The organism is Gordonia sp. NPDC003422 (assembly GCF_053588675.1).
In genome coordinates this window covers 1-56,285 of sequence record NZ_JBSFQL010000011.1, presented here as the reverse complement: position 1 = coordinate 56,285, position 56,285 = coordinate 1, and the positions used below count along the sequence as shown (strand labels likewise).

The 56,285-nt window shown below is 67.2% G+C and carries 57 protein-coding genes (1 of these 57 running past the window's edge); 36 read left to right on the top strand and 21 right to left on the bottom strand.

Annotated features, from left to right (window positions below; genetic code table 11):
- From lysX to ACWDTF_RS11410, 12 genes are all read left to right on the top strand, one after another.
- Positions 1–922, top strand: the 3' portion of a protein-coding gene (lysX, locus tag ACWDTF_RS11465) for a bifunctional lysylphosphatidylglycerol synthetase/lysine--tRNA ligase LysX (protein WP_449754394.1). Its footprint begins 2,495 nt before the window's first position; the window shows 922 of its 3,417 coding nt (coding positions 2,496–3,417); its start codon lies off the left edge, out of view; its stop codon occupies positions 920–922.
- A gap of 9 nt (positions 923–931) precedes the next feature.
- Entirely contained in the window at positions 932–1,804 is an 873-nt protein-coding gene (locus tag ACWDTF_RS11460; protein ID WP_240857401.1) for an alpha/beta fold hydrolase, read from the top strand.
- 76 nt (positions 1,805–1,880) lie between these two features.
- Positions 1,881–4,463: a LuxR C-terminal-related transcriptional regulator gene (locus ACWDTF_RS11455; RefSeq protein WP_449754393.1), complete on the top strand. Its 2,583-nt coding sequence runs from the start codon at positions 1,881–1,883 to the stop codon at positions 4,461–4,463.
- A complete protein-coding gene (locus ACWDTF_RS11450) occupies positions 4,460–7,003 on the top strand; it encodes a LuxR C-terminal-related transcriptional regulator (RefSeq protein ID WP_449754392.1) in 2,544 nt (847 codons plus the stop codon). Before ACWDTF_RS11455 ends, ACWDTF_RS11450 begins: the two co-directional genes overlap by 4 nt.
- A gap of 107 nt (positions 7,004–7,110) precedes the next feature.
- Entirely contained in the window at positions 7,111–7,623 is a 513-nt protein-coding gene (locus ACWDTF_RS11445; protein WP_449754391.1) for a hypothetical protein, read from the top strand.
- Between the two features lie 47 nt (positions 7,624–7,670).
- On the top strand, positions 7,671–8,165 hold the full coding sequence (locus ACWDTF_RS11440) for a hypothetical protein (protein ID WP_240857397.1): 495 nt from the start codon (positions 7,671–7,673) through the stop codon (positions 8,163–8,165).
- Between the two features lie 181 nt (positions 8,166–8,346).
- Positions 8,347–8,835, top strand: coding sequence for a ribonuclease E activity regulator RraA (gene rraA, locus ACWDTF_RS11435; RefSeq protein ID WP_240857396.1), 489 nt, complete (start codon positions 8,347–8,349; stop codon positions 8,833–8,835).
- Between the two features lie 11 nt (positions 8,836–8,846).
- Positions 8,847–10,400 (top strand): succinic semialdehyde dehydrogenase, encoded by a 1,554-nt coding sequence (locus ACWDTF_RS11430; protein ID WP_240857395.1) that lies wholly within the window; start codon positions 8,847–8,849, stop codon positions 10,398–10,400.
- Positions 10,401–10,438: 38 nt separating this feature from the next.
- Positions 10,439–11,635 (top strand): CapA family protein, encoded by a 1,197-nt coding sequence (locus tag ACWDTF_RS11425; RefSeq protein ID WP_449754441.1) that lies wholly within the window; start codon positions 10,439–10,441, stop codon positions 11,633–11,635.
- A gap of 52 nt (positions 11,636–11,687) precedes the next feature.
- On the top strand, positions 11,688–12,887 hold the full coding sequence (locus tag ACWDTF_RS11420; protein ID WP_449754390.1) for a PQQ-dependent sugar dehydrogenase: 1,200 nt from the start codon (positions 11,688–11,690) through the stop codon (positions 12,885–12,887).
- A gap of 5 nt (positions 12,888–12,892) precedes the next feature.
- Positions 12,893–13,696, top strand: coding sequence for a cyclase family protein (locus tag ACWDTF_RS11415; protein WP_240857393.1), 804 nt, complete (start codon positions 12,893–12,895; stop codon positions 13,694–13,696).
- 325 nt (positions 13,697–14,021) lie between these two features.
- Positions 14,022–14,315, top strand: a complete 294-nt coding sequence (locus tag ACWDTF_RS11410; protein ID WP_449754445.1) for a hypothetical protein — start codon at positions 14,022–14,024, stop codon at positions 14,313–14,315.
- On the opposite strand, the gene ACWDTF_RS11405 is transcribed toward ACWDTF_RS11410, so the two are convergent.
- Genes ACWDTF_RS11405 through ACWDTF_RS11395 form a run of 3 tightly spaced genes read right to left on the bottom strand, consistent with a single transcriptional unit; the run spans position 14,252 to position 15,729 of the window.
- A complete protein-coding gene (locus tag ACWDTF_RS11405) occupies positions 14,252–14,686 on the bottom strand; it encodes a hypothetical protein (protein WP_449754389.1) in 435 nt (144 codons plus the stop codon). The two genes, ACWDTF_RS11410 and ACWDTF_RS11405, sit on opposite strands and share 64 nt — an antisense overlap.
- A gap of 54 nt (positions 14,687–14,740) precedes the next feature.
- Positions 14,741–15,172 (bottom strand): GGDEF domain-containing protein, encoded by a 432-nt coding sequence (locus ACWDTF_RS11400; protein ID WP_449754440.1) that lies wholly within the window; start codon positions 15,170–15,172, stop codon positions 14,741–14,743.
- 14 nt (positions 15,173–15,186) lie between these two features.
- Positions 15,187–15,729, bottom strand: a complete 543-nt coding sequence (locus ACWDTF_RS11395) for a hypothetical protein (protein WP_240857390.1) — start codon at positions 15,727–15,729, stop codon at positions 15,187–15,189.
- A gap of 263 nt (positions 15,730–15,992) precedes the next feature.
- On the opposite strand from ACWDTF_RS11395, the gene ACWDTF_RS11390 reads away from it, so the two are divergent.
- Positions 15,993–18,005, top strand: a complete 2,013-nt coding sequence (locus ACWDTF_RS11390) for an ArnT family glycosyltransferase (RefSeq protein ID WP_240857389.1) — start codon at positions 15,993–15,995, stop codon at positions 18,003–18,005.
- Positions 18,006–18,355: 350 nt separating this feature from the next.
- On the opposite strand, the gene ACWDTF_RS11385 is transcribed toward ACWDTF_RS11390, so the two are convergent.
- Positions 18,356–18,793, bottom strand: coding sequence for a DUF3224 domain-containing protein (locus tag ACWDTF_RS11385; protein WP_449754388.1), 438 nt, complete (start codon positions 18,791–18,793; stop codon positions 18,356–18,358).
- 77 nt (positions 18,794–18,870) lie between these two features.
- On the opposite strand from ACWDTF_RS11385, the gene ACWDTF_RS11380 reads away from it, so the two are divergent.
- Together ACWDTF_RS11380 and ACWDTF_RS11375 are read left to right on the top strand one after the other, a co-directional pair.
- Positions 18,871–19,707 carry an AraC family transcriptional regulator gene (locus ACWDTF_RS11380; protein WP_449754387.1) on the top strand — a complete coding sequence of 279 codons (837 nt, stop codon included), beginning with the start codon at positions 18,871–18,873 and terminating at the stop codon, positions 19,705–19,707.
- Positions 19,708–19,802: 95 nt separating this feature from the next.
- A complete protein-coding gene (locus ACWDTF_RS11375) occupies positions 19,803–20,723 on the top strand; it encodes an alpha/beta fold hydrolase (protein ID WP_449754386.1) in 921 nt (306 codons plus the stop codon).
- Here ACWDTF_RS11375 and ACWDTF_RS11370 read toward each other — a convergent pair.
- Both ACWDTF_RS11370 and ACWDTF_RS11365 read right to left on the bottom strand, forming a co-directional pair.
- Positions 20,655–21,218, bottom strand: a complete 564-nt coding sequence (locus ACWDTF_RS11370) for a histone H1-like repetitive region-containing protein (protein WP_240857385.1) — start codon at positions 21,216–21,218, stop codon at positions 20,655–20,657. The two genes, ACWDTF_RS11375 and ACWDTF_RS11370, sit on opposite strands and share 69 nt — an antisense overlap.
- Positions 21,219–21,275: 57 nt before the next feature.
- Positions 21,276–21,968, bottom strand: coding sequence for a DUF6474 family protein (locus ACWDTF_RS11365; RefSeq protein WP_240857384.1), 693 nt, complete (start codon positions 21,966–21,968; stop codon positions 21,276–21,278).
- 88 nt (positions 21,969–22,056) lie between these two features.
- On the opposite strand from ACWDTF_RS11365, the gene ACWDTF_RS11360 reads away from it, so the two are divergent.
- Positions 22,057–23,784, top strand: a complete 1,728-nt coding sequence (locus ACWDTF_RS11360; RefSeq protein WP_449754385.1) for a TM0106 family RecB-like putative nuclease — start codon at positions 22,057–22,059, stop codon at positions 23,782–23,784.
- Here the strand turns inward: ACWDTF_RS11360 and ACWDTF_RS11355 are convergent.
- Positions 23,716–24,693, bottom strand: a complete 978-nt coding sequence (locus ACWDTF_RS11355) for a hypothetical protein (protein WP_240857382.1) — start codon at positions 24,691–24,693, stop codon at positions 23,716–23,718. The two genes, ACWDTF_RS11360 and ACWDTF_RS11355, sit on opposite strands and share 69 nt — an antisense overlap.
- 268 nt (positions 24,694–24,961) lie before the next feature.
- On the opposite strand from ACWDTF_RS11355, the gene ACWDTF_RS11350 reads away from it, so the two are divergent.
- The 3 genes from ACWDTF_RS11350 to ACWDTF_RS11340 are packed head-to-tail and all read left to right on the top strand — an operon-like array spanning position 24,962 to position 27,189.
- Positions 24,962–25,540 carry an XRE family transcriptional regulator gene (locus ACWDTF_RS11350; RefSeq protein WP_433257346.1) on the top strand — a complete coding sequence of 193 codons (579 nt, stop codon included), beginning with the start codon at positions 24,962–24,964 and terminating at the stop codon, positions 25,538–25,540.
- A gap of 27 nt (positions 25,541–25,567) precedes the next feature.
- Positions 25,568–26,080 carry a hypothetical protein gene (locus ACWDTF_RS11345; RefSeq protein WP_355274971.1) on the top strand — a complete coding sequence of 171 codons (513 nt, stop codon included), beginning with the start codon at positions 25,568–25,570 and terminating at the stop codon, positions 26,078–26,080.
- Positions 26,071–27,189 carry an MAB_1171c family putative transporter gene (locus ACWDTF_RS11340; RefSeq protein WP_240857380.1) on the top strand — a complete coding sequence of 373 codons (1,119 nt, stop codon included), beginning with the start codon at positions 26,071–26,073 and terminating at the stop codon, positions 27,187–27,189. The genes ACWDTF_RS11345 and ACWDTF_RS11340 overlap by 10 nt, the downstream gene beginning before the upstream one ends.
- Before the next feature lie 120 nt (positions 27,190–27,309).
- On the opposite strand, the gene ACWDTF_RS11335 is transcribed toward ACWDTF_RS11340, so the two are convergent.
- The 3 genes from ACWDTF_RS11335 to ACWDTF_RS11325 all read right to left on the bottom strand — a co-directional run bounded on the left by ACWDTF_RS11335 (position 27,310) and on the right by ACWDTF_RS11325 (position 29,516).
- Positions 27,310–28,071 (bottom strand): SDR family NAD(P)-dependent oxidoreductase, encoded by a 762-nt coding sequence (locus ACWDTF_RS11335; RefSeq protein WP_240857379.1) that lies wholly within the window; start codon positions 28,069–28,071, stop codon positions 27,310–27,312.
- Positions 28,072–28,171: 100 nt separating this feature from the next.
- The gene (locus ACWDTF_RS11330; RefSeq protein WP_449754384.1) at positions 28,172–28,876 is read right to left on the bottom strand and encodes a TMEM165/GDT1 family protein; all 705 of its coding nucleotides are present in this window, start codon (positions 28,874–28,876) and stop codon (positions 28,172–28,174) included.
- Between the two features lie 118 nt (positions 28,877–28,994).
- Positions 28,995–29,516, bottom strand: a complete 522-nt coding sequence (locus tag ACWDTF_RS11325; protein ID WP_240857377.1) for a peptidase — start codon at positions 29,514–29,516, stop codon at positions 28,995–28,997.
- Positions 29,517–29,756: 240 nt separating this feature from the next.
- On the opposite strand from ACWDTF_RS11325, the gene ACWDTF_RS11320 reads away from it, so the two are divergent.
- From ACWDTF_RS11320 to ACWDTF_RS11310, 3 genes are all read left to right on the top strand, one after another.
- On the top strand, positions 29,757–31,775 hold the full coding sequence (locus tag ACWDTF_RS11320) for an ABC transporter ATP-binding protein (protein WP_449754439.1): 2,019 nt from the start codon (positions 29,757–29,759) through the stop codon (positions 31,773–31,775).
- Between the two features lie 42 nt (positions 31,776–31,817).
- On the top strand, positions 31,818–32,570 hold the full coding sequence (locus tag ACWDTF_RS11315) for an energy-coupling factor transporter transmembrane component T family protein (protein WP_240857376.1): 753 nt from the start codon (positions 31,818–31,820) through the stop codon (positions 32,568–32,570).
- Between the two features lie 123 nt (positions 32,571–32,693).
- Positions 32,694–33,905, top strand: coding sequence for a low temperature requirement protein A (locus ACWDTF_RS11310; RefSeq protein ID WP_240857375.1), 1,212 nt, complete (start codon positions 32,694–32,696; stop codon positions 33,903–33,905).
- A 36-nt stretch (positions 33,906–33,941) separates the two neighbouring features.
- Here the strand turns inward: ACWDTF_RS11310 and ACWDTF_RS11305 are convergent, their stop codons facing one another.
- Both ACWDTF_RS11305 and ACWDTF_RS11300 read right to left on the bottom strand, forming a co-directional pair.
- Positions 33,942–34,571: a superoxide dismutase gene (locus ACWDTF_RS11305; protein ID WP_355274980.1), complete on the bottom strand. Its 630-nt coding sequence runs from the start codon at positions 34,569–34,571 to the stop codon at positions 33,942–33,944.
- Between the two features lie 224 nt (positions 34,572–34,795).
- Entirely contained in the window at positions 34,796–34,951 is a 156-nt protein-coding gene (locus ACWDTF_RS11300) for a hypothetical protein (protein WP_240857373.1), read from the bottom strand.
- A 131-nt stretch (positions 34,952–35,082) separates the two neighbouring features.
- On the opposite strand from ACWDTF_RS11300, the gene msrA reads away from it, so the two are divergent.
- Together msrA and ACWDTF_RS11290 are read left to right on the top strand one after the other, a co-directional pair.
- Positions 35,083–35,781 carry a peptide-methionine (S)-S-oxide reductase MsrA gene (gene msrA / locus ACWDTF_RS11295; protein ID WP_355274983.1) on the top strand — a complete coding sequence of 233 codons (699 nt, stop codon included), beginning with the start codon at positions 35,083–35,085 and terminating at the stop codon, positions 35,779–35,781.
- Positions 35,782–35,787: 6 nt separating this feature from the next.
- A complete protein-coding gene (locus ACWDTF_RS11290) occupies positions 35,788–36,852 on the top strand; it encodes a winged helix DNA-binding domain-containing protein (protein WP_449754383.1) in 1,065 nt (354 codons plus the stop codon).
- Here ACWDTF_RS11290 and ACWDTF_RS11285 read toward each other — a convergent pair.
- On the bottom strand, positions 36,849–37,610 hold the full coding sequence (locus ACWDTF_RS11285; RefSeq protein WP_240857370.1) for a VOC family protein: 762 nt from the start codon (positions 37,608–37,610) through the stop codon (positions 36,849–36,851). The genes ACWDTF_RS11290 and ACWDTF_RS11285 overlap by 4 nt on opposite strands.
- Before the next feature lie 60 nt (positions 37,611–37,670).
- Here ACWDTF_RS11285 and ACWDTF_RS11280 point away from each other — a divergent pair, with 60 nt between their 5' ends.
- The 5 genes from ACWDTF_RS11280 to ACWDTF_RS11260 all read left to right on the top strand — a co-directional run bounded on the left by ACWDTF_RS11280 (position 37,671) and on the right by ACWDTF_RS11260 (position 42,161).
- Positions 37,671–38,564 carry a S49 family peptidase gene (locus ACWDTF_RS11280; RefSeq protein WP_449754382.1) on the top strand — a complete coding sequence of 298 codons (894 nt, stop codon included), beginning with the start codon at positions 37,671–37,673 and terminating at the stop codon, positions 38,562–38,564.
- A 319-nt stretch (positions 38,565–38,883) separates the two neighbouring features.
- Positions 38,884–39,231 carry a rhodanese-like domain-containing protein gene (locus ACWDTF_RS11275; protein ID WP_240857467.1) on the top strand — a complete coding sequence of 116 codons (348 nt, stop codon included), beginning with the start codon at positions 38,884–38,886 and terminating at the stop codon, positions 39,229–39,231.
- A 344-nt stretch (positions 39,232–39,575) separates the two neighbouring features.
- Positions 39,576–40,358: a DUF4328 domain-containing protein gene (locus ACWDTF_RS11270; protein WP_449754381.1), complete on the top strand. Its 783-nt coding sequence runs from the start codon at positions 39,576–39,578 to the stop codon at positions 40,356–40,358.
- Complete coding sequence (locus tag ACWDTF_RS11265) at positions 40,355–41,164, top strand: glycerophosphodiester phosphodiesterase family protein (protein WP_449754380.1); 810 nt, start codon at positions 40,355–40,357, stop codon at positions 41,162–41,164. The genes ACWDTF_RS11270 and ACWDTF_RS11265 overlap by 4 nt, the downstream gene beginning before the upstream one ends.
- A gap of 16 nt (positions 41,165–41,180) precedes the next feature.
- The gene (locus tag ACWDTF_RS11260) at positions 41,181–42,161 is read left to right on the top strand and encodes a DUF5926 family protein (RefSeq protein WP_449754379.1); all 981 of its coding nucleotides are present in this window, start codon (positions 41,181–41,183) and stop codon (positions 42,159–42,161) included.
- A gap of 9 nt (positions 42,162–42,170) precedes the next feature.
- Here ACWDTF_RS11260 and ACWDTF_RS11255 read toward each other — a convergent pair whose 3' ends face one another.
- The 4 genes from ACWDTF_RS11255 to ACWDTF_RS11240 all read right to left on the bottom strand — a co-directional run bounded on the left by ACWDTF_RS11255 (position 42,171) and on the right by ACWDTF_RS11240 (position 45,904).
- Positions 42,171–42,710: a ferritin gene (locus ACWDTF_RS11255; protein WP_449754378.1), complete on the bottom strand. Its 540-nt coding sequence runs from the start codon at positions 42,708–42,710 to the stop codon at positions 42,171–42,173.
- A gap of 91 nt (positions 42,711–42,801) precedes the next feature.
- Entirely contained in the window at positions 42,802–44,157 is a 1,356-nt protein-coding gene (locus tag ACWDTF_RS11250; protein WP_433257366.1) for an LCP family glycopolymer transferase, read from the bottom strand.
- A 113-nt stretch (positions 44,158–44,270) separates the two neighbouring features.
- Positions 44,271–45,077 (bottom strand): CPBP family intramembrane glutamic endopeptidase, encoded by an 807-nt coding sequence (locus ACWDTF_RS11245; RefSeq protein WP_355279471.1) that lies wholly within the window; start codon positions 45,075–45,077, stop codon positions 44,271–44,273.
- A 41-nt stretch (positions 45,078–45,118) separates the two neighbouring features.
- A complete protein-coding gene (locus tag ACWDTF_RS11240; protein WP_240857363.1) occupies positions 45,119–45,904 on the bottom strand; it encodes a DUF2470 domain-containing protein in 786 nt (261 codons plus the stop codon).
- Positions 45,905–46,069: 165 nt separating this feature from the next.
- Between ACWDTF_RS11240 and pheA the strand changes: the two genes are divergently transcribed.
- Together pheA and ACWDTF_RS11230 are read left to right on the top strand one after the other, a co-directional pair.
- Positions 46,070–47,047 (top strand): prephenate dehydratase, encoded by a 978-nt coding sequence (pheA, locus tag ACWDTF_RS11235; protein WP_449754377.1) that lies wholly within the window; start codon positions 46,070–46,072, stop codon positions 47,045–47,047.
- Positions 47,047–47,706 carry a histidine phosphatase family protein gene (locus ACWDTF_RS11230; protein WP_240857361.1) on the top strand — a complete coding sequence of 220 codons (660 nt, stop codon included), beginning with the start codon at positions 47,047–47,049 and terminating at the stop codon, positions 47,704–47,706. Before pheA ends, ACWDTF_RS11230 begins: the two co-directional genes overlap by 1 nt.
- Positions 47,707–48,185: 479 nt before the next feature.
- Here ACWDTF_RS11230 and ACWDTF_RS11225 read toward each other — a convergent pair whose 3' ends face one another.
- Complete coding sequence (locus ACWDTF_RS11225) at positions 48,186–48,536, bottom strand: metallopeptidase family protein (protein WP_240857360.1); 351 nt, start codon at positions 48,534–48,536, stop codon at positions 48,186–48,188.
- Positions 48,537–48,540: 4 nt separating this feature from the next.
- Complete coding sequence (locus ACWDTF_RS11220; RefSeq protein ID WP_449754376.1) at positions 48,541–49,902, bottom strand: septum formation family protein; 1,362 nt, start codon at positions 49,900–49,902, stop codon at positions 48,541–48,543.
- A gap of 49 nt (positions 49,903–49,951) precedes the next feature.
- Between ACWDTF_RS11220 and ACWDTF_RS11215 the strand changes: the two genes are divergently transcribed.
- The 3 genes from ACWDTF_RS11215 to ACWDTF_RS11205 all read left to right on the top strand — a co-directional run bounded on the left by ACWDTF_RS11215 (position 49,952) and on the right by ACWDTF_RS11205 (position 52,805).
- Positions 49,952–50,377: an ankyrin repeat domain-containing protein gene (locus tag ACWDTF_RS11215; protein WP_449754375.1), complete on the top strand. Its 426-nt coding sequence runs from the start codon at positions 49,952–49,954 to the stop codon at positions 50,375–50,377.
- Positions 50,378–50,387: 10 nt separating this feature from the next.
- Entirely contained in the window at positions 50,388–51,656 is a 1,269-nt protein-coding gene (gene serS / locus ACWDTF_RS11210; protein ID WP_240857357.1) for a serine--tRNA ligase, read from the top strand.
- Between the two features lie 189 nt (positions 51,657–51,845).
- A complete protein-coding gene (locus ACWDTF_RS11205; RefSeq protein WP_449754374.1) occupies positions 51,846–52,805 on the top strand; it encodes an EamA/RhaT family transporter in 960 nt (319 codons plus the stop codon).
- Here the strand turns inward: ACWDTF_RS11205 and ACWDTF_RS11200 are convergent.
- The gene (locus ACWDTF_RS11200; RefSeq protein ID WP_240857355.1) at positions 52,789–53,274 is read right to left on the bottom strand and encodes a DUF1801 domain-containing protein; all 486 of its coding nucleotides are present in this window, start codon (positions 53,272–53,274) and stop codon (positions 52,789–52,791) included. The two genes, ACWDTF_RS11205 and ACWDTF_RS11200, sit on opposite strands and share 17 nt — an antisense overlap.
- A 12-nt stretch (positions 53,275–53,286) precedes the next feature.
- Here ACWDTF_RS11200 and ACWDTF_RS11195 point away from each other — a divergent pair, with 12 nt between their 5' ends.
- Positions 53,287–54,171: a hypothetical protein gene (locus tag ACWDTF_RS11195; protein WP_433257379.1), complete on the top strand. Its 885-nt coding sequence runs from the start codon at positions 53,287–53,289 to the stop codon at positions 54,169–54,171.
- A 136-nt stretch (positions 54,172–54,307) separates the two neighbouring features.
- Positions 54,308–55,543, top strand: a complete 1,236-nt coding sequence (locus ACWDTF_RS11190; protein ID WP_374246807.1) for a lipase family protein — start codon at positions 54,308–54,310, stop codon at positions 55,541–55,543.
- Between the two features lie 72 nt (positions 55,544–55,615).
- Here the strand turns inward: ACWDTF_RS11190 and ACWDTF_RS11185 are convergent.
- Positions 55,616–56,285: transposase (locus tag ACWDTF_RS11185; protein WP_449754373.1), on the bottom strand; the 670-nt coding region annotated here is incomplete at its 5' end.

Below are 56,285 nucleotides of genomic sequence, written 5' to 3'. Positions count from 1 at the left end.
CCTCGAGGTCGAGACACCGATCCTGCAGCAGATCCACGGCGGCGCCAACGCGACACCGTTCCAGACCCACATCAATGCCTACAACCTCGACCTATATCTCCGCATCGCGCCCGAGCTCTACCTCAAGCGGCTCTGTGTCGGCGGCGTCGAGCGGGTCTTCGAGATCGGTCGCAACTTCCGCAACGAGGGCGTGGACTTCAGCCACAACCCTGAGTTCACGAGCTTGGAAGCCTATGCGGCGCATAGTGATTACCTGAAGATGCTCGACCTCACCCGCGAGATGATCCAGCACGCTGCGACTGCGGCCTACGGAGAACCGGTGATCGTGCGGACCGACGAGGACGGCAACGAGACCCGCGTGGACATCTCCGGGCCGTGGCCGGTACGCACGGTCCACGAAGTGGTGTCGGAGGGCGCCGGTGTGGAGATCACGCCGGAGACCCCGGTGGAGGAGTTGCGGGCGATCTGTGACCGCCTCGACATCGCGCACCGCACGGATTGGGATGCGGGGCAAGTGGTTCTGGAGCTCTATGAGCACCTGGGCGAGGATCGCACCACGTTCCCGACCTTCTACACCGACTTCCCGACCTCGACGTCGCCGCTGACCCGGGCGCACCGCAGCAAGCCGGGCGTGGCCGAGCGCTGGGACCTCGTCGCGTGGGGCGTCGAACTGGGGACCGCCTATACCGAGCTAACCGACCCTGTCGAACAGCGCAAACGGCTTACCGCGCAGTCGATTCTGGCCGCCGACGGCGATCCGGAGGCGATGGAACTCGACGAGGACTTCCTGGCCGCCCTGGAGTATGCGATGCCACCCACCGGCGGACTCGGCGTCGGCGTGGACCGCGTCGTCATGCTCATCACCGGGCAGTCCATCCGCGAGTCGCTGGCCTTCCCGATGGTCAAACCTGCCGATTCGTGAGTCACGCCGATGCCTGAACCCCCGGGCCGTTTTGTCACCGTGGACGGCGATCGGCTGCACGTGGTCGACGAGGGGTCGGGTGCGCCACTCCTGTTGATGGCCGCGCTCGGCAGCAACTGGTTCGACCTCGACCCGCTCGCCACCCGCCTGGTGATCCGCGGGTGGCGGGTGATCCGCTACGACCGGCCCGGCTACGGTCTGTCGGATTCGGTGCGACGTGGTCGGGTGCCGACGCTGGATGCCGAGATCTCCCGCATGAGTGAGGTGCTCGCATCGCTCGGTGTGACGGCGCCGGTCACCCTGGTCGGCCACTCGATGGCGTCGCTCTACGTGGAGGGTTTCGCGCGCGCGCACCCGTCGAACACGGCCGGAGTGGTGATCCTCGACGGATCGTATGTGCTGGTTCCGTGGCGTCTGGTGCCTGCGCGATTCCGGGTGGGCAATGCGCACCGGGCGATGTCTGCGGTGCGGGCGGTCGGGGACCGGACCCGGATACGGATTCGCGGTCGGGGACGGCTGCGCACCAAGGTGCTGCCCGCGCCGCCGGAGGGTTTCGACGCGAACCAGCACTTCTGGGGCGACCACTTCTTCGGCAGCGCCGGGTTTGTGCTGGCCACGCTCGTCGAGAACGCCGCGTTCCCGACCATCAACGCGTCGCTGCGTCGGCTGCGACGAACCCGGCCGATGCCCGCGGTGCCGGTGATCGTGGTCGCGGCGCTGTCGGGAATGCCCGCCTGGCAACGGTTCTGGCGGGCCAAGCAGCGTCGGTACGCCGACGTCGTCGGTGGTCGGCTTAGGACCGTCGAGGCGCGGCATTTCCTGGTCCTGGAGAAGCCCGACGAGGTAGCCGGGATCGTCGACGAGGTATGGCCGGGGGCGTGAGGGCGGAACGTGTGTCGTCCGAACAGTTGAGTATCAAATCGGACATCCACGATATGCAAACAGACATGCTCGCGCGGTGGCAGAATTCGGCGATATGTCGGTTGCGGTGGACTCAGGGTCCGACCGCACCCCAGCACGGCCCGAGGGCCGCGATGGCAACGAACTGACCGGCCGCCAGGCACTCCGACGAGCCGGTGTGAACATGGCCGATTGCACCGAGGGATGTGTCATCGTCGGTGATGCCGGCAGCGGCCGTACGACTGCCTTGCGTGCGCTGCACGACGCATACGCCGGTGACGCGATGTGGCTGACCGGGGTGGCCCGGACGACCACCGGTGTCTTCGGTTCGATGATCGACGACGCGCCTGCAACCGAGGCCGCCGTGCGGACCGCGCTGGCCGGCCGTTCGGCGGCCGCCGTGTTCATCGACGACGTGGACTTGCTCGATGCGGAATGTGCGCTGGTGGTCCTCTCGCTGGTGGTGCATCACGTGGTGCCGGTCTACCTGTCGTGCCGGCGTGTGGCGCCCGCGGAACACCCGGCGGCGATCACTGCCCTGTGGAAGGACGGCTATCTGCGGCGATACGACCTTCGGCACATCGATGCGGACGACGTCGCAGAGTACATCCGGAGCGCGCTGGGACTCGCGCCGGTCGGCAGCACGGTGCGGCAGGTGCTGCGCTATTGCGGAGGATCGCCCACGGGGCTCGTCGCCGTCGTGGCCACGGCGACCGAGCACGGGACCTGGAACACGTCGTCGGGTCTGGCCCGAATCGATGGGATGCCACCCGTCACCACCGAATTGGCGGATCGTCTGACCATCGACCTCGCCGACCTGGGCCCGGGCTTGCAACAGCTCGTCGCTCTGCTCGGAGCGTGTTCGGACGTCGTGGAGAAGTTCGCGGACGGTTGGCTGCCGCTGGCTGCCCTCACCGCGCGCTCCGACATTGCCGATCTGATCGGCGCCGAGCGTCGCGGCATCATCGAAGCGCGCAATCGCCATGTGCGGCTGCGTGTTCCGGCCTTGGCGCGGTCGCCGGCCGGCTGGCTCGGATGCGTGGAGCGACACCATCTGGTCGGCTCGCTCAGCGATGAAATTCTGGCCGTTGCGCTCCCGGATCCGGAATGCGGCCGCGCCGCGCTGGTGGCCTGTGCTCTCCGGCTGGACGGTCCCGTGCCGCCGACACCGGCGTTGCGGTCGAAGGCGGCGAGCCATGCATTGCGGTGGGGAGACCCGCACATGGCCCTGCTGATGCTGGGCTCCGCACAGTCCGGCCGCGTCGAACTTGCCGCGTCGCCGACACCGATCGAAGGCTGGGCACGGCTGCACCTGGGTGACACCGACGGGGTTCACGCGATGCTGGGTGACCTCGCGGCGAGGGATGATCCTCAGTGGCGATCGTTGGCGGCAGTGGTCGCACTGCTCGGCGAATCGGCGACCGGACGCGCGCCGCATGCCGATGCGGCGATCGAGGCAGGCGGCAACGTCGGTGCGTGGGTGGGGCTGTTCGCTGCGGTGCGCGAAGGTCTTGCCGGACATTCGGACGACGCTGCGCAGCAGCTCCGATTCGCCAGATCGGCACTGGCCGACGACGGTGCGACGGCAGACGGCACGCTGGTCGCCTACCTGGATGCCGCCGAGATCGCCATCTCCGCGCTGAGCGGCAACGCGACGCACGCATGCACGCTCGGCGAGCGGGCATTGCGCAGTCAGGATGGCCGCGGACGGCTGGCAAACGGCGTCGTCGTGCTGGCGTCAGCATTTGCACAGTGGGTGGGCGGCAACCTCCGGGTCTCGGCCGACCAGCTTCGTGAGGTGGTTGTCGAGGACGTGCCGGAAGGGTGGACGCAGACTGCCGACGGCCTTCTCCGGCAGATTGAGTCCAGACTGTCCGGACAACGCCCGGAACCATCGGCCGGCGACTTCACAGACAACGATCCGGGCGGGCCCGTCGCCCTTCGGGGTGTGCGCTCGGCCCTGCGGAGCATCAACCGGGCCTGGTGGTCGGCGACGGCGGGAGACGTCGACACAGCGTCAGCAGTACTGCTCGATTCGGCGGCGGCGGCGCGCGACCGCGGCGAACTCGTCTCGGTGATCGTGCTCTGCGAGCTCGCCCTGCGATTCGGTGCGGCCCCCGATGCGGCCCACCTTGCACAGCTCGTCGGAGATCTTGATGCGGACCCTCGCATCGGTGACGTCGTGACCGACCGTGCGCGACTCCTCGTCGAGCATGCCGTGGCGTGGAGGGCGTACAGCGGCGCCGATCTCGAGCGGGTAGCGCTCCGTCACACCGCTGCCGGGCGAGGGATGGCGGCCGCCGATGTGATGGCGCAAGCGGCATACGCCCATCGTCGGGACGGCGATCGATTCCACGCCATCGCCTGCACCACTCGCACACGGACGATCGTCGATGGGCAAGGGTCGGTGTCGTCGCCGGCGATGGGGCTGGTGGCATCCGAGAACGTGCGATTCACCAAGCGGGAGCACGAGATCGTGCGACTTGTTGTGGCCGCCCGCAGCAATCGGGAGATCGCGGAGGTGCTCGGGGTATCGGTGCGCACTGTCGAGGGGCACGTGCTGCGGGCGTGTGGAAAGACCGGGGCACGCAATCGGCGTGAACTCGTCGAGCTGTTCACCGTCGGCGGCGAGCGTCGATGACGTGGCCGTATCGTCCCGACCGGCAGGCGCTCGAGGCGATCCGGCAGGGCGTGACGGGCGGTCGTGCGGTCGTCCTCGACGGCCCGGCAGGTATCGGTAAGACGACGCTGGCGCGGTTGGCGTGTGATCGGCTGCGACAGGACACGCTGTGGGTGATGGGCGCGCAATCGGCGAAAACTATTCCGCTGTCGGCGCTTTCGATGGCGCTCGACCACCGCCTGACGGATCCCGCGATGGCAGTGCAGGTGCTGCGCGCCGAACTCGACCAGAGCCGACGATTGCTCGTGGTCGACGACATCCAGTTCCTCGACGGGGCGTCTGCCGCGGTGATCGCGGCGATCCTGGACAGCCCGGAACGCCTCACACGGTCGGTGGTGATGACGCGACGCGCGGGAGAGCCGGTGGCACCGCCGCTGTCCGACGCCCTCGAGGACCCGCGAGTCCAGACCGTGACTCTCGATTCATTGGGCTTCGACGAGACGACCGCCCTCATCGAGGAGTATCTCGGTGGCCCCGTGGACGTCTTGACGGTGCAGCGGGTGCACGTCACGTCCGAGGGCAATCCCTTCTACCTTCGCCAGTTGATTCGCGGTGCGCTGGCATCAGGGCATCTGGCGGAGATCGCCGACGGACGGTGGGTGCTCTCGTCGGACTTCGTGATGACCGACGAGATCCGCGAGGCGACCGCGGGCGCATTGCGCGCAGCACCCCCCAAAGTGCTTGAACTCCTGCGGTTTCTGAGCCTGATGAGTCCGCTGTCGGTGGAGGTTCTGGGCCTGTTGGGATGTGCCGGGGTCTCCTACGAGCCGCACGCAGGAGAGTTCCTGGCCGTGGTGGCCGATGGTCGGATGCGGCCCGCCCATCCCGTGTTGATCGAGGTGGTCCGGGATCGGATGGGCGCCATCGAGCGCGGTCATCTGGCGGCCACCCTGGTCGATGCCCTGGGCCGCGTGCGTCTCACGAGATCCGAGCGACTGCATCGGGCCCAGATCTGCGTCGACGTCGGCCACCCGCTGCCGGCGGAGGAACTGGTGAAGTGTGCCCGCCATGCGCACACTCTTGGTGATCGGGCGTTGTGCGAGAGGCTTTCTCGTGCGGCGATGACGGCCGGCGCCGACGTGCAGGCGAGGTTGCTGCTCGCGCGGACGGTCAGTTCGATGGGGCGGGCGCAGGAGGCCGACGACCTTCTCGCCGAGGTCGATCCAGACTCGCTGGCCGAGATGGACCTGACGGTGTACGCGGTCGCGACCGCCAACAATCAGCTGACCTACCTCGATGATGCGCCGGCGGCCCTCGAGCTGGTGGAGAAGTTCGAGCCCCGCATCGCGACCCCGCAGCTTCGTCTCGCCGTAACGGCCATGCGTGGATCGATCTTGATGACAACCGGAAAGCTGGTCGAGTCACTGGATTTCGCGCGAGCCGTGCTCGCCGATCCGGCAGCCACCGTGTGGTCGGACGCGACGGCGGGCTTCCAGGCCGGTGAGGCCCTGTATCAGCTCGGCCGACTCGACGAGGCGCTGGCGACAGCCGACAAGGCGCTCGTGGACGCGACCGCCGCCGATCCCCTCATCAGCATCGCTGTGCGAACGACGATCGCGCAGGGGCTCTACGCCGCCGGCCGGCTCGAGCAGGCCCAGCGGTGGTCCGAGAAGTTCTTCGACGCCACGGTGGGACTTCCGGTGGAGCAGGCAGTGGCGTGTAACGCACTGGCGACGATTGCGTTGGCGGCGGGCCGGATCGCGGAGGCACAACGGTTCGCACGCAGTGCCATCGCCGGTTTCGCCGAGACCGACCGCTCGGGTCTGCGGTGCGGCTCCGCCTATCTGTTGACGATGGGCTGCGCGTTACGCGGCGAGGCCGACGATGCACGTCGCGCCGCCGACGAATGCCGGCGGCTCGCGGGTGCCGGCCGCAACGGCAGCGCGGTGTTCGGAATCCTGGCCGATGGATTCGCGCACATGGCCGGAGGTGAGATCACCATCCCCATTGCCCGCGCCCGCGAGGCCGTGGGTGTTGCCGCGGCCGAGGGTCGCGTGGTCTTCGCGGCCCAGGCCGCGCACTGGGCGCTGCGATTCGGTGACCGGGAAGCAGCCTCGGTCGTCGAAGAGTATGCGCGGCAATGTGATGGGGAGTTGATGCCGGTCTACGCGGGATATGGCCGATCGATCGGTGATCGCGATGCGCGGGCCGTCGAGGATGTATCGGCTGCCTTCGAGGCGCTCGGGTACCCGACGCACGCCGCCGACGCGCTGGCGCAGTCGATCACCATCCTGATCGAGGACGGCCGCCCGCGTGAGGCACGCAGACTACGGCCCCGGTTGGCGGAACTGTGCGCTCGGTGTGACGGGCTGATCACCCCGGCGATCCGGGCCGCCGCGTTCGACGCGGTGCTCACCATCCGCGAGCAGGAAGTCCTCGCCATGGTCGATGCGGGACTCACCCGACGGGAGATCGCAGACCGGCTCGGAATCAGCATCCCGACCGTTGACGGTCACGCATTGCGTGCCCGAGACAAGGTGGGCGGTCGGGGACATGCGTAGTCGCAGACGCAGAAGTGCGTAGTCGGGCATCTAGTGTGTCGACTTCTCCGTTGTGACCATCGGTGAAGCGGGGGACGGGCCTCGCTTCACGACAGGAGCACACAACCTTGAAGAAATTCATCGTAGGCCTCGCCACCGCAGCTGCGATGGCAGTGGGCACGCTGGTCGGGACAGGGCAAGCGTCGGCGGTTGAACCGCTGCAGTGGTGGAGAGTCGATGAACCCTCAGGCCAGGCGATCGGGTGGCTCGCAGCCACTGACAACGACGGAGGCGTGTGGGCACTGTTCCGCACAGGTGGCGTCTACGTCGTGGTACTGGAGCACAAGCATGTCCGCGTCGGCGCTCCCGATGGCTTGTGGCGCAACCTCGGCACGCTCGAATCCACAGGCAAGATCGACGCCCGCAACACCTGGCGGTTACCCAGGTACGGCGTCTCGAAGTTCCGAGTGTGTCGCCTTGGTGTGCCGACGGCCACGTTGTACGGCGTACGAAACAAGAAGATTTGCGGCGGGGAACTGATCTTCCATCGTGGCAGCGGCGGCCGCATGAACTCTGGCGTTGACGGAGGCGGTCGCACGAACTCTGGCGTCGACGGCGGACAAAACAATTCCAACTACTGAACAGCTCACTACGAATGGAAAGGTACGACATGAGGACATGGACACGAATGGCATTGGTCGTGATCTCGGCGACGTTCGCATTGACGGGTGCATTCAGCGCTGTGGCCGTCGCCGCGCCACCGGAGAATCGCGGAGCCGATGGGGTGCTTTTCGCTGCGGAGGCGACACCGGCGGCCGTACCTGGGTGGCCACCCTTCCCCGCGGTCTACGGGCCGCGGTACTGGCCGGACGCGGGTGTTGTCATGGAGCAGAACACTGTGCTGACCACCGCTCAGACACGAACGCTGTACGAGACCGGACTTGTCCCGGCCTATGGGAGTTCGGGACTTCCCTACGCCGGTATCGCGCGCTGGCTGCATACTTCGGGCGAGTTGAAGAGGGCGGCGCAGATGGGTGGCTGTGTGATCTTGGGGATCCGTGACAACGCGGTGTGGTCGCCGAAGCTGAAGAAGAATGTGCGTTGGGTGGGGCGGACCTATTACTCACTGCCCACCACCTCGCCGGTGAACCGGGCCATCATCAACCGGATCTGCAGCTCGTAGGCGGCGCTCGACACTTGGCCACCGGACACCCCGGTGGCCAAGTGCTCGCGTTTCTCCCATCTGCTCGGGATGTATCGCGCGCAAGCGGTAGACACGCGAGCACATGCCGGCGGCGGGGGTGCGGCGCCAGAACCTACCCACCAGTAACCCGCTACTTGCGGTTACACCTATGCTGGTCGACATGAGCGAGTTGACCTTCACCCCGACCGCCGACCTGGTCGACGAGATCGGCGATTCCGTCCGTAGTTGCGATCTGCAGTTCACCCAGTACGGGGGCAATCGGGAGTTCGTCGGACGCGTCACCACGGTGAAGTGTTTCCAGGACAACGCGCTGCTCAAGTCGATCCTGGGGGAGTCGAACCCCGGCGGTGTGCTGGTGATCGACGGTGAGGCGTCGGTGCACACGGCACTCGTCGGGGACATCATCGCCGAGTTGGGCCGCTCCAACGGCTGGGTCGGGATCATCGTCAACGGCGCGATCCGGGACGCCAAGACCATCGGCGGCATGGAGATCGGCGTCAAGGCGCTGGGCACCAACCCGCGCAAGTCCACCAAGACCGGCGTCGGCGAGCGCGACATCCCGCTGACCATCGGCGGCGAGACCTTCACTCCCGGCGACATCGTGTACTCCGACGACGACGGCATCGTGCTCGTCGGACCCGAGCAGTAGGAGGCCGCACCATGCCGAAGCCAACCGCAGAGTATTTCGCCCGACTGGGTGCGCTGGTCGCGATCGACAACGCCGCCGACCGTCCGACCCGGTCGGTGCTCGAGGCGTTCAGCGGCGTCGAGATGGCCACCATCCCGGTCGCCACCGCCGACGACCTCGAGAAGGCCGTCGCCCGGGCGCGAAGCGCGCAGGAAGGGTGGGCCAAGCGCACCCCGGCGGAACGCGCCGAGGTGCTCGCCGCCTTCTCCGAGCTGGTCTACGCCAACGCGCAGGAGCTGATGGACATCGCGCAGGCCGAGACCGGCAAGGCGCGGACCTACGCCCAGGAAGAGGTGCTCGACGTCGCGCTGACCGCGCGGCACTACGCGACCGCAGGGCCCAAGCTGCTGGCCGACCGCAAGGTCAAGGGCATGCTTCCCGGCGCCACCAGCGTCCGGGTGCGCTACCAGCCCAAGGGCGTGGTCGGGGTGATCTCCCCGTGGAATTACCCGCTGACGCTGGCCGCCTCCGACGCGGTGGCCGCGCTCCTCGCAGGCAACGCCGTGGTGATCAAGCCCGACAGCCAGACCCCGTACTGCGCGCTCGCGGTGGCCGAACTGCTCTATCGAGCCGGCCTGCCACAGGAACTCTTCGCCGTTGTTCCGGGTCCGGGAAGTGTTGTGGGACAAGCGATTGTCGCGCAGACCGACTATGTGATGTTCACCGGATCGTCGGCGACCGGGGCAACGCTGGCGCAGCAGGCGGGCGCTCGGCTCATCGGCTTCTCCGCGGAACTCGGCGGCAAGAATCCGATGATCATCACCGCCGGCGCCAAGATCGCCGACGCCGTGCAGGGCGCGGCGCGCGCGTGCTACTCGAACTCGGGTCAGTTGTGCATCTCCATCGAGCGGATCTACGTCGACAAGGCGATCGCCGACGAATTCACCGACCGGTTCGCGGCGTACGTGTCGGCCATGAAGCTGTCGGCCAGCTACGACTTCACCGCCGACATGGGATCGCTGGCGTCGGCCGCGCAGGTCGAGACCGCGGAGGCGCATGTCGCCGACGCCGTCGCCAAGGGCGCCAAGCTGCTCGCCGGCGGCAAGCGCCGCGCCGACCTCGGTCCGTTCTTCTACGAGCCGACCGTGCTCGCCGACGTCACCGACGAGATGACCTGCTACGGCGAGGAGACCTTCGGGCCGGTGGTGTCGATCTATCCGGTCGACTCCACCGACGAGGCGATCAAACTCGCCAACGCGACCCGCTACGGCCTCAACGCCAGCGTCTTCGCCGGTAGCAGCGCCGAGGCCAACGCCATCGCCGACCAACTGCGGGCCGGGACGGTCAACATCAACGAGGGCTACGCCGCGGCGTGGGCGTCGACCGCCGCGCCGATGGGCGGCATGGGTATCTCCGGCATGGGCCGACGCCACGGCGAGGAAGGTCTGCTCAAGTACACCGAGCCGCAGACCATCGCCGAGCAACGGTTCCTCGGTATCGACCGGATGCCGGTGGTGCCGCAGAGCATCTATCGGGCCATCACCCCGGCCTTCGTACGTGGATTGAAGTACCTGCCCGGTCGCTGAGATCGGCCGCCCGATCAGCGCGTTCCGGGTGCATCGTGTTGGATGCAAGGGTGTCGCGTCGGTCGTGGGGTCTCGTGGGTGGTTGCGCCCTGACGGTGGTTGCCGTCGTCGGGCTCGCTGCGTCGTCGTCAATCGCTCCGCTCGAGGTGTCGCCCGCTGCGGTGGTGGCCGCTGAGAAGGCGCCGCCGCCTGCTCCCGGGGTTGCCGACCTGGTGCTGAGCTTCACCGGCGACAACATCCTCGGCACCGACGACAAGTTCTCCACCGCGTCGAGCCTGCCGACCCTCTGGCAGGAGAGCGGCCGCAAGCCGGACTACTTCTTCCGCAACGTCCGCCCGTACTTCGAGGCCGACGATCTCACCGTCGCCAACTTCGAAGTGGCGCTGACGAAGTGGCCGGAGAAGCGGTACAAGGGCGAGGGCGAGGTGTACCACTTCCACGGTGAGGCCGCGCTCGCGAAGACGTTGCCCGCCGGTGGGATCGACGTCGTCACCGTCGCCAACAACCACACCTTCGACTACGGGCAGCGCGGATTCGACGACACGCTCGCCGCGCTGCGCGCCGCCGGGATCGGGTACTTCGGTGCCGGCGAGGAGAGCGAGGGGTCGGATTACGACATGTCGCTGCTGCGGACGGTCAAGGGCGTCACGATCGGCCTCGTCGGATATCAGACGTGGACCGATTCCGACGCGATCGTCGCGAAGATCCGACGCGACTTCGCGCGGCTGCGGGCCGCGGGGGCCGACGTGGTGATCCCGTTCTTCCACTGGGGCATCGAATCCCAGCACACGCCGTATGAGGTGCAGACCCGACTGGCGCACATCGCGATCGACGCCGGCGCTGCCCTGGTGGTGGGCACGCACCCGCACGTGATCCAGTCGATGGAGATCTACCGCGGCAAGCTCATCGCCTACTCGTTCGGCAACTTCGCCTTCGGTGGCAATTCCAACCCGACCGACAAGCGCACCTTCATCCTGCAAGCGCGCCTGCACACCGTCGACGGCGAGGTGCGATCCGTCGACTATCGGGTGATCCCGACGCGGGTGTCGCGGACCGAGAGCTACAACGACTACGTTCCCACCCCCTACCGTGGCGACGAGAAACAGCAGGTCCTCGCCTTCATCAACGGCTTGTCGCCGACCTTGGCCGGACGTGCCGAGGATGCGTTCGTGCCCGTCGTCCCACCCCGGCCGCGCCTGCCGAAGGCGACGGTGCAAGCCCGGCCCGCGGGCTGAGGGTCGAGCGAAACCCTTCCGGTGCGCTATCCCCACCGTTAACGTTGCCCCCATGACCCCCACCAGAATGCGACGCGCACGGATCACCATCGCCTGTGTGGCCACGGCCGTGGCCACCGCCATGACGGCCTGGACTGCACCGCACGCCGACGCGGCGCCACGCCTGCAGGTGACCACATTGGCGTCGAACCTGAACATCCCGTGGGATGTGGAGGCCGCCCCGGACGGGACCGCGCTGCTGACCCAACGTGCGGGCGGATTCGTGGCCATCCGGCCCGACGGTCGGGAGATCTCGGTCGCCGCCGATCTGTCGCGGGTGTTCGCGGTCAAGGAGGCGGGTGTCATGGGCCTCGCCCTCGATCCGGGCTTCGCGCAGAACCGGCGGTTCTACACCTGCCAGGCCGAGGTGACCCGGCCTGGTGCGCCGTCGATCCCGGGTGAAGTCGCGAATCTGCCTCTGCCGTGGCCCAATACGGGTCAGGTCATCAACGTGGTGGCCTGGCGGATCAGCGGTGATTGGATTCGCGCCCATCGCGAGCGCACGGTGCTGTCGGGAATCCCGGTCAACGCGTCGGGGCGGCACGCGGGTTGTGGACTGACCGCGTCGGGCAGGTCACTGTGGATCGGCACCGGCGACAACGCCATCCCGGGTAACCCACAGAGCTGGAACTCACTGGGCGGCAAGGTGTTACACGTCAATCTGAATGGCACTGCCGCAGCGGGGAATCCGAATCCGCGCAGCCCGATCTACAGCTTGGGGCACCGCAACGTGCAGGGCGTCGCGGTGCAGCCCGGCACCGGACGCGTGTACGCGATCGAGCAGGGCACCGACCGCGACGACGAACTGAATCTGCTGCGCTCCGGCGGCAACTACGGCTACCGGCCCGACCGCGCACCCGTCATCTACGACGAGTCCGTGCCGATGACCGATCCCGTCCGCGTTCCGGGCGCGATCGGGGCGGTGTGGCGTTCAGGGTCGTCGACGATCGCCACACCCGATGCGACGTTCCTGCCGTCGACCGGGTGGGGCCCGTTCAGCGGTGGCCTGGTGATCTCGGCGTTGAAGGGTAAGCGTCTCGTGTTCGTGCGGTTGTCCGCGGATGGTCGTCGGACGGTGTCGGTGGTCGAGGCCCTGCAGGAACGATACGGTCGGCTGCGCGCGGTGGCCGTGGCCCGCGATGGGTCGCTGCTGGTGACCACCAGCAACGGCGGCAGCGCCGACAAACTGTTGCGCGTGCGTTGGGTGGGCTGACGCGGATGTGCGACGACTCGGTGGTCCGTCACGCACATGACGAAGCCCGACGACTGTCTCGCCGACAAGCACTCCGTGTGGCGGCCGGGGTCGCGACCGGCGTGTCGGCAGCAGCGGTTGCGGGGAGCGCGGTCGGGTCACCGGCGATGGGTGTGCCGGCCGGGCGTGTGGTGGACCTGACGCATGTGCTGTCACCGTCATTCCCGAGGTGGCCCGGCAATGCTCCGTTCGCGTCGGTGCCGACATCGCGTGTCGGCGCGAGCAATTCGGGGTACGCGACCAACTGGGTGTCGTTCGCCGAGCACTCCGGCACGCATGTGGATGCGCCGGCGCACAAGATCGGAACCGGGATCACCGTCGATCGGATCGACCCGGCCGACCTGGTGGCGCCGCTGGTGGTGGTGAGCATCGCCGGTCGGGCACGACGAGATCCACGGACCGTGCTCACCGAGGCCGATCTGGTGGCATTCGAGAAACGGCATGGTCGAATCCCGCGGGGCTCACTCGTCGCGCTGCACACCGGCTGGCAGCCGCGGACCGGCGGGGCCGACGCCGCGGGCTTCTCCGGTGCGGCCGTGCGAATGCTTGTGGCCGAGCGAGCCGTGGTCGCGATCGGCACCGACACCCTCAGCGTCGACATCCGTGACGCCACCGCCGCGCACACCGCCATCCTCGGTTCCGGTCGGTACGCGGTGGAGGCGCTCGCCAACCTGACCGCGGTGCCGGCGGTCGGGGCGACGGTCGTGGTCGGGGCACCACGGTTCGCCGGCGGGACCGGCGGACCGGCGCGGGTCCTTGCACTGCGCTGATTGATCTCGATACGGTGTCGCCCTCCGCTGGTCGATCGCCATCGGGCGGAGCCACCCACGCTGGTCGAGTCGCACCCCACGCTGGTCGAGCAACCCTCGCTGGTCGAGCCGACTCCGAGCCCCTGGGCGAGGCGTCGTGTCGAGACCACTTGGTGAGCCAACAACGTCGGCAACCCCCTTTGACCAGGCACAACACCAGCACAACGATTCTTGTCAGACCCTCGCGATAGTCTGTTCTCAGTTCACGAAATGACTGCGCAACTTCTTTGATGACAGTGCTGATGACGACGGTTTGTTGACCCTTGTCGCTCGAAAGGCGCTGCGCGTGTTCACCTTCACCGATCCCGTGGCCGATGACGCGGCGATCCGCGCTGCCTCCACGTTGGGGTTGGAACAGCACGCTCTGCGCGAACTGCGCCACACCCGCCGCGCCGAAGCCCGCACGGTGCTGCTGGCCCACAAGATCGGTCACAGCGTCTACAACGACATGCTGGGTGACCCCGACCCCCACCGCGCTGACCCGGTAGCAGCGGAGAAGGCCGCGTCGGGGAAGCGTCACTGCGGGTGGGGGTGTCGCGCTCGACCGCGCACCGCTGGATCGAGCTGGGCATCGCCCTGACCGGAATGGATCGGGTTCGGTTGGCCTACCTGGATGGGGATCTCGCGACGTCGCGGGCGTTGGTGATCACCCGCGTCCTGGAAGTACTCGCGGAGTCGGTGCGTGTGGAGGTGGAGCCGCTGGCGTTGGAGTTGGCGGCGCGCCCCACTCTGGATACGACGTTGCGGTCGCAGTTGGCGGAGTTGATCATCACCCTCGACCCCGATGCTGCCGCGGATGCGCGCGAGGATTTCGGCGACCGCCACCAGAACGTGATCGTGCGTGACGATGCGCATGGCCACGCCAGTATTGATGCGACGGTGCCGGCCGAGCATGGCGAGTTCCTGCGCCAACGTCTCGCCCAGCTGATCGAGGTGCGGGTGTGCCGCCACGACCCGCGCACCCTGGGACGTCGGCGGGTCGCCGCGTTGGCCGAACTGCACGGCCTACCCGGTGCGCGATTGACGTGTGAATGCGGGCGGGCCGATTGCGACGCCGACCCTCGCCGTCACTCCGCATGGTTCACTCCGACTCGACTCGGTAAGAGCATCCCCGAACCGCTGTGCGTCGGTTGGCCCGCCGAGTTCGACGACCACGAACTCCTCGCCCCCGATCCGAGCCACGAGCGCGGAATTGCCGCTGGCGCCGGTCAATGTGGCGGCGACGGCGATCAGGACTCGGTCTCCTGCTTCGTGACCGTGGGTGTCGTTGATCAACTTGAACCTGTCGAGATCGATGACCGCCATCATCACATCGACGCGGCGGTGGGTGTGATCGCCGGCGAGCTCCTTGGCACGAACTTCGAGGCCGCGACGATTGAGCAGGCCGGTGAGTGCGTCGACGTCGGAGTTCACGGCGTCGGGCGCCAACGTCTTCATCAGCAGGTGACAGATCATCGGGACGATCGTGATCCCCCCAGGACGGCGAGAAGTTTCGATACTGCCAAGACCGGATCGGCTTCCTCGGCTATGCGCACAGCCAATACCGCCGCCACCGGGACAGCGACCGCAATGACGAACACGATCACGCGGACCGAATGGAAGATCACGGCGTAGCCGGCGAGGATCCCGAACAGTCCGCACGCGGCGATGGACGACATCGGGTCGGATTCGATCAGACACGACACCGCCATCAACAGTGCGGACACCATGACAAACACCGTCGACTGCGTCCGCGATGGCCATTTCAAGCGAAACCAGAAGGTGGCCGTGACACCGCAGCCGACGATCACTGCGATCGCTGCGATTCGTTGCGGAGGACCCGCAGACGGGCCGGCCGGGGTGAGCATCATCAGGGCCTCGATCCCGCCCAGGAACGCGACGGCTCCACCGACGAGCATGGCGGCAGGACGCGACAGTCCCCTGGTGGCCAGATACGACTCCAGCCACGCGTAATGGTCGGGTCTCGACCACCACGTCTCGAGTCGGCTCGGCACCTTTCTCGCCTCCCGTTGCACGAGTGGTGCACGACCTTCCTGCACACCACGGCTACGCCCCCTGGCGTCTGTCCGTTCTCGGGGCACTCCTTGTCGGGCGTCCCCGAATGCCGCGTGACGTGGCCAACATCGTAAAACCCGGTCTGGCGGATAACGAAGGCACTCAGAGAATCCTCGCTCACAGAATCCTCCCAGCCTCCTTCCAGCGCCGGGGGAGACCGCGGCTCCACTCTGGACGCAACGATCCCAGAGAAGGAGCAACGATGACCGCAGTATTGGAGCGGACGCAGACGCCACCCGAGGTGGCGCCGCCGTCCGCCGACGACAGGCCGGACGGCCGCTCGCGCCTGATGCGCTGGAGCCCATTCGCCTTGACCGGCCTGCTGATCAGCACCGCCGTGCTCTATCTGTGGAACCTGTCGGCGAGCGGCTATGCCAACACCTTCTACGCCGCCGCCGCGTGGGCGGGTTCGGAGAGTTGGAAGGCGTGGCTGTTCGGTGCGCTGGACCCCGCGAACTTCATCACGGTCGACAAACCGCCGGCGTCGCTGTGGGTGACCGGCTTGTCGGTCCGCCTGTTCGGCATGAACAGCTGGGCCGTGCTGGTGCCGCAAGCTCTGATGGGTGTCGCAGCGGTTGCACTCGTGTACTGCGCGATGCGACGCACCTTCGCCGATCCGAAGCTGGGTACCGCTGCGGGCCTCATCGCCGGTGTGATTCTGGCGTTCACGCCTGCTGCCGCGCTGATGTTCCGCTTCAACAACCCCGACGCTCTGCTCGTCCTGCTGATGGTCGCCGCGGGCTACGCGCTCACCCGGGCCATCGCGACGAACTCTGGTCGTTGGCTGGCGCTGGTGGGCGTTGCCCTGGGCTTCGCTTTCCTGACCAAGATGCTGCAGGGCCTGCTGGTGCTGCCCGCCTTCGCGCTGGCCTACCTGCTGTTCGCCAACAACGGCTGGCTCAAGCGCATCGGCCATCTGGTCATGGCCGGTGTCGCACTGGTGGTGTCGGCGGGCTGGTTCGTGGTGGTGACCATGCTGGTCCCCGCGTCGTCGCGGCCCTACATCGGCGGCTCGACCGACAACACCTTCATGGATCTGGTGTGGGGCTACAACGGAGTCGGACGCATCAGCGGCGGCAACGGACCCGGCGGCGGTGGTCAGGCCGGCGGATCGTTCGGCGGCGAGACCGGCCTGTCCCGGCTCTTCAGTTCCGAGATGGGCAACGAGATCTCGTGGTTGCTCCCGGTCGCACTGCTGGCCCTCGCCTTTGCGGTCTACGCGATGATGCGCAGCTTCCCCGGCTTCCGATTCACCGGTCGGGTATCGCGGGTCGAGTCGGGAGCGGTGGTCGCGTGGGGCGGCTGGCTGCTGGTCACCGGACTCATCTTCAGCTTCATGAGCGGCACCATTCACCCGTACTACACGGTGGCGCTTGCTCCGGCGATCGGCGCACTGATCGGTATCGGCGCTGTCATGGCGTGGCGTCGGCGTGACCATTGGGACGGTCGCATCACGCTCGCCGGGATGATCGGGCTCGCCGCATGGTGGTCGATCGTGCTCCTCAACCGCAACGACTTCGGACCGCAATGGTGCCGGTGGCTGATCGGTACCGCGGCTGCGGCGGCGGTGATCGGAATCCTCGTCGGTGCCACCCTCGGCATGCGCAAACTGCTCGCGACCAGCCTGATCGTCGGATCGCTTGCCGGTGCGGGCGGAACGGTCGGCTTCGCCATCGCGACAGCCGCGACCCCGCACAGCGGCTCGATCCCGAACGCGGTGAACACCTCGATCGAGGGCGGCATGGGTGGTCCCGGTGGCGCTCGTGACGGGGGCGCTCGTGACGGGGGCCAGGGCGCAATGCCTCCCGGTCAGACGGGTCAGACCCAGACCGGTCAGACCCAGCCGAGCGCCGACGGTGCAGGTCAGCGCCGTGGGGGTATGGGCGGTCCGGGTGGTGACATGTCGTCGAACACCGAGTTGGTGAACCTACTCAAGGCCACCGACACGACGTGGGCGGCAGCGACCAACGGTTCGCAGTCCGCGGCCGGTATCGAGATCGCCACCGGCACTTCGGTGATGGCGATCGGCGGGTGGAGCGGAGACCCCGCGCCGACACTCGACGAGTTCATCGCCTACGTGAAGGCCGGGAAGATCGGCTACTACATCGGTGGCGGCCAGGGAGGTCCCGGCGGCAATTCCGAGATCGCAACCTGGGTTGCCGAGAACTTCACGGCGACCACGGTCGGCGGGACGACGGTGTACAAACTCACCTGATCACGCTCACGCAGCGAGCCCAGACCACGGCATGGTCTGGGCTCGCTTGCTGTTCGGAACCGACGGTTCAGCAACCCACCCGCCGACGTCGTCGGCGATCGTGGAGGCGGGAAGAGTGTGGTTTCTGGGTTCGCGACACGCCGACGAGCACTCGGACGAGGGTGGTCGTCCGGTCGGGGGGTCGCATTGAAAATGGGGGAAGAAGCTTCGTCCCCTACCCCCAGAGTCCTCCCCTTGAAATTTCTCGGGGACGACTGTGAACCTCGCGGAAGAAACTCTTCCCCTAGATTTTGCTAGCACGACACCGATGCATTTCCCCAGTTCAGAGGCTAAACGCAGTACTCTTCACATCAGTTCAGGTCGTAGTGGAAGGTGATCGGGTACCCGTCGTCGCTGTGCCCGGAGATCTCGATCTCGGCGTAGCCGGTCGCATTGGCGAGGCCTCCGTTGCCCAGCCCGGGAATGATGTCGAGCCGTCCGCTGACCTCCATCCCCGCGTGCTCACCCACACTGCGCAGCACGAGGCTGCCCTCGTGTCCGTCGATCGACCCGTCGAACGCCAGGAACGCCATCGTCGGTGCGCTCGACTCCCGGTTGTAGGCGATGAGCGACGCCTCGACGCCGTGCCCGGACACGTCTCCGTGGTAGTCGTATTCGACGTCGGCGCGGGTGAATCCACGTGCCGGATAGGCGACACCACCCATGTCGATGGTCTCGTCGTCGGCCTGGTGCACAGTTGTCTCGTTCCACGAGCTCACGGTGAATTTGCCGGTGCTGGTGTGCGTCATGATGTTCTCCTCTCGGTACTCGACCAGTGTGAAACGGCGAGTTGTGCCGGGTATTGAACAAACGCGACACTGGGATAATGGCGAACGGCCTCGGGCGGGGTGAGCGGGCGATCCTGCATCCGTCGCGGGCCGCGGCGATCGATGTTCGACGGTTCACGCCGCCTCCCGACCTCGCCCACTGGGTCGACTACTTCTGGATCGTGCGGTGGCAGGCCGAGGAACCCCACACGCAAGCGGTGATCCCGCAGCCGGTCATTCATCTGGCTGCAGAGACCAGCCGCGTAATGGTGCACGGTGTCGGCGACAATCGTTTCTCGCGCACCCTCACCGGTACCGGTCATGTCCTGGGTGTGGCGTTGCGGCCGGGCGGATTTCGGCCGATCTTGGGGCGTCCGGTGAACTCGGTGACCCGTTCGGTGACCCCGATCGGCGACCTCCTGGGGTTCGACGACCGACCGCTGGCCCGACGTCTGCTGCGCCGTGATGCGACCGACGAGGACATCGTCGCCGTCGCGGAGGAGTGGTTGCGCGGGCTGCGACCGGAGCGGGATCCGATGGTCGACGCGGTGGCCGGCCTGGTGGCCGCCGCCGAGCACGACCACACCATCACTCGAGCCGACCAGCTCGCCGAGCAGGCCGGGATGAGCCTGCGGACCCTGCAGCGAGTGTTCGGCGACTATGTCGGGATCGGGCCCAAATGGGTCGTCCGGCGGTTCCGTCTGCTCGATGCCGCGGCGGCCGCCAACAGCGGTGCCGACGTGGACTGGGCGACGGTGGCAGCCGACCTCGGCTTCAGCGACCAGGCGCATCTCACGCGGTTGTTCACGGAGGTAGTCGGAACACCTCCGGCGTCCTATCATCGGGGCGAGCGAAGCGACGGGGAATGTGACCGGGGCGAGCGAAGCGACGGGTGATGTGACCGGGGCGAGCGAAGCGACGGGTGATGTGACCGGGGCGAGCGAAGCGACGGGGAATGTGACCGGGTCCAGCGAAACACAGGAGATCAGACGTGACCGGACGCATCACCGAGTATCGCAGGGGCTCATGGACATTCGACGTCGTCGACGAGGGTCCGCTCGTCGGCATCCCCATTGTGCTGTTGCATGGGTTTCCGCAGCGGGCGGCGTCCTGGGGCCGTGTGGCACCGCTGCTGCATGCGAAGGGTTTTCGGACCTACGCCCCCGATCAGCGTGGATACTCGCCGCGGGCGCGGCCGCGGCGACGTCGTGACTATCGACAGTCCGAATTGGTCGATGACGTTCTCGCGCTGATCGACGAGATCGGAACGCCCGATGTGCACGTGGTGGGTCATGACTGGGGAGCGATGGTCGCGTGGGCGCTGGCCATCCGGGAACCCGATCGGGTGCGCACGCTGACGACATTGTCGGTGCCGCATCCGGGTGCGTTCCTCGCCGCGATGCCGCGCGGTCAGATCCTCAAGTCCTGGTACATGCTGTTGTTTCAGATCCCGTGGCTGCCCGAGAAGTTGCTCGCCCTCGGTCTCCGGCAACCGGGTGCCGCACGGAAGGCTGGACTGCCCGAATCCGACGACGACCACCTGGCAACCGACATCGTCGCCTACGGGGCGTTGCCGGGGGCGCTGAACTGGTATCGCGCGATGCTGATCCCCGACAAGCGCCTGCGTATGCGACGAGTGCACGTTCCCACGACGTATGTGTGGAGCGACGGCGACGTCGCACTCGGACGTACGGGTGCCCGGCTGTGCGGCTCCTGGGTGGATGCGCCCTACGAGTTCGTCACGCTGCGTCGTGCCTCGCACTGGCTGCCCGAGACCCGGCCGGCCGAGGTGGCGAAGGCAATCATCGACCGCGCGGCCACGGCAGACGAACGTGCGATGCAGTCAGCCGTCGATCTGCCGGCGATGACGCCGACGAAGGACGACGAGGAGCGCGCCGAGCAGGCCGATTAGGGCGGCGACGACGATCGGCGCCGTGCGGTTGGGCGTCGGCAACTCGGTGGGTGCGCCCGATCGCAGTTGAGCGAAGGTTGCGCGCTGGGCATCCGACTCGGCAACCACGTCGACCGGACGCGACGAGACGTTCGTGCTGCTCACCTCGGTCGGCGGATTGCTCGCTGCGAGTTGGTCGACTTCTGGTTGGGCGACTTCTGGTTGGACGCTGTCGGACCGGACTTCCGGCGGCGCGGTCTTCGGGGGAGCCGTCGACGCCGGCCCTGACGGTCCGCCCGCAGCCTTCTTCGCGGGTGCTTTCTTGCCCGGCACCGTTTTGGCAGTGGCCTTCTTGGCCGGCACCTTTTTGGCAGTGGCGTTCTTTGCCGGAGCCTTCTTGGCCGGCACCTTCTTGGCCGCAGCTTTCTTCGCGGGTGCCTTCTTCGCAGGTGCCTTCTTCGCCGGGGTCGCCTCCCCTCGGGGTTCCGGGTTGGCTGGTGGGTCCGGCTCGGTCATCTCGATGCGCTCCTCGCGTCGTTGCTGCGCGGTTGGTGCCGATCCTAGTGGTATGCCTCAGGCCCGGACACCGAGTCGTGCCAGGATATCCGCGTCGATGGCGGCCAGCTCGTCGTCGATGGATTGATGCGCGGTCCGCCGCTGATTCGGCGGCATGGATTCGGCGGCGTCGACCGCGACGGCCAGGTTGTCCAGCCGCGCCGTCATCGCCTTGACGAAGTCGTCGGAGTCGGCGCTGCGGTCGGTCGTGGTGACCTTGTCCAATGCGGTGCGGGTGGTGGCGATCCGGGCCGACAACGTTGCGCCGTGTCCGGAGAACTGCCGCAGCACCTCCGGGGACACGCCGGCCCGACCGGCCTGCAACGCGGTGATCCGACCACGGCCGGCCACCGCGGCGCGATACACGATCGGGACGGCGATCGGGGCCACGATCCGCGCGACGGTCAGGTACCGGCGCACACTCGCCGGGCTCAGCGCCTTCGCGTCGGCAGCGGCCTTGGCCTCGACCTCGATCTTCTTCGCCTCGGCCTTGGCCACCTTGGCCTGGTTCTTGCTGATGTGGTCGGAGTTCTTGCGCTGGGCCTTGAGCTCCTTCTTGAAGTACTTGTGCTCGGCCTTGCGTCGATCCTTCTCCGAGCGACGCCGATCCTTGGCCTCGAGCTTCGCTTCGAGCTTCGCCTTGGCCTTGAGTGCTTTTGCCTCCGCCTTGCGTTGCGCGCGGCTCTTACCGTCGGACGAGAACACACCCATTCCAATGACCTTTCACTGCCGGCTCACGTTGCTGGTACAAGCATTACATAGGGTGGAAACGCGCCCGGACAAACGGAAAGAAGGTGCCGTGCCTGCAGTGGTGTTGGCGCCCCGTGATCTCGCCGGATGCGAGCACCGGCTGGCGCTCGACTTCGAGCATCCGGTGCTGGTCGGTGACCGACGCGATGCGCCCGGGGTCCTGCGTCGCAAGGAGGCGGCCGCGTCCCTCCGATCCGCGGTAGGCGAGCTGCTGCGCGGCATCCACAGCGACCACCCCGAGACCTTTGTCGCGATCAGCCCCGACGCCGACGCGGCGGCGCGTGCGCGGGCAACGCTCGACGCCTGCGCCGCCGGGGCGCGATGGATCTGGAACGCCACGCTGCCCGTCGACCTCGAGGCCGGCCGACGCGGACACGCGGAACTGTTGATTGCTCACGGCGACGGCTACGTGCCGGTGATCGTGGTGAATCACCGAGTCACGCAAGCGGCCAAAACTATACTGTCAGAAGAGGTTCGCGCACCATCGCTGGTGACGAGTCCGTTGTGGGTGTGGGCGCCGAACCCGGATCCGTACCGGACGGGTCGCCCCAACCGGCGTGATGCACTGCGTCTTGCGCATCTGGTCGCGATGCTCGACGAACTCGGCTTGGGCTCGACCGCCGACCCTCAGGACGCGGTGGGAGGCGTGATCGGCATGGATGCCGACTGCATTGTGGTCCATGCGGTCGGCCGCACGCTCGATGACTACGGACGCGTCCTGGAACGTCGGAAAAGAATTGCTGCTCAAGCAGTTCCAACTGTCGCGCGGCGAGTCGGAGAATGCCGGTCGTGTCCCTGGTGGGGTCGTTGCGAACCCGAACTCGTCGAGCGCCGCGACGTCAGCCTGGTGGCATCGGGAAATCAGTGGAATGCCCTGGAAGACATCGGAATTCAGACGATAGACCAGCTGGCCCACTACCATGGCGATGCGCCGGACAGGTGGCCGGGCAACGTGCGTTTCGACGATGCGATCGTCAACGCGATCGCTTGGTTGACCGACACCGCGCTGGTCCGACGCGTAGATGAACCGACCGTCGTGCGGGCCGACGTCGAGGTCGACGTCGACATGGAGAGCTTTGGCGAGCACGGCGCGTATCTGTGGGGGACGCTGCTCACCGACAACACCGAACCGGACGTCATGGTGCGGTATCGGCCGTTCGTCACCTGGGATCCGCTGCCCACCACAGACGAGGCGCGTTCGTTCGCCGAGTTCTGGAGTTGGTTGATCGGCGTTCGAGAGGCAGCACACGGGGCAGGGAAAACCTTTGCGGCCTACTGCTATTCGGAGCAGGCGGAGAATCGCTGGCTGTTGGCTTCGGCGGACCGGTTCGCCGGTTCGCCGGGCATTCCGTCGCGCGCCGACGTGGAAGCCTTCATCGCATCACCCGAATGGGTCGACATCTATGCCGCCGTCGGCCGCAACTTCATCTGCCCGAATGGCAAAGGCCTCAAGCGCGTCGCGCCGGTGGCCGGCTTCGCCTGGCGTGACGTCGACGCCGGTGGTGAAGCGTCGATGGAGTGGTACAGCGCGGCAGTGGGTCTCGGGCCCGGTCCGGTGGACTTGACCCAACGCGCGCGTCTGCTCGAGTACAACGAGGACGACGTGCGCGCCACAAAGGTGTTGCGGGAGTGGATCACCGACAGAGCGGCCAACGACGTCCCCCACGAACGCGAGCTGCTGGCCTTCCGGGCCGGACCGGACGCGGCGTCAGGCCCGCATGTTGCGGAGAGCGTCGAGGAACGAACCGCTGCCCAGGAGGGCGAGCGCGCCGAGTAGCAACAGCGCCCCGGGGGCGATGCCGATGATGAACCGTCGAATCCCGGCCAGGGTGGCGGGTTGGTCGGACGTCGGCGCGAGGGCCTGGGCCGGGTGGGCGGGGTAATTCGGTGCCGCGGGTTGCTGCTCGTTGGCGACAGGTGCCCGCACGGCCGACGCGGGCACGTTCGGGGGGGCCTGCGGCGCCGCGGCGGCCGGACCTGCCCCGCCGGTGTCATCGGGTCCCCGACCACCGGGAGGTGCGACGGCGATCACCGGACCGGCCGGCTGTCTCGATTCCTGCGGTTTCGACTGCTGGGTTTTCGTCGGTTGTGATCTCGACGGGGTCCGGTCGGCGCCCGGCCCGTCGACCCGGGTCTGGGTGGAGGTGGTCGTTGTCTTGGTTGGCGGGGTCTTGGTTGGCGGGGTGTACGTGTGGCCGCCGGCGTGCCCGCTCGTGGCCGTCGGCGACTCGGCCGTTTCGGTGTCGCTTCCCGATGGACCCGAGGTGTCCGACGGATCGGGCGTCGAACCGGTGGGGTGATGACCGCCTGGTCCGTGGTTGCCGTGGCCGTGCCCATTGCCACTGCCGTGCCCGTGTCCGTGGCTGCCGGACCCGGGATTGTGGTGCCCGGGACCACCGGGTCCGTGGTTGCCGGCTCCCCCGGGGTCGTGCGGGCCACCAGGCGCGCCCGAGTCGTCGTTACTGCCGTCGCTACCGTCGTCGTCGCTGTTGTTGTTGCTGTTCTCGCTGTTCGAGTCGGAATCGTGATGCCCAGACCCGGCCGGTCCGGGACCGCCGGGCCCTGGCGCCGACGCACCCAGGCCCGCTGCCAGCGTGAGCGCCAGAAGCGCGAACACCGCGATCAGGGCAGCGATGAGCCGCTGTCGCACGCGTGGCGAGCGCGAGGGCTCGGCGCGGTGTGTCATGCGTCCTCCGGCGTAGAATGGTGTCTGTATGTACCTTATGTTCACTTCAGCGTTGTCACGGTGTCACCAAAATGCGGCCATCTTGCAACCGTTCGTCGGCCCAAAGTGTGAACAACGCCACACCTTGGATCGTTACACCATTGCGAGAGGTGACACGCATCGGGGCATCCCTTCAGGTACGTTCTGATCGTAACGAGCGTTGCAATCGGGCTGCATTGCGGGCTTTAATGTTTGCAAGTTCAAATTTTGGGTTTTGGAGATTTCTGTGATGACTGCAGGAGGGACGGAGAAGCCGATGGTCGACACCGGCCGCACCGACGCCGATATCGCGGTGTCGAACGAAAAGGCTGCACTCGATCCGGGCCTGTTTGCGCGACGTCTGGAAGAGCTGTTTCGGACGGTGCCGGGGCCAAACGGCCGCGCGTACAGCGCGAAGGCGATCGCTCAGCGGTCGACCGAGCGCGGATTCCGGCTCGGCGAGTCGTACCTGAGCCAACTACGGTCGGGTAAGGCCAAGTCGCCCTCGTTCCGCACGGTCGAGGGCATCGCCGCCGCGTTCGGCGTCGACGTGCACTACTTCCTCGAGGATCGCGCCGCCCAGCGCACTCGCGACGAGATCGACCTCATGCGCCTGCAGGCCGACACCAACGTTCAACTCGCCGCCTTCCGGCTCGCGGGCCTGTCGAGCGACTCGGTGACCGTGGTCAACGAGCTGATCAAGGTCCTGCGCGAGCAGCAGGGTCTGCCCAAGGATCCGCCGGACGTGATCGCGGCGGGACTCACCGATGACGAAGCACTCGCCGATTCTCGGCTACGTGTGGTGGGCGGGCAACCACACGAGGACTGACCTCATGTGGTGACCCGGGGGGATCCCATGCGTCGGAGCGTTCGTGAGTTGCGCGCACTGTGTCGTAACACGCTGCGCGGTCTCGACCTCGACCTGCCGCTCGACGTCACCCAGTTGTGCGATCGCCACGGCGAACGACGCGGCAGGCCGATCCATCTCGTGGCGCATCCGCTCCCCGTGGGCGCCCCCAACGGCGTCTGGCTGGTCGCCTCGGATGCCGACTACTTCTTTCACCAGGCAAACACCTCCCGGCTGCATCGCGACCAGATCGTCATTCACGAATTCGGGCATCTCATCGCCGGACACCAGGTACTCGGCGACCTGTCCGCGCTGACCGACGCCGGGCCGACGCGCGACGAATCCGAGGCCGCGCTGCGTCACACCTGCTACTCCGACGACCGTGAGTGGGAAGCGGAAATGCTGGCGTCGATGATCCTGAGCTGGGCAGAAGAGGCCGGTGCTGCGGTGGGCACAACGGCAACACACGACGGTTTACGAGGGCTGCAGAAACTCTTCGGCGGCCATCGTGGATGGTTGTAGGTGTGTCGGTCAGCATCGGTGTCGTCAACGTCGTCGCGTTGGTGGTCTTCGCGGTGGCTTTTTGCTGGCGACTCGACCAGATCCGTCGTCAGGGTTGGGGGCTGCAGCCGCTGGCCATGACGATCGCGATCACCGCGCTCACGCTGGCATTTGTGGTGTCGGAGTCGTCGGTTGCCGCAGCGCTCGACGCGGCGCTCTTCACGGGTGCCTCTCGAGTGGTCTTCTACGCTCTGCTCGCGCTCGGGGTTGCCGCCCTCGTTGTGGTGTTCTTCTTCCCGGGGCAGCTGTCGCGGGAACGCCGCGCGGGTATGGAGGCGCTGCCGCTCGTGGTGGCGTTGATCGGGCTGCAGGTCACGATGCTGGTGATCCCGGTGGAGATCCGCACCGCGTCGATGAGCGAGTGGACGGCGAAGAGCTGGAGTTTCGCGGTATTCTTCCTCATCGCGAGTGGCTACCTCGCGTATGGCTTCATCGCCTGTGTCCGCAACGTGCGGAAGTTCTTTCTGGAGGCCGACGGTTATCTGCGGGTGTCGCTGGGCCTGCTCGTCGTCGGCCTGGGTCTTCTGGCGCTGGGCTCGCTGGTGCAGATCGTCTTCGTGATCGGCTCGGCCGCGGGATTCCTCCGCGTGCCCTGGCTGCTGAGTACGAGCGGGGTGCTCGCGGTCCTCGGCGTGGTCGCGTTCCTGGTCGGCGTCAGCTATCCGATGGTCTATGCGAAAGTGCAGTCGACTCTGGCCAACCGTCGTCGGAGACGCGTCGACACCGAACTCCTGCCGCTGTGGCGACTACTGACCGACGCGGTACCCGAGGTGGTGCTACCCGACACCGGACAGATGACCCCCACCACCCGCGTGCATCGTCGAGTGGTCGAGATCAGGGATGCGCTGACCCAGATAAGTCCCTGTCTGCCAAGGGCTTTCGAGTATGCGGAGCCGGCGGTGCAGGCGCGGATGCTCCGGGGCGCGATCACCACCTACACCACGGAGCCGGTGAGCGGCGCGGTGCGTGACGTCGTGCCCGACGAGGGTGTGGGGCTGGAAGACGACGCCGCACCCCTCGTCCGACTCTCGCAAGCACTCGCCGACGACGCGATGGATCTGGCGAGATAGCCACCGCCACTCCCGTCGGTTATCTGTACGCCTCAACCCGACCAAGTGCACTATGTACTTGGCCAGCCTCCCAGGTACAGATTTCCGGAGGTCGCTGCAGTGGTCACCCAACTCCCCGAATCAGCGCGGCGCCATCCGGATGGCACCGTCCATCCGGATGGTCTCGCCGTTGAGGTAGTTGTGCGTCACGATGAACTCCGCCAGCTGCGCGTACTCGTCGGGCTCGCCCAGACGCTGCGGGAAGGGGATGGCCTCGGCCAGCGTCTTCTGGAACTCCGGCGTCACCCCGGCGAGCATGGGGGTGCTGATGGTGCCGGGAGCGATGGTGCACACTCGCACGCCGATCCGGGCCAGGTCGCGGGCAGCGGAGATGGTCATCGCGTGCACGCCACCCTTCGACGCGGCGTAGGCGATCTGCCCGATCTGGCCCTCGAACGCGGCCACCGATGCCGTGTTGATGATCACGCCGCGCTGGCCGTCACCGTCGATCGGGGACTCCTCCTGCATGCGGTTGGCCGCCAGGCGCAGGACGTTGAAGGTGCCGACCAGGTTGATGTTGATGATCTTCTGGAAGAGATCGAGTTCATGCGGACCCTGCTTGCCCAGGATGCGGGCCGCCCAGCCGACGCCCGCGCAGTTGACCGCGACGCGCAGCGGTGCGCCCGACTCGGCGATCGTGTCGATGGCGCCCTGGACGTCGGATTCGCTGGTGACGTCGGCGGCGATCAGGGTGACACCGCCGACGGGTGCCGCCTTGTCGATGGAGGCCTGCAGGTCGAGGCCGAAGACCTGTGCGCCGGCAGCGGCGAATCGTCGTGCGGTAGCGGCACCGAGGCCGGAAGCACCACCGGTCACCAAGACGGATGAACCCGAAACGTCCATGTTTCTACGCGTCCTTTCGAGACGATGAGACCGGAATTCCGGTCGCGATCACCCTCACCCTAAACAGTCGTCGGGTCCGGTTCGGCAGCAACCCCCGCAATTACCGAGCGATCGGTCGGGATTCGGCGTCCTCGGTGATGTGCTCACTGCGGTGAACGCGATGGATGTAGAACGCCCCGAGTCCGACGATCACCACAGTGGCAGAGACCGTCGCAGCGATGGCCGGCGCCGACGCACCGATGAGGCCCTCGGCGATCAGCCAGGCGGCGAAACCGAAGAACAGGACGGCGGCGCCGATCGCGATGGTGCGTTCGGGCAGGTGCTTGCCGAGTACCGCCCCGATGCCGATGGCGAGTGCGTCGGCGGCGACCATGCCCAGCGTCGAGCCGATCCATACGCCCAGCCAGTCGTGGCCGGTCGAGAGGGTGATGGTGGCGAGCATCGTCTTGTCGCCGAGTTCGGCCAGGAAGAACGCCGACATCACCGCGAAGAACACCGACGCGCCGACCCGGTTCGCCTTCGACGATTCGTCGTCGTCGAGGTGATCGCCGCGCAGCGTCCACAAGCCAAAGATCAGCATGGCCAGACCGGCCAGCACCGACATCAGATCGGTGGGGATCGACAATCCCAGGAAGTGCCCGAAGAACACCGACACCGCATGCACCGCGGTGGTGGCCACGGTGATCGCGGCCAGCACCACCCACCACCTATAGCGGAGGGCATAGGTCATCGCCATCAGCTGTGACTTGTCGCCCAGTTCGGCGACGAAGATCACGCCGAAACTCAGTAGCAGGGCAGCAATCATGTTCGCCAGGTTAGATAACCCTCACTTCGACGCGCAACTCATCGCGCAGCCTCATTTCCGCAGGTAGGAGGCACAAAAATCAAAGTTCGGGGACCCGGAAACGCGGGTTCGGAAGCTCTCAGGCCGCGAGCAGCATCGCCAGGACAGCGGTGTCGGGGTCGGCGTTGGGGTCGATGCCCACCTGGTTGCGCAGGTTCACCACGGTGCCGTCGGCCTCCGCCTCGGCCCATCCGGCCCGATGCTCCAGACCCAATTCCGGCAGGCCGGGCAGGAGGACACACCCCGACGCCACGTCCGCGCATTCGGGCAACGACGGACGGGTTCGCGACGGCGGATGCAGCATGAACAGCGCGGGCGGGTTGGTGAGGAAACGTCCGGCTTCGATGAAGCTGTCGTCGACGACGTTGCCGACGGCGAGCATCATGCCGACGGCGTCGTCCTCCGCGTCGTCGGGCCGCTCCTCGACCACGCCGAAGATCGTGGTGGTGGGCAGAAAGCCTGGGCGGCAGGCAATGCGGACGGATGCGACCAGCGTCTGCGTCCACTCGAGAGTCGACTCGGGCCAGCGGCCGGAGATCAGAATCCCGTTCAACAGACCCTCCTGATGAAACGGGGTAAGGCCGATCGGAATGGACTGCATCAGATCCTCCCTCCACAGCGCGGCCGGGGCTCATTCGGCCCGCTCGCTTCGCTCCCGGCGCCGGGTGTGAACCCGGTCTCGTGAATATGCCTCCGGCAGGGACTGTGGACAACTCGAAACACCGGGTTGTGACGCTTCTTTTACACGCGGTAAACCGATCAGTAGACGGACAGGGTCGTCGGATCGTCGGCCCGACCAGGCACACTGGATCGGGTGAAGAACTCGCCACCACTGCGGCCGATGGAGATCGCGTCCATCGCCATCTTCGGTGGTCTTACGGTCGCCGCGGTGGTGGTTGCCGCGGTCATCCCCCTGGCCCAGGCCGCCGGACTGCTCGCTCCGGTGCCGCTGGCGCTCGTCGCGGCCCGTACTCGCCCGCGCGCACTCATCGCCGCAACGGTGGCGACCACGCTGGTTGCCTTCGCGATGGCCGGGACGGGCGCGATGGCCACCGTCGTCGGGTCTGCGCTGGTCGGCGGAATCGTCGGTGACCTCAAACGGCGCGGCCGGGGGCTCGGCAGCATCCTGCTCGCCACGCTGATCGCGTCGCCGCTGATCGGTGGGCTCTCGGTGATCGCGCTCCTGATCCTGGTGCCGCTGCGCAACCTCGCGATCGAGGCCATGACCAATTCGATCAACGGTGTCGCCAAGTGGCTGCACCGCTGGGACCCGCTGTCGTGGCTGGGGGACTGGCTGGAGACGGTGAGTCAGAGCCTCGCGTCGCATTGGTGGGTGTGGATCTGGGTGTCGGGCACCGTCGGAACCGCGGTGTCGTTGCTGGTGGCGTGGTGGATTCTGGGCGCCGTCATCCGGCGTCTCGCGGATGTGCCGAGCGAGGACACCCTGGCGTCGGACCTGACGTCCGACGACGAGCACGACATCGCGCCGCTGCCCTTGCGCGCCACCGATGTGGGTTTCGCCTACCGGGCGGGTGCCCGCCAGGTGTTGCACGACGTCGACCTGACGATCGAGAAGGGCGAGTTCGTCGCGATCGTCGGCGCCAACGGTTCGGGCAAGTCGACGCTGGCCAAGGTGCTGGCCGGTCGGGCGCCCACCACCGGCTCGATCACCCGGCCGGGACTGGCGGGCCTCGGGCAGCGCGGGGGTACCGCGATGGTGCTGCAGCGACCGGAGACCCAGATGCTGGGTTCCCGTGTCGCCGACGACCTCGTCTGGGGACTTCCCGCGGATGCCGACGTCGACGTCGAGGCGTTGCTCGCGGAAGTGGGGTTGGCCGGGCTCGGCCAACGCGAGACCAGCGATCTGTCCGGCGGGCAGCAGCAGCGTCTCGCGATCGCCGCCGCGCTCGCCCGCGATCCGGCTCTGCTCATCGCCGACGAGGTGACCTCGATGGTCGATCCGCTCGGGCGCGAACAGTTGCTGGAGTTGCTGGCCGGGTTGCCGGCGCGGCGCGGGATCACGGTCGTGCTGATCACGCATCGTGGAACCGAGGCCGCACGGGCCGACCGCGTCATCCACCTCGTCGACGGTCGGGTGGTGCCGCACGCACCGGATTGGGTGCCGACCGGCGTGACCGAGGACGAACCCGTTGCAGCTTCGACGCTGCACGTGCGGCCCCATCACGCGCCCCCGGAACCGCTGCTGGTGGTCGACCACGTGGGGCACGCGCATCTGGCGGGTTCGCCGTGGGAAGTGGTTGCGCTGCAGGATGTCTCGCTGACCGTGCATCGTAGCGACGGGGTGTTGATCGTCGGCGGAAACGGTTCGGGGAAAACAACTCTCGCGTGGATCATGGCAGGTTTGATCGCGCCGGGATCGGGCACGGCCACGCTCGACGGCGCTCCGGTGACCGGTCAGGTGGGCAAGGTCGGACTCGGCTTCCAGCATGCGCGGCTGCAACTGCAGAAGGCGACGGTCGGCGACGAGATCATGGCGGCCGGCGGCGACAAGGTGGGCACGGCCGAGGTGGCCCGGGTGCTCGAACTCGTGGGCCTGCCCCGGGAGATGGCGACCACCGGCGTCGACGCGCTGAGTGGTGGACAGATGCGCCGCGTGGTGCTGGCCGGTCTGATCGCCCGGACCCCGCAGGTGCTGGTTCTCGACGAACCGCTCGCCGGGCTCGATCCCTATGCGCGACAAGAGATCGTCGACCTGCTGGCCCGGCTACGACGCGACGGGCAGACGATCGTGATCATCTCGCACGATTTCGAGGCGCTGGACAGCGTGTGCGATAGGCGGGTTGAACTCGTCGACGGTCGGCTCGACGCAGGGGCCGCGCTTGCCGGAGGTGCCCGATGACACGCACCGGAGGTCTCCGATGACACGCACCGGAGGTGCCCGATGACAATGCGGATGGTGCCGCTTCGGCAGGTGCCGGGCAACTCGTTTGTGCATCGGCTGTGGGCCGGGACGAAACTCCTGATCGTGCTGATCCTGGGGATCATGACCTGGGTGCTGCCGTCGTGGCCTGCCCTCGGGATGGTGGCCGCGGTCGTGTTGCTGACCGCACTTGCCGCGGGAATTCCGTTGGGCGCGTTGCCGCGTCCGCCGTGGTGGTTCTGGGGTCTGATCGGTGTGGGGGTCGCGGTCAACGCGTCGTTCGCCGGTCTGCCTGCGGTGCTGGTCTTCCTGCGCGCCGTGGCATTGGGCCTGGTGTTGGTGGGGATCTCCATCCTCGTCATCTGGACCACCCCGATGGCCGAGGTCGCACCTGCTCTCGCGCGGCTCATGCGGCCGCTGCGCTGGTTCCGGCTCCCCGTCGACGAGTGGGCGGTCGCGATTGCGCTGTGCCTGCGTGGTCTGCCGATGCTCATCGAGGAACTGCGCATGCTGCGCGCCGCCCACAAGCTGCGCCCGGTCACCAAGGGCCGCACCGATCATCCGTCGGCCGAGATGGGGATCATGGACATGATCACCGCAGCGATGTCGTCGGCCCTTCGACGCAGCGCCGAGATGGCCGAGGCGATCACCGCGCGTGGCGGCACCGGCCGGCTCACGGCGTATCCATCGGGGCCGAAGCGTGCGGATTTTGTTGCGCTGGCGGTGGTCGCGGTCGCGTGTGGGGTGGCGATCGTGGCGACGATCCTGCTCTGATCCCATCCGCGCCCTGAGTGCGGGCCTCACGACCGTCGGCCTGGCCGACAGGTCGGATATGTCCGTCCCTGCACTTGGTCCTCTACGGTAGGAACGTCGTTCACGATCGAGACGAGGTGCGTCATGCTGACGAAGTACGTTCGTCGGGCCCGGGACCGAGCGCCCGAGGTCACGACGATGGAACTGTTCTTCGACCTCGTCTACGTCTTCGCCATCACCCAGCTCGCGGCGCTCCTCGCGCATCACCTCACCTGGGAGGGCGCGCTCCAGACGCTGGTGCTGTTCGGCGCGGTGTGGTGGGTGTGGAACTACACCACGTGGGCGACCAACTGGATCGACCCCGACCGCCTGCCCGTGCGGGTGCTGCTGGTGATCCTGATGGGTCTGGGGCTCATCATGTCGAGCGCCATCCCGGAGGCCTTCGACGAGCGCGGCATGCAGTTCGCGGTGGCGGTCGCGGCGATGCAGATCCTGCGCCCACTGTTCATGGCAATCTCGTTGCGCGGGGACCCCATTGGCCGTAATTACGTCAACCTCGGGGTGTGGTCGACGGTGGCCGGCGCCGTGTGGATCACCGGCGCCTTCGTCGACGACGCGAAGCTCCGGCTACTCATCTGGGCGGTCGCACTGGGGATCGACGTCGCCGGACCCATGGTCGATCTGTGGGTTCCCGGCTTGGGTTCGACGCCGATGGAATCCTGGACGCTGTCGTCGGGCCACCTGGTGGAGCGCAATCGGCTGATCTTCATCATCGCGCTCGGCGAGACGGTGCTGTCGGTGGGACGCGAGTTCTCGGAGGTGCCCGCCACCACGATCGCCTACGTGTCGTTCGTCGTCGGCTTCGCGCTCACCGTCTCGTTCTGGTGGCTGTACTTCGCCCGGCACGCCGATATCGCCGAGGAGCGACTCGCGGATTCGAGCAATCCCGCCGCCGTCGCCCGAGGTGCCTACGCCTACTCGCATGCGATCTTGGTGGGCGGCGTGATCGTCGCTGCCGTCGGCACCGAGTTGATGATCGCCCATCCGCACGAGCACGCCATCACCGGAACCGCCGTGGCCATTGCGGGCGGCCCGGCGATCTTCCTGGTGGGCCTCGCGTTGTTCGTGTACTCGACCGGCGGCATCGACCGTTTCGAAGGGCTCGTCGTAGCCATCAATCTGGCGGTTCTGGTGGCCATCGCGGTGATCGCCGACGTCGCAGACCTTCAACTCTGGATCGTCTCGCTGCTCGTCCTGGTCCCCATGTACGCGATGGTCGGCCTGGCCGCGCTACATGCCGCCCAGAATCCCGAGCCCGACGACGAGGGCACACACAAAACTCCCACTTACACATGAGATCTCGTGTGTAAGTGGGAGTTTCAGGTGTAGCAGTCAGGCGGAGACGACGAGTCCCGGTCCCTGGCTCGTCGCGGTGGCGTAGCGCTCGCCCGCGTCGGCCCAGTTGACCACGTTCCACCAGGCCTTGACGTAATCCGGCTTCACGTTCTGGTAGTCGAGGTAGAAGGCGTGCTCCCACATGTCCAGCATGACGACCGGGATGATCGCCGCCGGGATGTTGCCGCTCTGGTCGGTGAGCTGCAGGATCACCAGGTTGCCGCCGATGGTGTCGTAGCCCAGAATGGCCCAGCCCGACCCCTGCAGGGTGGTCGCGGCCGCGGTGAAGTGGGCCTTGAACTTGTCGAAACCACCGAACTGCTCGGTGATCGCGGTGGCGAGAGCACCGTCGGGCTCACCGCCGCCGTTGGGCGACAGGTTCTTCCAGAAAATGGAGTGGTTGGTGTGCCCACCGAGGTGGAACGACAACGTTGCCGAGAGGCCGTAGACCTTGCCGGCGATCGACTCGTCGTCGCGCGCGGCGGCCAGCTTCTCGAGGGTGTCGTTGGCGCCCTTCACATACGTTGCGTGGTGCTTGTCGTGATGGAGCTCCATGATCTTGCCAGAGATGTGGGGCTCGAGGGCTCCATAGTCGTAAGGGAGATCCGGCAAGGTGTATTCAGCCACGGTATTCCTCTCTGAGGTGACGCTCGTTCTCACTGTTCACGCGCGGTCTTCGACGGTGTCGTCCCTGGCCGCGCGGGCACTTCCACCCTTCCGCAGAGCATGGGGGATTGCAACAAACGGGCGAAAAAGACTTCAAGTGGGGTTGAACTACACGAACCCGATCGGCCGACGAGATTCTACGGAAATATGTTGTCGGCCTTGGTGATTGGACTCGGTGACCGGACTCAGATGAGGACGAGCACGACGAACAGAACCAGAAGGGCGGCGATGCTCAGCGCCGTGGTGCGACAACGGGCACCCACGTTGTAGGCGGCACGCGGAACGGCCGGACGCGACGGTCGGAGAGCGCCACGGAGATCGCCGCTTGCGTGAGTCGCCATCGTCACCTTCCGCACTGCCTTGTGGGCGGGACGAACTGCGTGAGCCCCGTCACAGATGTGATGGACGCCATTAAAACAGAGTCGGTCAATCGACTCAACCCGGCGATCGGGGCTCCGCGTAGACTTGGCGCATGTCGTGGCTTGACCAGCTGTTATCCGGACGCGCACACAAGCAGGAACTCGTCGCAGCCGACGCCGCCCTGGCCGGACGCGAGATCGCGCAACCGCTCGCCTCGGAGAACATCGTCCTGCATCATCCGATGCGCGGAACACCGGATGAGAACTGCGGCGGTGTCGGTCGCTTCGACGGCTACCAAGCGGTGATCCTCGCGGGCGGGTGCTTCTGGGGCGTCGAGGAGATCTTCTGGCAGGTCCCCGGCGTGTACACGACCGCGGTCGGCTATGCGGGCGGGTACACCCCCAACCCCACGTACGAAGAGGTCTGTTCGGCCCGCACCGGACACACCGAATCCGCGCTCGTCGTCTTCGATCCCGCTGAGATCGACCTCGAGGGCATCCTCAAGACCTTCTGGGAGACCCACGACCCGACCCAGGTGATGCGACAGGGCAACGACGTCGGCACGCAGTACCGGTCGGCGATCTTCACGCTCACCGAGGCCGACGCCGAGCTGGCGCGCGGCACCGCGGAGAAATTCGCGACAGCGCTTGCCGAGGCAGGCCTCGGCAAGATCGCGACCGAGATCGCTCCGCTCGCCAAGGCCGGTGACGGGCACTTCTACTACGCCGAGGACTACCACCAGCAATACCTGGCGAAGAACCCGCACGGCTATCGCTGCCACGCGGCGACCGGAATCCACTACCCCGCGTAAGTGCCGGTGACCGAACAGATTTCGCGGCGGCAATGGAATCGCACGCTGCTGCATCGTCAGCACCTGCTCGAACGCGTCGAGGAAGACGCCATCGAGATCCTCGACCGATGCGTCGGACTGCAGGCCCAGGATCCACGTGCGCCGTTCTTCGGATTGCTGTCGCGGATCGAGGGATTCGATTCGAGCGAACTCGACGACCTGCTCACCGAACGCGAGGTGGTGCGCATCGCCTTGCTGAGGTCGACGCTGTTCGTCGTCGACGCCGAGGACGCGCGGTGGATCCGACCCCTCGCCCAGCCGGTGCTCGACGCCGACCTCCGCCGCAACCACGCGTCGAAGCTGGTCACTGCGACGGCCGAGCAGGTCCTCGCCGACGCCGACGAGCTGTTGGCCGGCCGGGAATTGCGCGGTGCCGAACTTGGTGCAGCCCTCGCGACTCGGCACCCCGACGAGCAGCCAACGGTGCTGACCGCCATCGCACGATGCGGGCTGCCGCTGGTGCAGGTGCCGCCGCGCGGGCTGTTCCGTGGGAAGCAGGCGGTGACCTACCAGCGCTTCGACGACTGGGTCGGACCCGGCGAACCCGCGATCGCGGGCGACGAGGCCCGTAAGGATCTCATCCGGCTCTACCTGCGGGGTTTCGGGCCGGCGACCGTGCAGGGCATCCAGACGTGGTGCGGACTCACTGGGCTGCGACCACTCGTGGTGGCGATGGAGGCCGATTGGGAGCTCGCGCGGCTCAGCGGCCCCGACGGCGAGGACCTCTACGACCTCGAGGGTCTCGACATCGTCGACGACGGCCCGGTGCCGCCGCGTCTGGTCGCACCCTTCGACAATGTCCTTGTCGCACAAGCAGATCGACGACGCATCGCCGACGAGGAAGTCTATCGGCGCACGGTCACCGCCAACGGCGCATCGCCGGGCTTCGTTCTCGTCGACGGTTTTCTGGCCGGCACCTGGCGCGTCCGGAACGACGGCACGGTGGGCGTGGAGTACTTGCGCGAGGTGTCGGCGAAGGCACGACGGGATGTCGATGCGGAGGTCGATCGGGTGGAGACTTTCGTCGGCTAACTGCCGGTCCGCGGGTTCCGGCTGGTGATGCAGTAGCGGCGACCCACCGGGTCGGCCATCACGGTCCACCGGTCGTGGGCGACGATCACCCGGGCGCCCCAATCCTCGTGGCGGGCCACCTCATCGGCCACCGAATTGGTGGCGACGTCGAGGTGGGCACGAGTGCGCGTGGGCACGCCCTGCGCGTCGCGGGCCGGCTCGTCGAGCCGTTGAAGCAGGATGCCCAGCGTGAGCTTGGGGTCACGGCGCAGCGCAACGAGCTCGGGTCTGCTGGTCGCCTTGGTGGCGGCACCGGTGATCTGTGACCAGAACAGCACCTCCGCGTCGAAGAGATCCCGCGGGCAGTCGATGCACACCTGGTCGATGATGCTGATCGCGTCACCCGGCCACCGGATCGGCCGTGACTTGCGTGCTTCGCCCTCCCACGGCACGAGGCAGAACACCATCCCGCCGGGCGAGGCCAAGGTGAGGTACTTGCCATGGTCGGCCACCGACGTGGCGCCGAGGGCAAGTGCTTCGGTTGCGGCAGTGCGTGGATCGTCGGTGTGGATGTCGAGGTGGACGCCACCCGGACCGTCGTCGATGCGTTGCACGCGCAGGTGGGGATCGCCGAAGAAGGGTTCGAGTGAGGCGAACTCGCGGTGCTCACCCCGCGGCGGCGACACGGTGCTGCCCGCGATGGCCCGCCAGAACGTGACCTCCGGACCGAACTGTTCGGCCGGGAAATCGAGGAATGCGCTCAGCCACCGCACCTGCATGCGCAAAGTGTAGGTCGGCGGATACGCGGACCCGGCTGTGCACGCCCTAGACTCGACGCAATGAACGCAGGAGTCCTGGGCAAGCTGGGCAAAAAGCTCTCGAAGTCGCACACCGAGCAGGTCGCGGTGGTGCGCCTCGACGGCCCGATCGGCGCGTCGCCGGTCGGACGACCCGGCCTCACCACCGACACGGTGGAACCGATCCTCAAGCGCGCATTCGCGACCGAACGGCTCAAGGCCGTCGTCGTGGTGATCAACTCGCCGGGTGGCTCACCGGCACAGTCGGAGTACATCGCCGAGCGGATCCGGCAGCTCGCCTCGGAGAAGGGTGTGCCGGTCCTGGCGTTCTGCGAGGACATCGCGGCCTCGGGCGGGTACTGGATCGCCTGCGCCGCCGACGAGATCATCGCCGCCCACACCTCCATCGTCGGATCGATCGGTGTCGTGTCCTCGGGATTCGGACTCGCGGACGTGTTGTCGCGGTTCGGTGTGGAGCGTCGGCTCTACACCTCGGGCGACAACAAGGCCCGGCTCGACACCTTCTCGCCGGAGACGGCCGAGGATGTGGAGTGGCTCAAGGGACTGCAGCGACAGCTCCACGAGTCGTTCATCACCTGGGTACGGCAGCGCCGCGGCAAGAAGCTCAACGGGCCCGACGACGAGCTGTTCAGCGGGGACGTCTGGGTGGGCGCCAACGCGGCCGAGGTGGGCCTCGTGGACGGCATCGGTGTGATGCGGTCGGTGATCGCCGAGCGTTACCCGGATGCCGAGATCACCGTCGTCGAGGCGCCCAAGCCGTTGCTCGCCCGAGTGATCGGCAGGCAGATGTCGATGAGCGGAGGCGGGTCGGTGGACAGCGTGCTCACGGTGCTGGCAGAAAGCATCACGACCGGTGTACTGGCCGCCGTGGACCGGGCCCAGACGCTGCGAACCACATACTCGACTCGGCTCTGAAGCGCAATTTTCCCCAGGTTTATCCACAGGCTTTCTCAACGGGAAGATTCTGCGAGACCCGACAGATCCATGCACTCATGTGAATTTTGTGTGCGCAGGCTGCACCTTTGTAGTGACGCCCGTCACATAGCAGATGGCCTTGGCCAGCATGTTTCCACAGTTTCCACAGTCTCATCCACAGGTTGACCGTCAGGGTTGATTGTTCTGAGCGGCGTCGATCGTTCACATGTGGATAGAAGTATGATGGTCGACATAGTCGGCTGTTCGGACGGTGTGGTCCGCGTCGGGAGCTCGCTGTGCCACCATGGAATGCGTGAGCATGGGCGACATTGCATCGGTTGCGGTCAACGAACTCCCGGACGACTTCAGCGGAGTTGCCGACGTGGTGATGCTCGACGTCCGCGAGGACGATGAGTGGGCAAACGGACACATCCGTGGCGCGGTGCACATTCCGATGGGGGATGTCCCCTCCCGACTCGAAGAGATCGACCTCGACGCGGAACTCTTCGTGGTCTGTCATTCCAGCGGCCGGTCGATGCGAGTGCTGCAGTACCTGGCTCAGGTCGGCTACGAAGGGTCCTGCGTGGAAGGCGGCATGCTCGCCTGGGTGCAGCAGGGACGTCCGGTCGAGGTGGGTGGCCCGGCCGGGAACGACGATCGCGGATGATCGATCTCTGCCCGCGGTGCCGCATTCAGGCGCCGCACCGCCCGGGCCGTGAACGGTGCCCCCGCTGCGGTGGCCCACTGTCCGTCGTCGAAGACGCGCATCAGGCGCTGGCCGTGGCCGGTGCTCAACCCGGTCAAGCCCCACCCGGTCATGTCGCACCCGGTCATGTCGCACCCGCCCAAGCCCCACCCGCCCAAGCCCCACCCGCTCGACCCCAGCAGCCGCCTGCCTACCCGGGGCGGTACCGCAACCAGGGTCCGGCTCCCGCGGGATACGTTCGGCCGGGGCCGGCCTGGGGGCCCGGTGGCCGCCCGCGGCTGTACCGAGCGGCAAACATGCGTTGGGTGGCTCGCCGCCCACCGGAATCGATTCCCCCGCAGCGCCCGCAACGACCCCGGGGTCCGCGGTCGATCCCGCGCTACGCATACCTGCCGACGTGGGGCCTTCGGGACCGGCCCGTCTCCGAGGAACACGCCGTCGATCCGGTCGAGAACGCCCAGTCGCAACTGCGTCTGGCGCTCCTGGTGACCGGTGGCATCCTTGCGGCCTCGGCGGTCGTTCACCTGTTGCGCTACATCCTGTTGACAGTGAACCGGACCACGCCGATCCCGAAGTGGCTCATCGACACCTCGACCGTCCTGGTCCTCGGGTGCGGCGTACTGGGTGTCCTGTCGTTCATCGTGGCCACCGCTGCGTTCGTGGCCTGGGTGATCGAGGTGCGCAAGCAGTCGTACGGTCTGGCAGACCGGCTGGACCCGCGGCGCCGACGGTGGCTCATCGTGCTCGGCGGCATACCCCTCGTGAACATCGTGGGTGGCGGGCTCCTCATCGCCGAGGCAGCCGACGTACGCCCGGATCTCGACCGGGAACTCATCCGTCGCCGTCTCATCCGCCTCTGGGTGGCGTGGGGCATCGTCAACGCGGTGGCGATCGCGGCGATCGTCTTCCGCCTGTACGCGTGGCAGTCCGGTTCGATCCAATCCGGCGCCAACGCCCTGACGATGGTGATCATCAGCGCGGTGGTGTCGTCGGTGTTCGCATTCTGGATGGCCGACCGCGTTCCTCGCCTGTTTGCCGCACCAGCGCCCGACCCGGTGCCCGACAAACGCTGGGTAGTGCTCGCGTGAGCGCCCAGGGCCCTGCCGATGTCGCCGAACAGGTTTCCCGTTCGGGAAAGCCCGCAGTGGTCGCTCACCGTGGAGCCTCCGGGCACGTGGCCGAGCACACGCTGGGCGCCTACGAACTCGCCCTCGCCCAGGGAGCCGACGGCCTCGAGTGCGATGTTCGGCTGACCAGCGACCACCAACTCGTCTGCATCCACGACCGCACCGTCGATCGCACCTCCGACGGCACCGGCGCGGTGAGTGAGATGTCGCTGGCGCAACTGCGCGAGTTGGACTTCGGTAGTTGGCACGACCCAGGCAAGCCCGCGTCGGTTCTCACCCTGCGCGAACTGCTGACCCTCACGCTGGATTGGCGCCGACCGGTCCGCTTGTTCATCGAGACCAAACATCCGGTGCGCTACGGCAGTCTGGTCGAGCAGACCCTGCTGGAGACGTTGCACGAATTCGGCGTTGCGGCACCGCCGTCGGCCGACCACAGTCGGGCCGTGGTGATCTCGTTCTCATCGGCCGGCGTCTGGCGTATCCGGCGGCACGCACCGATGCTGCCGACGATCCTGCTCGGCGACACTGCGCGCGTACTCGGCGGCAGCGCCGCGACGGCGGTGGGGGCCACCGGAATCGGCCCCTCGGTGGCCACGTTGCGCCAGTATCCGGACCTGGTGGATCGCGCGGCAGCGGCCGGTCGGGTGACCTACTGCTGGACGGTGGACGAACTCGTCGACGTCCAGTTGTGCGCGGATCTCGGCGTCCGGTGGGTGGCCACCAATCATCCGGCACAGGTGCGGGACTGGCTCGTCACCGTCGACTGACGAAAACTGGGAGACCATGGGTAAGAAGAGCAAGCGGGGCAGCGGACCGCGCCCCGGCAGCAATCGCGCCGAGCGGGTCGCAGCCCGAAAAGCAAGGCAGGTAGCGGCTCTCGCGCCGCCACCGCGCCCGTTCGGCGGGCTCGCCGCCGAATGCGATCTGGTCGCGCTGCGCACTTTTGTCGCTTCGGCGACCGCTCGGGTGGATCTGGTGGAACCCGGGCCGCCCGCACCCGAACTGACCTCGGTGCTCGCCGACGACGACGCGCCGCTGCGCGAGGTGGTGCCCGGTGTACGCAACGAAGTGACCCTGGCCACCGTCCTGCCCGGGGCCATCCCTGCCCTCGTGCGTGAAACGCGGGATATCCCAGAGGGATTCGTCGGGTTGCAGACCGAGCCGGACCGCGTCGAGCTGGGCGCGGAGCTGGCTGCCGCGATCGAGTGGGCGGCTCACGCCAAACCCGGCGAGCAATTCGGGCCGACGTCGTCTCCCGATCTGCTCGATATCGTGAAAGTCGATGCACCGCTTGATATCACGGTGTACGAGGACTTCTCGTGGTGGTTCCCGCCCGGCACCGACGTGCCACCGGAGATCGCCGAGATGTTCGAGCGCGCAAACGATTCGGTGTTGCCGACGGCGCGCCTGCGGACGGCAGCCGGGGTCGGGGCGCCGTGGTGGGTGGATGCCGGTGAGCGAGCCCATCTTCGGTGGATCCGCCCGGAACCCGAGGATGATCTCATGACGGCGTTGGCCCGACTTCACGCCGCGGGGCGGCTCACGCTGGGTGAGGGGTCGCGCTTCGCCGGGTCTTTCCGCACCCACGGGCTGTTGGTTCCGGTTTTCGACCTCGACAACGAGATGCACCACGAGGAGTGGTATCCCGGCGTCGACCAGTTCGAGACGTGGCTCGGTGACGCACTCGCAGAAACCGCCCCGCTCACCCCGGACGAACGGAGTTCACGGGACGGCATCCGCGGACGTCAGGTCACGCTGCGCTGAACCTCGGCGTCAGAGGTTTCCGCCGGCCGCCGGCGGGGCGGTGGCGTCGTTCGCGTCGGCGGTGTTGAGTTCGCGTTCCACGAAGTTCTCCAGGTCGAACAGATTGCCTTGGGCGCGTTCGGCAATGGTGCGCAGGGTGGTCATCGTGGCGACCTCCTCGACCTGCTCCTTGAGGAACCACTGCATGAACTGCTCACCGAGGTAGTCGCCGGTGTCGCGGGCCGACTTCGCGAGGTCGACGATCTGCTGGGTGACCGCCTGCTCCTGGGTCAGCGCGAGCTCGATCGGCGCCTTGTAGTCGTCGAAGTCCGTTCGCGGGGCGTCGATCCCGGGAACCTGGACGGCCATGTCCCGGTCGAGGAAGTACTGCACGATCATCATCGCGTGATTGCGCTCTTCCACGGACTGTTGGTAGAAGTGCCTGGCCAACTGCGGCATGTCGTGATTGTCGTAGTAGAGCGCGACCGCGATGTACTGCTGCGACGAGAAGAATTCGTTGCTGATCTGGTCGTGCAGGAGCTGGTGGAATTTCGTTCGTTCGGTGCTCATGAGATCCATTCTACGTGGATCGCAGATGCACGACGATGAAGTTCTCCCTAACTAAGGTTAGTCTGACCTGCGAATATGCTGTCATCGATGATCAGTTGACGACTCCACCGGTGGTGTCGAGCAGTTGCTCGGGCACCGGTTTGCCGGCCTTGAGGTACTCGAAGAACTGCTTGGTGTTCTCCGACACCGGGAGCACCGATTCGCCGCCGTCGAATTCCGCTGGGCCCGTTGGTGTTGTCGTCGTGATCGGATCGTCGCGCAGGGCGAAGGCGAGGGCGGCGAGGTTCCAGATGTGATCGTGACGGTCGACGACGAGGGCGTCGACCGCCCCGTTGACAAAGCCGAAGAACCGGAACGGATTCAGCAACACCCCGGGGCTGGTGGCCCGAGATACCAGCGCGGAGAGGAACTTCCGTTGGTTGACCACGCGCACGAGGTCGGCCTGCGGGAAGTCGCGCGAGCGGACCAGGGTCAGGGCCTGACGGCCGTTGAGCCGGTGGCACCCCTTCTTCAGCGGTGGTCCGGCCTTGGGGTCGTTGATGGGTTGGTCGAGACAGATGTCGACGCCGCCCACAGCGTCGACGAGGGTGTCGAATCCGCCGAATCCGACCTCCGCGTAGTGGTCGATACGCAGGCCGGTGAGGTTCTCCACCGTGCGCACCAGCAGTTGGGCGCCACCGGAGTTGAAGGCCGCGTTGATCTTTGCCGTGCCGACGCCGGGGATGTCGACGTACAGGTCACGCGGCAAACTGACGATGAGCGGCTTCCCGTCCGGCGGATTGTGCACCAGCATGATGGTGTCCGTGCGGGCGCCTTCCGCGTCGCCGGTGGACAGGTCGGTGCGCTGTTCGTCGGAAAGGTCTGCGCGCGAATCTGTTCCGACGATGAGCCAGTTGGTGCCGGGCGTGTCACCGGGGCGTCCGGCGTAAGAGACCAGGGCGTCGACCCGGTGCAGCTTGCTGTCGTAGTAGAAGACCATCGCGACCATGCCGACCACGATCACCAGCAACAGCACCAGCAGAATGCGCAGGATCGGCCAGCGGCGCCGACGACGCGGGCGTTTGACGTCGCGGGGTGCGGCGGGCGGCGGCGGCTGGGAGCGTCGGTGGTCGGGGTCCCGATGGGACGGCCTGGCGGGCCGCGGCGCCTCCGCCGGAATGGGCTCCGGCTTCTGCGTCGGCGCGTACTCGCGTGCCCCGGGTGGGCGGTTGCCCGACCGTCGGTCGTCCGGCCGGTGAGTGCCGGGAACGGCCGACCACGCCTGCGGAGGGTGATAGATCTCACCCGGTCGGCCGGCCGAGCGGACGGTCGCGGCGTCGGGCTGGGGTGATCGGGGTCGCTGCGGACCACGCGGATCCTGGTACGGGCGAGGTGGCGGCTGAGGGCCTCGCGGCGGCGGGTTCGGCGGACCCTGCCTACGCATCATCGGCGGGTCCGGCTGGTTCATCACATCCAATGTACTGACGAGAGCCCCGCAGAGTTCCCGAGATAGCCGGACATTGTCGGCTCGCGAGCCCTTCGAGGCTCGCAAGCTCGCACCTCAGGGAGCGGCAGAAGGCTTCAGCCCACCCACGACAGGTGGTCGCTGAGCAGGGCATATCCGACGAATGCCACGACGTCGATGACGGCGTGGGCGATCACGAGCGGCCAGGTGCGTCCGCAGATCTGGAAGTAGCGGCCGTACACGAGGCCCATGACCACGTTCCCGAGGCCGGCGCCGAGCCCCTGATACAGGTGGTAGGTACCGCGCAACACCGCACTCGCGGCGAGCGCGCGATTCTCGCCGACACCGAGCTGGCGCAGCCGGGTGATGAAGTAGGCCACCACGATGATCTCCTCGGCCGCGGCATTACCGACCGCAACCAGGATCAGCACCGGCCACTGCCACCACGTGTCCGCCGTCGCGGGCACCAGGTGAGCGTTGACGCCCAGCGCGCGGGCGACGGCCACCAGGGCCAGCCCGGGCAGGCCGATCACCGCGGCCAACGCCAGACCGGGCGGCACGTCGCGGCGGGGCGAGAGACGACGCAGACCGGCCTGGGCGAACCCGACGCCGCTGCGCCACAGCAGGTAGACGCCCAGCGCGGCGATCGCGAACAGTCGAAGCCCGCTCATCACCTGCCGGATCGCGTCGATGACGTCGAACTCCGAGCGGCTCGGGTTGAGGGCAACCGTGGTGCCGCCGATACCGCCGGCCATCTGACTCTCGATGAGCGACAGGACGGCGTAGATCGCGGAGAAGCCGAAACTCAGGACCCCGACGATGGCCAGTTCGATCCACAGCGCCCGACGCTGGGTGGGGTCGGTGATCACCTCGATGCCGTGCGAACCCGACGGGTTCCACAGGGCACGCGGCGAGAGGGCCATGGCGGCCAGATTACGGTGCGGCGATCCCCGCAGGGGGCCGGTCAGTCGGGGAGGCTGTTCATGAACGGGCAACCCGCCAGCGAACGCAGTGCGTGCGAGAGTTCGTAGACGTCGGTGACCGGTCGGGGGAAGGGGAGCCGCACGTCGGAGTCGCCGTCGACGGTCTCGATGCGGAAGCGGATGCCGAAGCGGTCGAGACCCAGCGGGCGGATGCGCCCCTTGCGGAGGTGCCGCGGGAGGCGTCGGACCAGTTGGTCGATGATGTCGGCGTGGTCGGCGTCGAGGTGGGCGATCCACCCGTTCTCGTACTCCCAGAACGGGTCGGGGGTGGCGTCGGCCAGCTCGGCAGCGCTCACCGATGCCGCGCCGGAACCGCTCGCGATCACCGCGGAGTCGATCTGCAGCCGCAGCATCGAACTGCCGTGCCCGATGTCGAGCAGGCCGCCGTCGGGATGCTCGGCAGCGATCTCGATCGCGAGGTCACGCTCGAGGTCGGCCGGAACCGGGTGCAGGACGCCCTTCAGCCAGATCAGCGACCGCACCCGTTCGCGCAGGTCGATCGGTGCGCAATCGGTGATCTCCAGCATCGCCGCGACCCCGTCGGGAGCGTCGACCACCGCCGCCATCGCGTCGCCACCGGTCGGTACCAGCACAAACGCCTGCGACTCGAAGAGATGCACCACGTTGACCGCGATGGGGTCGATGGCACCGGTGTCGGTCCCGGTCGATTCGGCACCCTCGACGGCGAGGATCGCGTCGCTGACCCGACGACATGCCGTCTGGATCATCTCGGCATCCGTCGGACGGTCGGTGACGGTTCGGGTCATGTCGGTGTCTCTCTCGGATCGGAAACGCCCGTGCCGGGCTTGCAAGGTAACCCTAACCTAATTCGAGACTGTGAGTGGAGTCAACGCCAGGATGAACAAAAGCACCCGAAGGAGTTCATCTTCTCCTCGCGGCGAGCGGTCGCAGGTGTCGACTACTGTCGTGGAGTGTCCGTGTTCGCGTACTTCGGCCCTGCCGGCACCTTCACCGAGATGGCGCTCGATCAGGCCCTTGCGACCCCGCGCATCGCCGAATCGCTGAGGCTAGGTGGCGGTATCGAGCGGGTTGCCGCTGCCAGTCCGGGCGCCACCATCGAGATGGTGCGCAGCGGTGCCGCCGACTATGGATGTGTCCCGATCGAGAGCACGCTGGAAGGAAATGTCTCGGCGACCGCCGACGCACTCATCCCGCCCGGCGCCGGCGACAAGGGTCGGGTTCAGGTCTTCGGTGAGACGACGCTCGACATCGCCTTCACGATCGCCGCTCGCACCGCGCTCGCACCGGAAGAGGTGCGGACGGTCGCCGCCTACCCGGTGGCGGCCGCTCAGGTGCGCAGTTCGGTGGCAGGGCTCTATCCCGGGGCGGAGTTCGTGACGTCGGTGTCGAATGCCGCGGCCGCTCAGGACGTGGCCGCGGGCAAAGCCGATGCCGCGGTCACGACCGGTCTGGCGGCGGCGCTGTCGGACCTGACCGTCCTGGCCGACGGCATCGCCGACGCGCAGGGCGCAGCCACCAGATTCGTGATCGTCGGGCATCCCGCGCCACCCCCGGCCCGCACCGGCGCCGACCGCACCGCGGTCATTCTCGACCTGCCCAACGAGCCGGGCAGCCTGATGGCCGCGATGAACGAATGTGCTTCGCGCGGAGTCGATTTGACGCGTATCGAATCGCGACCGCAACGCGATCTGGACTACGGCAGGACGTTGGCGGGACACTACCGATTCTTCCTCGACGCCGTCGGGCACATCGACGACGACGCTGTTGCCGAGGCGCTCGCCGCCCTGCAACGACGCTGTGACCGCGTGGTGTTCCTGGGCTCGTGGCCTGCCGATCGCGGCGCCGGGTCACCACCGCCCGACCACTCGGGTTCCCGCGCCTGGCTCGACGCCATGCGTCGTGGTGACAACGCCGGAGACGGGTCCTGATGGCTCGTCTTCATCTCGTGCGTCACGGCGAGACCACGTCTAACGTGATGCGTCGCCTCGACACCGCGCTGCCCGGCGCGGCTCTCACCGATTTCGGTGTGCGCCAAGGGGTTCGCTTCGCGCTCGAGAACGCGCGGACCGAGAATGCCGTGCTGGTGAGTTCGGTGGCCCGCCGCGCGGAGCAGACCGCCGGACTGATCGGCTCGGTGTGGGAGGTCGACACCGAGGTCGTCGAGGGCCTGCACGAGGTTCAGGCCGGCGACCTCGAAGACCGGACGGACGCCGACGCGCACGACGTGTTCCGCGACGTGATGGACCGTTGGCACCACGGAGATCTGGACGCGCGCATCCCCGGCGGTGAGTCGCTGGCCATGGTCTACGACCGGTACCTGCCCGTCGTCGAGGATCTCGCCGGACGATTCCTGACCGGGCCGCAGCAGCAAGACGTCTACGTGGTGAGTCACGGTGCGGCGATCCGGCTGGTCGCCGCCCGACTGTCCGGCATCGACTCCCGGTTCGCGGCGGCAACCCACCTACGCAACACCGGCAGCATCGAACTCGAATATGTCGACGGACTCTGGGTCGTCCATCGCTGGGGTGCCGAGCAGGCGCCGTTCGGGCGCGTCGACGAACCACTGGTCGACGAGCCGATGGGCTGAGTCTCTCCGGTCGACTGACTCGAAGTTCGGTGTCAACGCCGCTGACCTGGGGAAATGCGTCAACGTGCGGCCCGCAAAATCTAGGGGACGAACTTCTTCCCCGGGGTTCGTAGTCATCCGCGAGAATTTTCTGGGGGAGGACTCCAAGGGTAGGGGAAGAAGTTTCTTCCCCTACTTTTGTGGGCGCGCGTTCCTGGCGTCGCGTTCGGCGGAACGCGACGACCGACGACGGTGACTGAGATCGGGCCCGTCAGTGTTCGCTTCCGGGACACATGCCCGGAGGACCACCGTCAGGGGCCCGATCCGGGCCAGTGGCCCCGACCTCCAACCCTTCCCGCCTCCACGATCGACGACGACGTCGGCGGGGTAGATCGCTGATCCGAAGAGTTCGGCGACCGCCCCCATGAGCTGAGAAATGCAACCCTGTCGTCGTTCGACGGGGAGGTGTGGCCAGTGAGCCGATCACCGAACCCGCCGGATCAGCCCCACCCGTTGGCGTGCAGCCACTCGTCGTCGATGCCGAAATGGTGGGCGATCTCGTGGATGACCGTCACCGCGACCTCGTGCACCACCTGATGGCGCGTGTTGCACATCGCGAGGATCGGTTCCCGGTAGATCGTGATGGTGTCCGGGAGGAAGCCGCCGTAGTCGTGGTCACGGCTGGTCAGGGCGACGCCCTGGTAGAGCCCGAGGATGTCGGGTGCTTCCGGGTGATGGGGTTCGACCAGGATCACCACGTTGTCGATGGCGTCGGTCAGCTCCGACGGGATGGTGTCGAGCGCGTCGGAGACCAGCCCGTCGAAGTCGTCGTCGGACATGTGTACGGCCACCCGATCAGCCCGCCGGTGCCGGAACTTCTTGCGGATTCGGCTGCACGCCCGGCGGCAGCGGAACCGGGGTCGGGAGTGCGCGGCCAGGAGGCGCTTGCGGTGGTGCGACCGGCCGCTTGCCGTTGATCAGCAATAGTTCTCCGCCGCCCTTGGCGTCGCCGACGAGGGTGGCAAAGCCGCCGCGTTTGTCGGGGAGCGCCAGGAAGCAGACCACCTTGCGGCTGCCGGCCAGCCAACTCGCCTCCTGGATCACCGACGAGTTGACGTTGAGAGTGGTGGCCTCGAACTTGGCCTTGCCACCGACAAACCGTTCGGCCTGCACGGGACAGATGTTGGAGAGGTAGTCGTTCTGGGTGCGGATGTTGGGCCACGGTTTGCCCGACAGGCGGTCGCCGAACCGGACCGACAAGTCGACGATGCCGGTGGTCTGGAACGCGTGCGGCTCAGCGCAGTTCACCGGATAGCCGGTCGGCTTTCGGGTGGCCCGATCGATCCCGATGCAGGTTCCCTCCGGCCACACCCGCGACTGATCCTGATCGGCGACCCGCCCGGAATACGGCATGGGCTGGCCGTCGGGTCCGGATTGTTGCAGGCCGCAGCGCAGCGCTCGCGCTCCCCGCTCCCATTCGTACTGCGACGGGTACATCATGCCGACGGAGAATTTCCCGTGCGGATCGAGTCGACCGGCCATGTACTCGTTGACGATCACCGGGCACTGCTCGTCGCGGATGGTGGCGAACCGGGCGTCGCCCGGCCACGGACCGTCCTCGCCGAACTCGGCGCCCGGGAACACCGAGGTGTCGAGCGCCCCGGCCACCTCGAAGCGGTGCTTCTGCGCGCAGTCCACCTTCGCCGGCTGACCCGGGTTCCCGGGCGGCCAATCCAGGCAGTCCCCGGGAACCGACTTCGCGAACGCGTTGTCCTCGATGCGTTCACTTTCACCGATGTCGCTCTGGCCGACGCTGCCGCTGTCGTCGAAGAGACCTGCGGCGACCGCGACGACGGCAGCGACCACGGCACCGATGATGATCGCCGACAACACCACCCGCACCGGATTGCGCGCCACTGCACCTCGCCAGCCGGACACATGTGGCGGCGGCGTTGCGGCGGGCTGGTCCGTGTACTCGGGTTCGGCGTACCCAGGTTCGGCGCCGTGCTGTGTGGTGTCCCCGAGGTCGTACGCGGTGGTCTGCTCGTCGGAAGACAGATCGTCGGCGGGTGGGTCGGTGTGGAGGTCGCCGAGTTGCTCGGTCGCATTCTCGGAATCAGCGCTCACCGGCTCGTCGGCAGTCGACTCGGTCGGCTCGTCGGGGAGCCGCTGTGATGGTGCGTCATCGGTGTCGCGACGCTCGTCGTCGTCGTTCATCGCACTCCATCATGCCTGTTGGCCCGGTGTTGCCACACCTACACTCGCCATGGTGAGTGCCGAAGACAACCACATCGACCCCGACGTCGCGGAACTGGCCGGGCGGCTTTTCGACATGGCGCGCGCCGGTGACACCGACGCGCTGAGTGCCTATCTGGATGCCGGCGTACCCGTCGACCTGCGAAATCAGTCCGGCGACACACTGGTGATGCTGGCCGCCTATCACGGGCACGTCGACACGGTCGCGGCGCTGATCGCACGTGGCGCCGACGTCGGGTTGGGCAACGACAAGGGGCAGACACCGCTGGCCGGTGCCGTGTTCAAGGGGCACGACGACGTGGTGCGCGCCCTGGTCGCCGCCGGGGCCGACCCCTTTGGCGGACACCCGTCGGCGGCGGACGCCGCCGTGATGTTCGGCCGCGACGACTATTCCTCGCTGTGGCACCCCGATGGCGGTGACCGGCCACTCCAGTAGGGTTTGAGTCGTGATCGACCTGAAGATTCTGCGTGAGAACCCAGACCTCGTGCGGGCGTCGCAGCGAACTCGTGGCGAGGACCCAGGCCTGGTGGACGCCCTGCTGGACGCCGACGGCACCCGTCGGGCGGCGATCGTCGAGGCGGACGCTCTGCGCTCCGAGCAGAAGACCCTCGGCAAACAGGTCGGCAAGGCGCAGGGCGAGGAGAAAGCGGCCTTGCTGGCCAAGGGCAAGACGCTGGCCGAACAGGTGAAGGCCGCCGTCGCCCGGCAGACCGCGGCCGACGAGAAAGCGGCGGCGGCACATCGAGCCATCTCCAACATCGTCGGCGACGGCGCGCCCGCCGGTGGTGAGGACGACTATGTGGTCCTCGAGCATGTCGGCGAACCCCGACCCATCGAGAGCCCCAAGGATCATCTCGAACTCGGTGAGTCGCTGGGACTGATCGACATGGAGCGCGGCGCCAAGGTGTCGGGCTCGCGTTTCTACTTCCTCACCGGCCAGGGTGCGCTGCTGCAACTCGGCCTGCTGAACATGGCGGCTCAGAAGGCGGTGGCGAACGGCTTCTCGCTGATGATCCCGCCCGTGCTGGTGCGACCGGAGGTCATGGAGGGCACCGGCTTCCTGGGCGCCCACGCCGACGAGGTCTATCACCTCGACAAGGACGACGACCTCTACCTGGTCGGCACCTCGGAGGTGCCGCTCGCCGGGTATCACATGAACGAGATCATCGACCTGTCCGATGGACCCAAGCGCTACGCGGGGTGGTCGAGCTGTTTCCGTCGTGAGGCGGGCAGCTACGGCAAGGACACGCGCGGCATCATCCGCGTCCACCAGTTCGACAAGGTCGAGGGCTTCGTCTACTGCAAACCCGAGGACGCCGAGGCCGAACATCAGCGACTCCTGGGCTGGGAGAAGGACATGCTCGCCGCGATCGACGTGCCCTACCGCGTCATCGACGTCGCGGGCGGCGATCTCGGGTCGTCGGCCGCGCGCAAATTCGATTGCGAGGCATGGGTTCCGACGCAGAACACCTACCGCGAGCTGACGTCGACCTCCAACTGCACCACCTTCCAGGCCCGACGCCTCTCGGTGCGCTACCGCGACGAGTCGGGCAAACCGCAGATCGCGGCCACCCTCAACGGCACGCTCGCGACCACGCGCTGGCTCGTGGCGATCCTGGAGAACCACCAGCAGCCCGACGGTTCGGTGCGGCTACCGGAGGAACTCGCGAAGTTCGTGGGCACCGACGTGCTGACCGCCCCTACCGCTCCCTGAGGCGCGAGCGAAGCGAGCCTCAAGGGTCGTGGTGAGACTCGGCCATCGGAGGTGAGCGGGGCTTCGCGCCTGCGCCGGCCCGACGATGCTGAGAAGGTCATCACGCAACACCGACGAGCGCGTACGCGGGAGCGGCGAGGTCGGTACGGTTTTGATGTGATCGCCGAACATGGAAGCCCCGGCCAGTAGATGACCGCAGGAATCGTCGTCGCCGTCGTCGGCGCATTCGCCTTCGCGGCTGCCGCAGTGCTTCAGGCACTCGGCGCCGAGCAGGTGTCGCAGCGCGCCGCCATCCGTGAGGAACGACGCCAATCGGCGAAGGCGCACCCGTCGTTGCGGTCGACGGTCGCGACGATGCTCACCCTGCCATTCCTGATCGGGTTCATCTTCGACATCATCGGGTTCGTCGCGACGCTGGCGTCGGCGCGGATGATTCCACTGTTCCTGTCACAGACCATCATCTCGTCCCGCCTGGTCGCGACGGCATTCCTCGCGATGGTGGTCCTGAAGATCGTGCTGATCCTCCGCGACTGGATCGCGGGCGCGGTGGTGGTCGTGGCGCTGGTGCTGCTCGCGGTGGCCGCCGGCAGCGAGGGCACCGACAACGAGCGGTGGATGCACTGGGTGGTGCTGGTGAGCGGGCCGCTGCTGATCGGGCTCGGGTTGCTGTGCATGCGACTTCTGCACAGCCACATCGCGTCGGCGACCGGGTTGATCGCCGGCGCGGTGTTCGGCGTGATGGCGGTGTCGTCACGGATTCTCGACGGCGTCGACCCATTGTCGGTGTCGGCGCTGTTCACCGACCCCGCCCTCTACGCCCTGATCATCAGCGGAATCGGCGGGTTCTATCTGTTCACCGTCGCGCTGCAGACCGGGTCTGTGAACGGAGCCGCGGCAGCACTGGTGGTCGGGCAGACGGTGGTGCCGGGCGCGGTCGGCATCATCTTCCTCGGCGACACGACGCGGGCCGGCTGGGGACCGGTGGCGATCGTCGCGTTCGTCGCGGCCGTGGTCGGTGGGGTTGTGCTGGCGTCGTCGAGTGCGGTCACCGCGGTCGAGCGGGCCGACGTGACCAACATGCCGACCGGCTACGGGCATGCGCCGCGGGACACCGACATCACAGACAAGGACATCACAGCGGGTCGGTGACGGTCAGCCTCACTCCGGGAACGTCGTCGTCGGTGACCTTTCGGATGGACTCGGTGATGATCCCGGTGAGCACCGTTCGGTTCACGAGGTCGACGTTCTTCAGGTAGAGGCATCCCTTTCCGGTGGAGTGCGGCCCGAGCGCCGACAGCGCCTCTGCGTGCGAGTCCACCCCGTCGAGCAGGTACACGGTGGTCTGGCCCTTGCGGGGCGCGAAGCCGATGATCGGTGAATCTCCCTGCGTCCCAGTCGGGTACGTGTAGTGGCAGCTGCCGAACCCGATGATCGTCCCCCACATCCGTGGCTGCGCGCCGGTGATCACGCGAAGCAGCGAACAGAGCTTGGTCGCATTGTCGCGGCGCGACGCGGGCGTCAGGTCGGCGATGAACTGGTCGACGTCGGCATCTGAGGGTTCCACAATTCCCGATTCTCCCGCACCCGACGACCGCGTGGCGTGAATACTGACTCCCATGGTGATCGGCGCATGGTGATCGGGATCGTCGCGGCCATCGTGGCGGCACTCGCCTACGGGACCGCGTCGGTGTTGCAGGCCAGGGGCGCGCAGAGCGTTGCTGACGATAGGGGCGAGCGCAGCGACGGGGCAGGTCATGGCGGTGGTGCCGCCCCGTCGTTGCGTTCGACGATCACCGCGATGCTCACGGTGTCCTTCCTCGCAGGACTGGCTCTCGACGGACTGGGATTCGTCGGAAACCTGGTGGCGGCCAGGCTGATCCCGCTGTTCCTGGCGCAGCCGATCGTGAGCGCGAACCTCGTGGTCACCGTGGTACTGGCCACCATCCTGCTCGGTGCGCGGCTGAGCCGCCGGGATTGGACGGCGATCGGTGTCGTTGTGGTATCCCTCGTGGCGCTCGGGTTCGCCGCGGGCGACGAAGGCCGGAACAACGAGTGGTGGCTGCACTGGGCGTTGCCGGCGGTTGCGCTCGGCCTGATTGCGCTCGCGCTGCTCGGGTTGCGCCTGATGACGTCTCGCGTCGCGGTTCTCGCCGGCTTGACCGGGGGCGTGCTGTTCGGGCTGATGGCGGTGGCGATCCGGATCGTAGACGGTGTCGATCCATTCGATCTCGCGACGATCCTGACCGACCCGGCCGCCTACGCGGTCGTCCTGTGTGGACCGGCCGGCTTCTACATGTTCACGGTCGCGCTGCAGACCGGGTCGGTGAGTGCCGCGTCGGCGTCACTCGTCGTCGGTGAGACGGTGGTGCCGGGGGTGATCGGCATCGTGCTGCTCGGTGACACCACCCGAGCGGGCTGGGGTCCGGTGGCGCTCGTGGCGTTCATCGCCGCGGTCATCGGCGCGGTGGTGGTGGCGATGTCGCCGGTGGTCGAGGTGGTCGAATCGGCCGGGTGAGGCCGGGCGTGGCAGGTTCGTCGGACGCGGTCGTCGGCGATGCGCAATGATCTTTCCCATGGCTCATGGTTCGCGGCGTAGTTGCCGCAGTGTGGTTTTCCCCAGTGTGGTTCTCCCCAGAGTGGTTCTCCCCAGAGTGGTTCTCCCCAGAGTGGTTCTCCGCAGTGCGGTTCTCGCGGTCTTCGTGGCGCTTCTCGTCGGCAGCGGTCTTGTCGCCTCGCCAGCGAGTGCAGCGCCACCGGTCCCGCCGTCCGCCGACCCGTTCTACACGCCGGATGGCCCGATCGCCGGACGCGCGCCCGGCGCCATCCTGAAGACCCGCGTCGTGCAGCTGGGCCTGAGTGGGCGCCAGCTGCCGGCCACGGCAACGCAGTTGCTGTATCGCACCAACGACCAGTTCGGGAAGCCGTCGGCGACGGTGACCACCATCATCTCGCCGCCCGGCGCGCGACCGGGTACACCGCGCCGGGTGATCTCCTATCACGCCTTCTACGACGCACTCGGCTCCGAATGCGATCCGTCGTACTCCCTGCGTGGTGGTGCGACGTCGAACTCGCCGCTCGACGCCGTGGTGATCTCCGGGATGCTCGCCGCCGGGTACACCGTGGTGGTGCCCGACTACGAGGGCCGGAATCTGCGCTGGACGATGGGTCTGGAGTCGGGGCACGCGGCCCTCGACAGCGTGCGCGCGGCGCTGCGGTATCTGCGCGCTCCCGTCCGCACTCCGATTGGGCTGTACGGCTATTCGGGCGGTTCCGTCCCCACCGGCTGGGGAGCCGAGATCGCGCCACGTTATGCCCCGGAGCTCAACATTGTCGGTGCCGCCGCGGGTGGGGTGGTGGTCAACCCGATCCACAATCTCGCCTATGTCGACGGCAGCCAGAAATGGGCGGGCGTCATACCGGCGCTGATGACCGTCTACAACGAGACCTACCGTCTCGGTATCTCGAAGTACCTGTCACCCAAGGGCGTTCGGGTGCTCAGCCAAGTGCGCGGGGAGTGCATCATCAACTTCGCGAGCAAGTATCCGGGCCTGACCGACGAGTCGTTGCTGCGCCCGCAGGTCGGCAGCCTGCTCAACGTGCCAGGAATGCGCGCGGCCGCGGAACAGAACATCATGGGTTCGCGCGGCACTCCGCGTGCTCCGATGTTCTTGGGCGTCGGCAAATCCGACGCCACCGGTGACGGGATCATGATCACCGGGGACGTCCGAGCCCTTGCGTCGACCTACTGCCGACGCGGCCTCCCGACGACGTTTCAGGAATACCGCGGCCTCAAGCACAGCGACGCGTTGTTCCCGTGGAGCGTGGACGCCCAGCGATTCCTCAACCAGCGGTTCGCCGGGGCGCCGGCGGGTGGTTGCGGCCGCTGATCCGAAGAGTTCGGTGACCGCCCCGCTGAGCTGCGGAAATGTAATAGTCGCTTTCTGTGTGGTGCTGGGCTGTTAGGCGACCTCGCGGGGGGTGATGGTGACGTCGAGGCCGAGGCTTTCCAGGGCGCGCACCGCGTTACGCATGGTGCGTTCGGGGTTGCGGCGCTGGTAGTAGTCGGGTCCGTGTTCGATGTAGCCGACGTTGGTGGTGAGCATGGTCCAGATGATGGTGAGCAGGGTGCGTTCCAGAGCGACGATGGCTTTTTGGGGGTTGGTGGAGTTGGCCAGCCGTTTGTATTTGGCGTGCAGGGCGGTGCCCGGGTGTCGGGCGATGGATAGCACCGCAGCACCGAGGGCGCCTTTGAGGTAGCGGTTACCGTGTCGGGTTTTCCCCGATTTTCGGCGGCCGGCCGATTCGTGGTGCCCGGGCGCGACCCCGGCCCACGACGCCAAATGATCGGCGCTGGGGAACACACTCATGTCGCCTCCGGTTTCGGCGATGATCACATCGGCGGTGCCGGTCGAGATGCCCGGGATTTCGATCAACAGTTCCCGGACGGCTCGAAAGGGGGCCATCGCCTCCTCGATGCGTTCGGTGATCAGCGCGATGCGCTCATCGAGGGTGGCGATCAGGTCGAGGTGGAATCCGACGAGGAACGCGTGGTGGTCACTGAATCGGCCTTCCAGCGCCGGGATCAGGGACGGGATCTTGCGCCGTAGCTGCCGCACCGACAGATCGGCG

Coding starts and splice junctions, on each gene's coding strand:
- ACWDTF_RS11460 (WP_240857401.1), top strand. CDS start 932: ATGCCTGAACCCCCGGGCCGTTTTGTCACCGTGGACGGCGATCGGCTG.
- ACWDTF_RS11450 (WP_449754392.1), top strand. CDS start 4,460: ATGACGTGGCCGTATCGTCCCGACCGGCAGGCGCTCGAGGCGATCCGG.
- ACWDTF_RS11440 (WP_240857397.1), top strand. CDS start 7,671: ATGGCATTGGTCGTGATCTCGGCGACGTTCGCATTGACGGGTGCATTC.
- rraA (WP_240857396.1), top strand. CDS start 8,347: ATGAGCGAGTTGACCTTCACCCCGACCGCCGACCTGGTCGACGAGATC.
- ACWDTF_RS11430 (WP_240857395.1), top strand. CDS start 8,847: ATGCCGAAGCCAACCGCAGAGTATTTCGCCCGACTGGGTGCGCTGGTC.
- ACWDTF_RS11420 (WP_449754390.1), top strand. CDS start 11,688: ATGACCCCCACCAGAATGCGACGCGCACGGATCACCATCGCCTGTGTG.
- ACWDTF_RS11415 (WP_240857393.1), top strand. CDS start 12,893: ATGTGCGACGACTCGGTGGTCCGTCACGCACATGACGAAGCCCGACGA.
- ACWDTF_RS11400 (WP_449754440.1), bottom strand. CDS start 15,172: ATGAAGACGTTGGCGCCCGACGCCGTGAACTCCGACGTCGACGCACTC.
- ACWDTF_RS11390 (WP_240857389.1), top strand. CDS start 15,993: ATGACCGCAGTATTGGAGCGGACGCAGACGCCACCCGAGGTGGCGCCG.
- ACWDTF_RS11385 (WP_449754388.1), bottom strand. CDS start 18,793: ATGACGCACACCAGCACCGGCAAATTCACCGTGAGCTCGTGGAACGAG.
- ACWDTF_RS11380 (WP_449754387.1), top strand. CDS start 18,871: ATGGCGAACGGCCTCGGGCGGGGTGAGCGGGCGATCCTGCATCCGTCG.
- ACWDTF_RS11370 (WP_240857385.1), bottom strand. CDS start 21,218: ATGACCGAGCCGGACCCACCAGCCAACCCGGAACCCCGAGGGGAGGCG.
- ACWDTF_RS11365 (WP_240857384.1), bottom strand. CDS start 21,968: ATGGGTGTGTTCTCGTCCGACGGTAAGAGCCGCGCGCAACGCAAGGCG.
- ACWDTF_RS11355 (WP_240857382.1), bottom strand. CDS start 24,693: ATGACACACCGCGCCGAGCCCTCGCGCTCGCCACGCGTGCGACAGCGG.
- ACWDTF_RS11350 (WP_433257346.1), top strand. CDS start 24,962: ATGACTGCAGGAGGGACGGAGAAGCCGATGGTCGACACCGGCCGCACC.
- ACWDTF_RS11345 (WP_355274971.1), top strand. CDS start 25,568: ATGCGTCGGAGCGTTCGTGAGTTGCGCGCACTGTGTCGTAACACGCTG.
- ACWDTF_RS11340 (WP_240857380.1), top strand. CDS start 26,071: ATGGTTGTAGGTGTGTCGGTCAGCATCGGTGTCGTCAACGTCGTCGCG.
- ACWDTF_RS11335 (WP_240857379.1), bottom strand. CDS start 28,071: ATGGACGTTTCGGGTTCATCCGTCTTGGTGACCGGTGGTGCTTCCGGC.
- ACWDTF_RS11330 (WP_449754384.1), bottom strand. CDS start 28,876: ATGATTGCTGCCCTGCTACTGAGTTTCGGCGTGATCTTCGTCGCCGAA.
- ACWDTF_RS11325 (WP_240857377.1), bottom strand. CDS start 29,516: ATGCAGTCCATTCCGATCGGCCTTACCCCGTTTCATCAGGAGGGTCTG.
- ACWDTF_RS11320 (WP_449754439.1), top strand. CDS start 29,757: ATGGAGATCGCGTCCATCGCCATCTTCGGTGGTCTTACGGTCGCCGCG.
- ACWDTF_RS11315 (WP_240857376.1), top strand. CDS start 31,818: ATGACAATGCGGATGGTGCCGCTTCGGCAGGTGCCGGGCAACTCGTTT.
- ACWDTF_RS11310 (WP_240857375.1), top strand. CDS start 32,694: ATGCTGACGAAGTACGTTCGTCGGGCCCGGGACCGAGCGCCCGAGGTC.
- ACWDTF_RS11300 (WP_240857373.1), bottom strand. CDS start 34,951: ATGGCGACTCACGCAAGCGGCGATCTCCGTGGCGCTCTCCGACCGTCG.
- msrA (WP_355274983.1), top strand. CDS start 35,083: ATGTCGTGGCTTGACCAGCTGTTATCCGGACGCGCACACAAGCAGGAA.
- ACWDTF_RS11285 (WP_240857370.1), bottom strand. CDS start 37,610: ATGCAGGTGCGGTGGCTGAGCGCATTCCTCGATTTCCCGGCCGAACAG.
- ACWDTF_RS11280 (WP_449754382.1), top strand. CDS start 37,671: ATGAACGCAGGAGTCCTGGGCAAGCTGGGCAAAAAGCTCTCGAAGTCG.
- ACWDTF_RS11275 (WP_240857467.1), top strand. CDS start 38,884: ATGGGCGACATTGCATCGGTTGCGGTCAACGAACTCCCGGACGACTTC.
- ACWDTF_RS11260 (WP_449754379.1), top strand. CDS start 41,181: ATGGGTAAGAAGAGCAAGCGGGGCAGCGGACCGCGCCCCGGCAGCAAT.
- ACWDTF_RS11255 (WP_449754378.1), bottom strand. CDS start 42,710: ATGAGCACCGAACGAACGAAATTCCACCAGCTCCTGCACGACCAGATC.
- ACWDTF_RS11250 (WP_433257366.1), bottom strand. CDS start 44,157: ATGAACCAGCCGGACCCGCCGATGATGCGTAGGCAGGGTCCGCCGAAC.
- ACWDTF_RS11245 (WP_355279471.1), bottom strand. CDS start 45,077: ATGGCCCTCTCGCCGCGTGCCCTGTGGAACCCGTCGGGTTCGCACGGC.
- ACWDTF_RS11240 (WP_240857363.1), bottom strand. CDS start 45,904: ATGACCCGAACCGTCACCGACCGTCCGACGGATGCCGAGATGATCCAG.
- ACWDTF_RS11230 (WP_240857361.1), top strand. CDS start 47,047: ATGGCTCGTCTTCATCTCGTGCGTCACGGCGAGACCACGTCTAACGTG.
- ACWDTF_RS11220 (WP_449754376.1), bottom strand. CDS start 49,902: ATGAACGACGACGACGAGCGTCGCGACACCGATGACGCACCATCACAG.
- ACWDTF_RS11215 (WP_449754375.1), top strand. CDS start 49,952: ATGGTGAGTGCCGAAGACAACCACATCGACCCCGACGTCGCGGAACTG.
- ACWDTF_RS11205 (WP_449754374.1), top strand. CDS start 51,846: ATGACCGCAGGAATCGTCGTCGCCGTCGTCGGCGCATTCGCCTTCGCG.
- ACWDTF_RS11200 (WP_240857355.1), bottom strand. CDS start 53,274: ATGGGAGTCAGTATTCACGCCACGCGGTCGTCGGGTGCGGGAGAATCG.
- ACWDTF_RS11195 (WP_433257379.1), top strand. CDS start 53,287: ATGGTGATCGGGATCGTCGCGGCCATCGTGGCGGCACTCGCCTACGGG.